Origin of the sequence: Adlercreutzia wanghongyangiae (genome assembly GCF_035989245.1) — a bacterium.
GTDB lineage: Bacteria > Actinomycetota > Coriobacteriia > Coriobacteriales > Eggerthellaceae > Adlercreutzia > Adlercreutzia wanghongyangiae.
In genome coordinates this window covers 1-57,671 of record NZ_JAYMFF010000004.1, presented here as the reverse complement: position 1 = coordinate 57,671, position 57,671 = coordinate 1, and the positions used below count along the sequence as shown (strand labels likewise).

The 57,671-nt window shown below is 64.7% G+C and carries 46 protein-coding genes and 5 tRNA genes (1 of these 51 running past the window's edge); 40 read left to right on the top strand and 11 right to left on the bottom strand.

Going from position 1 to position 57,671, the window contains the following annotated elements:
- A protein-coding gene (locus VIN30_RS03460) for a rhodanese-like domain-containing protein (RefSeq protein WP_326423743.1) crosses the window boundary here: on the top strand, positions 1 to 348 show its 3' portion. Its footprint begins 183 nt before the window's first position; only the last 348 of its 531 coding nucleotides appear in the window; its start codon lies beyond the left edge, outside the window; its stop codon occupies positions 346 to 348.
- A gap of 122 nt (positions 349 to 470) precedes the next feature.
- Positions 471 to 1,727 (top strand): adenosylhomocysteinase, encoded by a 1,257-nt coding sequence (ahcY, locus tag VIN30_RS03455; RefSeq protein ID WP_326423741.1) that lies wholly within the window; start codon positions 471 to 473, stop codon positions 1,725 to 1,727.
- A 70-nt stretch (positions 1,728 to 1,797) separates the two neighbouring features.
- Here the strand turns inward: ahcY and VIN30_RS03450 are convergent, their stop codons facing one another.
- Both VIN30_RS03450 and VIN30_RS03445 read right to left on the bottom strand, forming a co-directional pair.
- Complete coding sequence (locus tag VIN30_RS03450) at positions 1,798 to 2,463, bottom strand: hypothetical protein (protein ID WP_326423740.1); 666 nt, start codon at positions 2,461 to 2,463, stop codon at positions 1,798 to 1,800.
- 41 nt (positions 2,464 to 2,504) lie between these two features.
- Positions 2,505 to 4,010 carry a C39 family peptidase gene (locus tag VIN30_RS03445; RefSeq protein ID WP_326423738.1) on the bottom strand — a complete coding sequence of 502 codons (1,506 nt, stop codon included), beginning with the start codon at positions 4,008 to 4,010 and terminating at the stop codon, positions 2,505 to 2,507.
- 130 nt (positions 4,011 to 4,140) lie between these two features.
- On the opposite strand from VIN30_RS03445, the gene VIN30_RS03440 reads away from it, so the two are divergent.
- The 3 genes from VIN30_RS03440 to VIN30_RS03430 all read left to right on the top strand — a co-directional run bounded on the left by VIN30_RS03440 (position 4,141) and on the right by VIN30_RS03430 (position 6,954).
- Complete coding sequence (locus VIN30_RS03440) at positions 4,141 to 4,671, top strand: RNA polymerase sigma factor (RefSeq protein ID WP_326423737.1); 531 nt, start codon at positions 4,141 to 4,143, stop codon at positions 4,669 to 4,671.
- Positions 4,661 to 5,419 carry a hypothetical protein gene (locus tag VIN30_RS03435; RefSeq protein WP_326423736.1) on the top strand — a complete coding sequence of 253 codons (759 nt, stop codon included), beginning with the start codon at positions 4,661 to 4,663 and terminating at the stop codon, positions 5,417 to 5,419. The genes VIN30_RS03440 and VIN30_RS03435 overlap by 11 nt, the downstream gene beginning before the upstream one ends.
- A 209-nt stretch (positions 5,420 to 5,628) precedes the next feature.
- Positions 5,629 to 6,954, top strand: a complete 1,326-nt coding sequence (locus tag VIN30_RS03430) for a glycosyltransferase family 2 protein (RefSeq protein ID WP_326423734.1) — start codon at positions 5,629 to 5,631, stop codon at positions 6,952 to 6,954.
- Positions 6,955 to 7,072: 118 nt separating this feature from the next.
- On the opposite strand, the gene VIN30_RS03425 is transcribed toward VIN30_RS03430, so the two are convergent.
- Positions 7,073 to 7,756, bottom strand: coding sequence for a ComF family protein (locus VIN30_RS03425; protein WP_326423732.1), 684 nt, complete (start codon positions 7,754 to 7,756; stop codon positions 7,073 to 7,075).
- Between the two features lie 645 nt (positions 7,757 to 8,401).
- Between VIN30_RS03425 and VIN30_RS03420 the strand changes: the two genes are divergently transcribed.
- On the top strand, positions 8,402 to 9,427 hold the full coding sequence (locus tag VIN30_RS03420) for a substrate-binding periplasmic protein (protein WP_338209298.1): 1,026 nt from the start codon (positions 8,402 to 8,404) through the stop codon (positions 9,425 to 9,427).
- Positions 9,428 to 9,546: 119 nt separating this feature from the next.
- Here the strand turns inward: VIN30_RS03420 and VIN30_RS03415 are convergent, their stop codons facing one another.
- Positions 9,547 to 10,476 carry a SufB/SufD family protein gene (locus VIN30_RS03415; RefSeq protein WP_338209296.1) on the bottom strand — a complete coding sequence of 310 codons (930 nt, stop codon included), beginning with the start codon at positions 10,474 to 10,476 and terminating at the stop codon, positions 9,547 to 9,549.
- Positions 10,477 to 10,666: 190 nt separating this feature from the next.
- Positions 10,667 to 11,443, bottom strand: coding sequence for an ABC transporter ATP-binding protein (locus tag VIN30_RS03410; RefSeq protein ID WP_338209294.1), 777 nt, complete (start codon positions 11,441 to 11,443; stop codon positions 10,667 to 10,669).
- 163 nt (positions 11,444 to 11,606) lie between these two features.
- Between VIN30_RS03410 and VIN30_RS03405 the strand changes: the two genes are divergently transcribed.
- From VIN30_RS03405 to rplT, 6 genes are all read left to right on the top strand, one after another.
- Complete coding sequence (locus tag VIN30_RS03405) at positions 11,607 to 14,534, top strand: insulinase family protein (RefSeq protein ID WP_338209292.1); 2,928 nt, start codon at positions 11,607 to 11,609, stop codon at positions 14,532 to 14,534.
- Positions 14,535 to 14,564: 30 nt separating this feature from the next.
- Positions 14,565 to 14,936 carry an SURF2 Surfeit locus protein 2 gene (locus tag VIN30_RS03400; RefSeq protein ID WP_338209290.1) on the top strand — a complete coding sequence of 124 codons (372 nt, stop codon included), beginning with the start codon at positions 14,565 to 14,567 and terminating at the stop codon, positions 14,934 to 14,936.
- A gap of 48 nt (positions 14,937 to 14,984) precedes the next feature.
- Positions 14,985 to 16,199, top strand: coding sequence for a histone-lysine N-methyltransferase (locus tag VIN30_RS03395; RefSeq protein WP_338209288.1), 1,215 nt, complete (start codon positions 14,985 to 14,987; stop codon positions 16,197 to 16,199).
- A 289-nt stretch (positions 16,200 to 16,488) separates the two neighbouring features.
- Entirely contained in the window at positions 16,489 to 17,061 is a 573-nt protein-coding gene (gene infC / locus VIN30_RS03390; protein ID WP_326423722.1) for a translation initiation factor IF-3, read from the top strand.
- Positions 17,061 to 17,258: a 50S ribosomal protein L35 gene (gene rpmI / locus VIN30_RS03385; RefSeq protein ID WP_326423721.1), complete on the top strand. Its 198-nt coding sequence runs from the start codon at positions 17,061 to 17,063 to the stop codon at positions 17,256 to 17,258. Before infC ends, rpmI begins: the two co-directional genes overlap by 1 nt.
- Before the next feature lie 39 nt (positions 17,259 to 17,297).
- Complete coding sequence (gene rplT / locus VIN30_RS03380) at positions 17,298 to 17,654, top strand: 50S ribosomal protein L20 (protein ID WP_326423719.1); 357 nt, start codon at positions 17,298 to 17,300, stop codon at positions 17,652 to 17,654.
- Between the two features lie 156 nt (positions 17,655 to 17,810).
- Here the strand turns inward: rplT and VIN30_RS03375 are convergent, their stop codons facing one another.
- The 4 genes from VIN30_RS03375 to VIN30_RS03360 all read right to left on the bottom strand — a co-directional run bounded on the left by VIN30_RS03375 (position 17,811) and on the right by VIN30_RS03360 (position 28,126).
- Positions 17,811 to 22,214, bottom strand: coding sequence for a hypothetical protein (locus VIN30_RS03375; protein WP_338209285.1), 4,404 nt, complete (start codon positions 22,212 to 22,214; stop codon positions 17,811 to 17,813).
- A 2,425-nt stretch (positions 22,215 to 24,639) separates the two neighbouring features.
- Positions 24,640 to 25,047, bottom strand: a complete 408-nt coding sequence (locus VIN30_RS03370) for a NifB/NifX family molybdenum-iron cluster-binding protein (RefSeq protein ID WP_326423714.1) — start codon at positions 25,045 to 25,047, stop codon at positions 24,640 to 24,642.
- Between the two features lie 106 nt (positions 25,048 to 25,153).
- Positions 25,154 to 26,656: a DEAD/DEAH box helicase gene (locus VIN30_RS03365; protein ID WP_338209282.1), complete on the bottom strand. Its 1,503-nt coding sequence runs from the start codon at positions 26,654 to 26,656 to the stop codon at positions 25,154 to 25,156.
- Between the two features lie 60 nt (positions 26,657 to 26,716).
- Entirely contained in the window at positions 26,717 to 28,126 is a 1,410-nt protein-coding gene (locus VIN30_RS03360; RefSeq protein WP_338209280.1) for a glycosyltransferase, read from the bottom strand.
- A 132-nt stretch (positions 28,127 to 28,258) separates the two neighbouring features.
- Between VIN30_RS03360 and VIN30_RS03355 the strand changes: the two genes are divergently transcribed.
- Entirely contained in the window at positions 28,259 to 29,260 is a 1,002-nt protein-coding gene (locus tag VIN30_RS03355; protein WP_338209278.1) for a glycosyltransferase family 2 protein, read from the top strand.
- Positions 29,261 to 29,342: 82 nt separating this feature from the next.
- On the opposite strand, the gene VIN30_RS03350 is transcribed toward VIN30_RS03355, so the two are convergent.
- Positions 29,343 to 29,417 (bottom strand) — tRNA-Glu (locus VIN30_RS03350).
- Positions 29,418 to 29,583: 166 nt separating this feature from the next.
- Between VIN30_RS03350 and VIN30_RS03345 the strand changes: the two genes are divergently transcribed.
- The 13 genes from VIN30_RS03345 to VIN30_RS03285 all read left to right on the top strand — a co-directional run bounded on the left by VIN30_RS03345 (position 29,584) and on the right by VIN30_RS03285 (position 42,292).
- A complete protein-coding gene (locus tag VIN30_RS03345; RefSeq protein WP_326423708.1) occupies positions 29,584 to 30,036 on the top strand; it encodes a GtrA family protein in 453 nt (150 codons plus the stop codon).
- Between the two features lie 12 nt (positions 30,037 to 30,048).
- Complete coding sequence (locus VIN30_RS03340; RefSeq protein ID WP_338209275.1) at positions 30,049 to 30,990, top strand: diacylglycerol/lipid kinase family protein; 942 nt, start codon at positions 30,049 to 30,051, stop codon at positions 30,988 to 30,990.
- A gap of 147 nt (positions 30,991 to 31,137) precedes the next feature.
- Positions 31,138 to 31,213, top strand: a tRNA-Arg gene (locus VIN30_RS03335).
- 82 nt (positions 31,214 to 31,295) lie between these two features.
- Positions 31,296 to 32,612: a 23S rRNA (uracil(1939)-C(5))-methyltransferase RlmD gene (rlmD, locus tag VIN30_RS03330; protein WP_338209274.1), complete on the top strand. Its 1,317-nt coding sequence runs from the start codon at positions 31,296 to 31,298 to the stop codon at positions 32,610 to 32,612.
- Positions 32,613 to 32,704: 92 nt separating this feature from the next.
- Entirely contained in the window at positions 32,705 to 33,235 is a 531-nt protein-coding gene (locus VIN30_RS03325; protein ID WP_326423703.1) for a peptidylprolyl isomerase, read from the top strand.
- Between the two features lie 72 nt (positions 33,236 to 33,307).
- Positions 33,308 to 34,687 carry a tetratricopeptide repeat protein gene (locus tag VIN30_RS03320; RefSeq protein ID WP_338209271.1) on the top strand — a complete coding sequence of 460 codons (1,380 nt, stop codon included), beginning with the start codon at positions 33,308 to 33,310 and terminating at the stop codon, positions 34,685 to 34,687.
- An 84-nt stretch (positions 34,688 to 34,771) separates the two neighbouring features.
- Entirely contained in the window at positions 34,772 to 35,176 is a 405-nt protein-coding gene (gene ndk / locus VIN30_RS03315; protein WP_326423700.1) for a nucleoside-diphosphate kinase, read from the top strand.
- Between the two features lie 244 nt (positions 35,177 to 35,420).
- The gene (locus VIN30_RS03310) at positions 35,421 to 36,458 is read left to right on the top strand and encodes a 4Fe-4S dicluster domain-containing protein (RefSeq protein WP_338209269.1); all 1,038 of its coding nucleotides are present in this window, start codon (positions 35,421 to 35,423) and stop codon (positions 36,456 to 36,458) included.
- Positions 36,448 to 37,350 (top strand): FAD/NAD(P)-binding protein, encoded by a 903-nt coding sequence (locus VIN30_RS03305; RefSeq protein ID WP_338209267.1) that lies wholly within the window; start codon positions 36,448 to 36,450, stop codon positions 37,348 to 37,350. Before VIN30_RS03310 ends, VIN30_RS03305 begins: the two co-directional genes overlap by 11 nt.
- A complete protein-coding gene (locus tag VIN30_RS03300) occupies positions 37,351 to 38,136 on the top strand; it encodes an NADH-quinone oxidoreductase subunit B family protein (protein ID WP_338209265.1) in 786 nt (261 codons plus the stop codon). It abuts the gene before it with no gap.
- Positions 38,137 to 38,139: 3 nt separating this feature from the next.
- Positions 38,140 to 39,429 (top strand): Ni/Fe hydrogenase subunit alpha, encoded by a 1,290-nt coding sequence (locus VIN30_RS03295; RefSeq protein WP_338209263.1) that lies wholly within the window; start codon positions 38,140 to 38,142, stop codon positions 39,427 to 39,429.
- A gap of 202 nt (positions 39,430 to 39,631) precedes the next feature.
- Positions 39,632 to 41,308, top strand: a complete 1,677-nt coding sequence (locus VIN30_RS03290) for an FAD-dependent oxidoreductase (protein WP_326423694.1) — start codon at positions 39,632 to 39,634, stop codon at positions 41,306 to 41,308.
- A 105-nt stretch (positions 41,309 to 41,413) separates the two neighbouring features.
- Complete coding sequence (locus VIN30_RS03285) at positions 41,414 to 42,292, top strand: LysR family transcriptional regulator (protein WP_326423692.1); 879 nt, start codon at positions 41,414 to 41,416, stop codon at positions 42,290 to 42,292.
- Positions 42,293 to 42,893: 601 nt separating this feature from the next.
- On the opposite strand, the gene VIN30_RS03280 is transcribed toward VIN30_RS03285, so the two are convergent.
- Entirely contained in the window at positions 42,894 to 44,786 is a 1,893-nt protein-coding gene (locus VIN30_RS03280; protein WP_326423690.1) for an FAD-binding protein, read from the bottom strand.
- A 310-nt stretch (positions 44,787 to 45,096) separates the two neighbouring features.
- On the opposite strand from VIN30_RS03280, the gene VIN30_RS03275 reads away from it, so the two are divergent.
- The 14 genes from VIN30_RS03275 to VIN30_RS03210 all read left to right on the top strand — a co-directional run bounded on the left by VIN30_RS03275 (position 45,097) and on the right by VIN30_RS03210 (position 57,454).
- Positions 45,097 to 46,185, top strand: coding sequence for a hypothetical protein (locus VIN30_RS03275; protein WP_326423689.1), 1,089 nt, complete (start codon positions 45,097 to 45,099; stop codon positions 46,183 to 46,185).
- Positions 46,160 to 46,546 (top strand): response regulator transcription factor, encoded by a 387-nt coding sequence (locus tag VIN30_RS03270; protein WP_326423687.1) that lies wholly within the window; start codon positions 46,160 to 46,162, stop codon positions 46,544 to 46,546. The genes VIN30_RS03275 and VIN30_RS03270 overlap by 26 nt, the downstream gene beginning before the upstream one ends.
- 98 nt (positions 46,547 to 46,644) lie before the next feature.
- Entirely contained in the window at positions 46,645 to 47,700 is a 1,056-nt protein-coding gene (gene mreB / locus VIN30_RS03265) for a rod shape-determining protein (RefSeq protein ID WP_016308611.1), read from the top strand.
- 16 nt (positions 47,701 to 47,716) lie between these two features.
- Positions 47,717 to 48,709, top strand: a complete 993-nt coding sequence (mreC, locus tag VIN30_RS03260; RefSeq protein ID WP_326423682.1) for a rod shape-determining protein MreC — start codon at positions 47,717 to 47,719, stop codon at positions 48,707 to 48,709.
- On the top strand, positions 48,709 to 49,233 hold the full coding sequence (mreD, locus tag VIN30_RS03255; protein WP_326423681.1) for a rod shape-determining protein MreD: 525 nt from the start codon (positions 48,709 to 48,711) through the stop codon (positions 49,231 to 49,233). The genes mreC and mreD overlap by 1 nt, the downstream gene beginning before the upstream one ends.
- Before the next feature lie 13 nt (positions 49,234 to 49,246).
- Complete coding sequence (mrdA, locus tag VIN30_RS03250; protein ID WP_326423680.1) at positions 49,247 to 51,427, top strand: penicillin-binding protein 2; 2,181 nt, start codon at positions 49,247 to 49,249, stop codon at positions 51,425 to 51,427.
- Positions 51,428 to 51,436: 9 nt separating this feature from the next.
- A complete protein-coding gene (gene rodA, locus VIN30_RS03245) occupies positions 51,437 to 52,666 on the top strand; it encodes a rod shape-determining protein RodA (protein WP_394355766.1) in 1,230 nt (409 codons plus the stop codon).
- Entirely contained in the window at positions 52,667 to 53,845 is a 1,179-nt protein-coding gene (locus VIN30_RS03240) for a YcjF family protein (protein ID WP_338209256.1), read from the top strand. It begins immediately after the preceding gene.
- A complete protein-coding gene (locus VIN30_RS03235) occupies positions 53,832 to 55,841 on the top strand; it encodes a TIGR03960 family B12-binding radical SAM protein (protein WP_338209254.1) in 2,010 nt (669 codons plus the stop codon). The genes VIN30_RS03240 and VIN30_RS03235 overlap by 14 nt, the downstream gene beginning before the upstream one ends.
- On the top strand, positions 55,841 to 56,485 hold the full coding sequence (locus VIN30_RS03230) for a TIGR03936 family radical SAM-associated protein (RefSeq protein ID WP_338209252.1): 645 nt from the start codon (positions 55,841 to 55,843) through the stop codon (positions 56,483 to 56,485). The genes VIN30_RS03235 and VIN30_RS03230 overlap by 1 nt, the downstream gene beginning before the upstream one ends.
- 249 nt (positions 56,486 to 56,734) lie before the next feature.
- Positions 56,735 to 57,097 (top strand): histidine triad nucleotide-binding protein, encoded by a 363-nt coding sequence (locus VIN30_RS03225; RefSeq protein WP_326423674.1) that lies wholly within the window; start codon positions 56,735 to 56,737, stop codon positions 57,095 to 57,097.
- An 88-nt stretch (positions 57,098 to 57,185) separates the two neighbouring features.
- Positions 57,186 to 57,262: transfer RNA gene (locus VIN30_RS03220), tRNA-Asp, on the top strand.
- Between the two features lie 19 nt (positions 57,263 to 57,281).
- Positions 57,282 to 57,358, top strand: a tRNA-Asp gene (locus VIN30_RS03215).
- A 19-nt stretch (positions 57,359 to 57,377) separates the two neighbouring features.
- A tRNA-Asp gene (locus VIN30_RS03210) sits at positions 57,378 to 57,454 on the top strand.
- Positions 57,455 to 57,671: the final 217 nt, after the last annotated feature.

The window sequence follows — 57,671 nt, the reverse complement described above, 5'->3', positions numbered from 1 at the left end:
GTGCGCACGCTGGAGGAATATGCCACCGGGCACATTGTGAACGCGCGGCTTCTGACGCTTGATGCTATCGACGGGCAGTCGGCGGCCGAAGTCGCGCCCGACAAGACGGCTCCCGTGCTCGTCTACTGCCGCAGCGGCGTGCGCTCCGCCGAGGCCGCGCGCAAGCTGGCGGCCCTGGGCTACGAGCAGGTCTACGACTTCGGCGGCATCATCGATTGGCCCTACGACACGGTGGTGGGCGAGGAAGAGGTCGCCGAGAGCGGCCTTGCCGCCGACCAGCTTCCCGTGGGCGTGAAGGTCGTCTGTGGCCAGACGAAGTCGATTCCCCGCGAGCAGGAGGAGGACTGACGGCGGCGTCCCGTCGGATGGTTTTTGGGAGCAGCGGCCGGGCGCGGGCGGGGAAGGGGCTGCGGCCTGTGGTACCCTGTGCCCCATAAGCCGTACGATTCCGCGAGGAAAGGAAGCCTTCCGTGAGCAAAGCCTGCGACATCCGTGACATCAATCTGGCCGACGAGGGCCGCGCCCGCATCGAGTGGGCCGACCGCGACATGCCCGTGCTCGCCCGCATCCGCGAGCGCTGGGCCGAAGAGCGTCCGCTGGAGGGCGTGCGCATCGGCGCCTGCATGCACGTGACCACGGAGACGGCGAACCTCATGCGTACCCTGGTGGCCGGCGGCGCGTCCGTGGCGCTGTGCGCCTCCAACCCGCTTTCCACCCAGGACGACACCGCGGCCTCGCTGGTGCGCGACTACGGCATCGAGGTGTACGCCATCGCCGGCGAGGACACCGAAACCTACGAGCGTCATATCGCCGCCGTGGTGGCCACCGACCCTCAGATCATCATGGACGACGGCGCCGATCTGGACACCGCCCTGCACACCAAGTTCACCGACAAGCTGGCCGGCGTCATCGGCGGCACCGAGGAGACCACCACGGGCGTGGTGCGCCTGATGGCCATGGCGAAGGACGGCGCCCTGCGCTATCCGGTGTTCAACATTAACGATGCCAACACCAAGCACTGCTTCGACAACCACTACGGCACGGGCCAGTCCACGCTCGACGGCATCGTGCGCGCCACCAACCGCCTGCTGTGCGGCCGCACCATCGTGGTGTCGGGCTATGGCTACTGCGGCAGCGGCCTGGCCCAGCGCGCCCGCGGTATGGGCATGGACGTCATCGTGTGCGAGGTGGATCCCCTGAAGGCCCTGGAGGCCCATATGGAGGGCTACCGCGTGATGAAGGCGGAGGACGCCGCCCGTTTCGCCGACGTGTGGGTGACCGTCACCGGCGACTGCAACGTCATCGACGAGCCGGCGTTCAAAAACATGAAGGATGGCGCCATCATCTGCAACTCCGGCCATTTCGACTCCGAGATCAACATGAAGTGGCTGCGCGAGAACGCCGTGAAGACCGAGGAGATCAAGCCGCTCGTGTGCGAGTACACGCTGTCCGACGGCCGCACTGTCATCGTGCTGGCCGAGGGGCGTCTGGTGAACCTGGCCTGCGCCGAGGGCCATCCCGCCAGCGTCATGGACATGAGCTTCGCCAACCAGGCCCTGGCCGCCGAGTACCTGCACGAGCACGCCAGCGAGCTGGAGAACAAGGTGTACGACGTGCCGGCCGCCATCGACGACGGCGTGGCCCGTACGAAGCTGGAGACGCTGGGCATTCAGATAGACACCCTCACCGAGGAGCAGATCGCCTACATGAACTCCTGGAATTTCTAGAAGCCTGAATTCAGCTGTATTCCCCAGGGCGGCCCGCCACGCGAGCCGCCTTTCTTATAAGACGGTATGTCTAACGATTAAGGTTAATGTCGATCCATTTGCCCGGAGTTGAGTAATCTATGGAAGCTAGGAACGGGACGAGCTCCTCCTCAGTAGTTTCGTGTTCTGAGTGGGAAGGGGCGCCTTCGTCTTCGTCGTATTCCTGATTCTCGACGGGGACGATCTCTCCACCGTTTGTGACGAGCCAGCATAGGTCGGAGTCCACCTCTATTTCCGCAAAAGAGACTTCCTCGTTAATGAGGCTCTCGTAGCAGGCCAGGTTGTCCGTAACCACAATAGGATAGTTCCCATCGAGTCCTGGCGCGCCGTCGTCTGGCACGTACTGCAACGCGAGAAGGGTGTCGCCTTTCATGAGAGGATACAGTTTGGCGGCTATTACGCCGAGCTCTTCGTTGAAAAGGTAGTAGCGGGGGACAGGGCTGGCGATCCAGTACTCTCCAGCTGGTCTGGCGTCTTGCTCATTGTGCTGCTCGTATCGCTGTATCGTAGCTATCGAGCAGTTGACAACTCGCTGCTTTAGTGATTCTTCATTGGCTTCCTGCACACTGCGCGGACTGCACCCCGAAAGAACCAAGAGGAGTGCGAGCGCGGCAAATACAAACAGGGGTATGCGCGCATTCTTGCCTACTGTTTTTTCTGGGAAGTGATGGACCGAAAACGTTTGTGGGAAATTCATTCTAAGTCCTTTAACGACCAGATGTGACTTCAATTTGGGTCTTAAGGGTTGAGGCAATGGCCACTGGAATCGAATCGATAGATTTTTCCGCTAATGCTCCAATTTCCGTTGGCAAGCATAGAGCCTTCTGGACCTCCACTGGGCACGTTATTTCCTGTTCGAAGGTAGTACCAGTAGGAACCTTCTTTATACCAGCCTGTTCTCATTGCTCCTGACGAATCGAGAGAATACCATTTTCCGGAAATATTCTTCCATCCTGTCGCCATTGCTCCGTTACTCTCGAGGTAATACCACTTGCCGGAAACTTTTACCCAACCTGTTTGCATGGTTCCTGCCGAATTGAAGTAGTACCAGGTTCCGGTGACGCTCAGCCATCCCTTGGCTGTGGAGCCGTTGGTGTTAAGATAACTCCACGTCGATCCCCCGTAAGGTTTCTGCCAACCGTTCAATACTAGAGTGCCTGTTTTCCACGCAAAGGTGTTTCCCTCGCTGGAGTTGTAGTAGAACTGATAATATCCGGAGGTTTTTGTCGCATATATGATGCCCGTACCTCCAATTCCAGGATTCACAACGCGCAAGGCCATGGCGCCAGAGCTATATGTTTTGTAACCATCTATGATTACCGCATGGCCTCCTGCTTTGTTGGAAAGGGTCCTTGCATAAACTGGGATTCCCGAGTTGATCCATGTTCTGACTTGCGCATCAGTGAGTGGCCCATTGATGGAGCACGTGCCGATTCTTGTAGATGAGTTAGGATATGTGTATCGTGCAAATCCATTCTGTGCGTCGCTGGCCGTTCCCGCGACATATGCGCCTTTTATAGCCATGGCAAGGCTTCTGGGAGTATGGGTGGTGTTGTGGGTAAGGTACCTTCCCGCTTGGCAAACGCTGGCCGCCCAGCATATGGGGTCTCCGCCCTGCATCACATGTGGGACGCCGAGGGTTTTGCTGGAGGTGACGGTGATGCTTCGCGGCAATGGCGAATTCACCTCATAGGTCACATTGCTCGCTTGGCATATTTTTTGCATAGGAAGGTCTTCGACAGCGACAACTTCGAGCTGGGTCTTCCCTTCATCATTTTGCATGACGGCTTTTGCGTTGCCGTAATGATTGTCTAGGCAATATAAGACGTTATCCATCTCGGCAAATATGAGATCCTCAGATTCCGACAAATCCGATTTTGCTATCGCAGAACTTACATCAGTCGAAAGTGTATAGGTAGAACCTTCGTCGGAATCTACGGAAAAGATCAGAGCAACGATTTGCCCTTTGCTGAGAACCTTCCAGCTTCGGTGGTCTGTAGTTAAAATGTCTTCTTGGTTGAGATCGTATACGGGCTTTGGCTGACTCAGCGTTATGTCAGCGACATCAATATCGGGGGAATAGTCAGCAAACATTTCTACAAGAGCGTATAAATGGTCTTGTTCCTCCTGCGAATTGTTTTCTTGTGCCCATCCGGGTTGAGGTGATGATGCGAGCGCGGCGATGAGTATCGCGAGGTATATTCCTAAGAGGTATCTGGGTAGGCTCCTCGGGTGTAAATTCATGGTAGTCGCTCCTCTCTGCTTAAATTGTTGTCAGCTGCGGAGAGAGTGAAACACTCGTCCCTCATTTCATAAATCGCTTTAGGTTGGTAAAATGTTTCATCATTTATCATCTTTTTGAACGAGTGCGCGGGTGGAAAAGTTTGTCATCAAAGACGAGGCATGGTTTAGACGGATTTTGGAGGAATTGGGAACGCCTCTTTATCGCTATCTTTGCAGCCAGCTTATCGACCAGCGGTGGGCGGAGGATATCTATCAGGATGTTTTCCTCGCTTTGCTTAAGACCAAAACCGAATTTGTCGATGATGATCATGTGCGATTCTGGCTTTTCCGGGTTGCCTCGAATAAAGTCAAGCAGTTTTTTCGAAAATCGTCTACGCTGCGTGAGGTCTTGGTTGATGTTGATGCGTCGCCGATATTCAGGCATCTTTCTGCGAGTGATGAGGGCTGTTCGGGGCTTGACGCCGATCACTGTGTTTGGGAATACGTAAGCGATCTCCCTCGCGCTCAAAGGGAGTGCATTTACCTCAAGTATGTCGAAGGCTACTCTGCCAATGATATTGCGAGGATTACCCAAAGCCGGGCGTCGACGGTGCGGACTCGTCTTCTCCGAGCGCGCATTGCTCTACGCCGAGCCATGGAGGGGGGCGGCTATGGATTTTGACGACTACAGAAAGGCCGTTGAGCGGATCGAGATGCCCGTCGATCTTAATGACCGGGTATTGCGTGAGGTAAGGCGACGAAACATGTTTTCTGGATCGGATTCCAAGCTTTCGATGGCGAAAGCCTCCTCGAAAAGAGAGGATTCCTTTTGCAGGAGAATAAGCTTCCAGCCCATAGCGGCGGCTGCGGTTCTTTTAGCAATAGGGGTGTTTTTAGGGCTGTCCCTGCTCTCCGTGCCGTCTGGCTTCGATATATCCGGGGCGCCTCAGCCTGCGACTCTTCAGGATGCGGTTTCCTCTCGCGTTGTGGAAGACGGCGAATCTTCAAGAGCGTGGGCGTTTCTCTCCTTGGGTCAGATTGCGCCCGCAGATGAGGGCGTCCGAGTCGAGATTCTCGTAAGTCTGCAGATACCAGATGATGATGCGTCTAGTTCTTATGAGCTATCTTTGACCAAAGGCGACGAACCGCTGCCGATTTCTGCACTGTCGCCTCTCGACGGTGCCGAGGCTGCGAGTTCTCTTCCTTTTGATCAGGGAGAAAGAAATCCTTGTTTCACCGTCAATATATTAGTGAGTTCGGGTACGACCTATGAGGGAATCGACCTTGATGAAAACCTGTCGCAATATGAGCAGGATGCGCTTGAGATAATTACCGCTTGCCAAATTTTGCTCAGCAATGACGAGGGGACGAGCGAATATGTCTTTACTCAGTGCACTTTTGGCGAACAGGTTCTTGAGGAGCCTCGTTAGGGCATCTTGGTGCAAATGCGAACCTTACGCTTTCCTTACAGGTGTGGAGGGGGTGTGGGGCAATTGCGGAGAGCGGCGGCTCTTTATGACCAAAAGGCATCAAATTCCCCGGATAGTCCCAAAATGGGCGCACGATGGAATTCATAAGGCTATAATTCAGTCGTTTGCGTAGTCGCGCCCTGGCGGGTGCACGTCCAAGGAGTAATTTGGTGTTCGATACCGTGGCATCGCAAGTGTCGGCTCTCTCGTTCGTCGACATCTTCAATTTCTGCGTGTTTCTGACCTTTACCATTTGCTACACCTATCAACTCTACTATGTACTGGTCGTCCTTACCCGCAAGGCCCCCAAGGTGCAGGCGAAGAAGAACCATCGCTACGCCGTTATGGTGGCCGCCCGCAACGAGGAGGCGGTCATCGCCGACCTCATCCATTCCATCAAGGTGCAGAATTACCCGGCCGAGCTCATCGACGTGTTCGTCATCGCCGACAACTGCACCGACAACACGGCGGCCGTGGCCCGCGAGGCCGGCGCCATCGTGTTCCCGCGCCATAACGAGAAGCAGGTGGGGAAGGGCTACGCGCTCGATTACGGGCTGAAGGCCATCTGGGAGCAGTACGCCGACAAAGACTACGAGGCCTACTTCGTGTTCGATGCCGACAACGTGCTGGACGTGAACTATTTCCGCGAGATGAACGCCACCTTCGATAACGGTGCCAAGGCCTCCACCTCCTACCGCAACTCCAAGAACTTCGGCAGTAACTGGATCTCGGCCGGCTACGGCGTATGGTTCCTGCGCGAGGCGAAGTTCCTGAACCAGGCGCGTCTGACGCTGAACACCTCCTGCGCCGTGTCGGGCACGGGCTTCTTCATCGCCGCCGACATCCTGAAGGCCGCCGGCGGTTGGAAGTGGCATCTGCTCACCGAGGACATCGAGTTCTCGGCGTCTTCCATCATCGACGGCGTGCGCATCGCCTACTGCCCCACGGCCGTGCTCTACGACGAGCAGCCCATCACCTTCCGCGATTCCTGGAACCAGCGCTTCCGTTGGGCCAAGGGCTTCTACCAGGTGTTCGCCCACTACGCGGGCCGTCTGGTGAAGGGCGCGGTCACCAACCCCCGCGGCTACCGCTTCGCCTGCTACGACATGCTGATGACCATCGCCCCGGGCATGCTGCTGTCCATCATCTCCATTATCTTCAACACCATCATCATCGTGCTGGCCGCCACGGGCGTTATGTCCACGGGCGTGGCCATTGCCTCGTCGCTCACCTCCATCGTGTTCTGCCTGTGCAACTACCTGATGTTCATGTTCGTGTTCGGCGTGCTCACCACCTTCGTGGAATGGGATTCCATCCGCACCACCACGGCCAAGAAGGTGCGCTACATGTTCACCTTCCCGCTGTTCATGCTCACCTACATTCCCATCGCGCTGATCGCGCTGGTGAAGAAGGCCGCCTGGAAGCCCATTCGCCATTCCATCTCGGTGGACGTGGCCGAGTTCTCCGAGGCCGAGGGCGTACGGCTCTCGAAGTAAGGTCTTGCAAGCTGCCTTCCTTCTGTTGTAGGATAAGGCAGGCTCGAGGGGAGCCACTTGGCTACGTGTTACTCCCCTGAACCGTTTTGATTAGGCGCGTCTTCTATGGCGCGCTTTTCTATGCCCGAGCGAAGGTGATGCAGTAGATGTCCTGGGCACCTCCTTTCCTCAGGGCTTCTGTGGCGGCGAACAATGTGGCGCCGGTGGTGCACACGTCGTCCACCAGGATGACGCGCCGCGGCACCGTGGCCCCCGGCAGCACCGTGAGGGCCGCGCGCATGTTCCCGATGCGCTGGGCGCGCGACAGTGTGCGTTGGTCGAGGCGGCGCGGGGGTGCCAGCAGGGGAGCGAAGGGCGTCTCGACAATCCACGACAGCTCGCGCGCTATGTGCTCCGCGTGGTCGAAGCCGCGGCGGCGCCGGGCGGCCGGGGTGGCGGGCACGAAGGCCATGGCCGCCTCGGCCAGCCAGCGGTCGGGCAGGTAACGGGCCATGATGGCTGCCATGGGCCGTGCGAGGGCGCGCTCGTTCTGGTCTTTGTACACGGTGACGATGCGCCGCGCCTCCTCGGTGAGCAGAAGCGGGCTGACGGCGCCGTCGTAGGGCGGCGCCTGATAGCCGAACGGCTCCAGCATGACGGCGTTGCACTCGGTGCACTGCACCCGCCCGAACGGCGCCCCGCATCGTGGGCAGGCCGAAAGCGCGTCGATGTAGGGCAGCTTCCGCGCGCACGAGGCGCACAGGGGAGCGCCCGGGGCGTCGCATACGGCGCAGCGCGTGGGCCACAGGGTTTCGGCGGCCACTTCGAAGACGCGCTCCCGCCAGCCCCGTCGACGGTGCTCGGAGGGCCGCGCGGGCGTTGACGCCGCGGGGTTTTCCGCAGCGCGGGGGCCGCGATCGGTACCGGTCGCGGGCGGGAAGAGGGGGAGTTGTTCGCAAAGGACGCTCATGCTCCCAGCATAGCGCGCACTTGTCGCAGTTCTGTCTCGGGAACGACCGCGCCCTTGTCGCGCCCCCGTCGGGATTCCGCCGCCTTCCGGTCGCCCTCCAGCCGCGCCGCAGCCGCGCCTGCACCGCCCGGGAGCCGTCCGTCAGCCGTTTGAAAGACGTTTGTCAGCCATAGGTTCTCTGGGCTTTTCTTGGAAGAGGGCCCGATCTGCTACACTTATCGGTGCTTCTTTCGAGTCTGTAGTTGCGGAGGCGCCCCGACGCTTCCAAGTCCAAGGCAGATGCGGTCGAAAGGATCCACGTAAGCGCGCGGGCCCGTCCCGCCGTGAGCATGGCGTATCCTAGAGGTAAGACGCACCGTCCGCACCCATTTCGCAGCCAGAGCCTGCGACGGACGAGAGGGCCGGTAGCGCAAGCGAAAGCCCCGGTGCGCGAGTGTGGGGTCAAAGACTAGGTCAGTCGGAAGAAGCGTGTTTGAAAACGTTTAGACGGAGGACGAAGTGAGAAGACGCATACTCGTCATGGTCGCCGCGGCGGCCCTCGCCTGCATGGGGCTTATGCTGTGCGGGTGCAACGGCTCGAACAACTACCAGCCCCCGCTGAAGGAGGCCACCGTGGCGCCCCCCGTCATCGGCGAGGAGGGCACGCTGCGCGTGGGCGTGAACACCGAGAATCCTCCGCTGGCGGGCATGGGCAGCGGCAAGATCATCGGCATCGACGTGGACATCGCCGCCGCCATGGCCGACAGTCTGGGCCTGAAGGTGTCCATCGTGGACGTGGGCAGCGACGCGGCCGCCGCCATTGCCGAGGGCAAGGTGGACGTGGTCATGGGCATCGACGCTGCCAACGCCGAGGCCGACTACTGGACGTCTCCGTCGTACCTGCCCACGGGCATCGCGCTGTTCGCCCTGAGCCCCGACGCGGGTGTTCCCGCGCCCGATTCCGGCGCCACCTTTGCGGCGCAGGTGTCCTCCAAGAGCGCCTGGGCCGTGTCCAACGAGTTCGGCCAGGATGCCCTCACCTCCACGAACAGCCTGAGCGACGCCTTCGCCGCGCTGCAGGCCGGTACGGTGCAGTACGTGGCGGCCGATGCCATCATCGGCCTGTACGCCGCCCACGGTCAGGGGCTGGATGTGTCGGTGGTGGCCATGCTGATGAAGCCGAGCGGCTATTGCATGGCGGTATCGGCCGAGAACGCCGACCTGCAGCAGGCGGCCGGCGATGCCCTGGCCAACCTGGTCAGCAACGGCACCATCGACGTGATCGAGCGCAAGTGGCTGGGGGCGAGTGTGGCCCTGGACGGCCTGCAGGTGATTGGCGACGGCAGCGCTCTGACCGATGAGGGCGGCGACGCGGCTGCCGACGACCAGGCCGCCTCCGACGGCACTGACGAGTCCGGCAGCTCCGAGGCCGACGGCAGCGGCGACTCCGGCAGCGATAGCGGTAACGGCGATTCCGGCTCGGATTCCTCTGATGATTCCAGCGGCGATTCCGACGGCGACAACTCGTCGGAAGACGAGGAGTAGCGGTCACGCGCTTCGCCCGAGGCCGTAAGGAAAGCAAGAAGAAAGGACCCGCGAGCCGATGAGCTCGCGGGTCCTTCTCGTTGGCGCGCATTGCCGCGGCGCCGCCATGGGCCGAAAGGCTAGCTGAGGAAGTCGTCCAGGATCTCGGCCTCGGCCTCTTCCTCGGTCAGTCCCAGCGTCATGAGCTTTACGATCTGGTCGCCGGCGATCTTGCCGATGGCGGCCTCGTGCACGAGCATCGCGTCCTCGCTGGCCGCCTCGATGCCGGGGATGGCCTTCACTTTGGCGTTGCCCATGATGATGGCGTCGCACTGCACGTGCCCGCGGCAGGCGCACTCGCCGATGACAAGTGGGTTGAACACCTGTACCGAGTCGTCCTGGGCTACCGAGCGCGAGATCACCTGCACCGAGGAGCCCTCGCCTTTCAGCTCCACCTTCATGTTGGAGGTGGCCACTTGGTTGCCGTGGGTGAGCAGCTTCTCGGTGAGCACCAGCTTCGCGTTCACGCCCAGCTCGGCGTTGGTGTCGCGCACGGTGCTCGTCACGCCGCGCAGCTGCACCATCTCCATCTCGCAGGAGGCGCCTTCCTCCATATACACGTTGGTGGTGGGATTCAGGATGCGCTCGCCGGTTCCCTCGCCTTCGCCGTAGTGCTTTTCCACGTAGCGCACGCGGCTGTTCCGGCCCAGGTAGAAGCTGTGGATGCCGTCGTGCTCGGAGGCGTCGTGGGAATCGTTGTGGATGCCGCAGCCGGCGATGATGGTCACATCGCAGTCCTCGCCGACGTAGAAGGTGTTGTACACCACGTCTTTCAGGCCGCTCTTCGTGACGATGACGGGGATGTACACCGTCTCGCCCTTGGTGCCCGGCGCGATGCGGATGTCGATGCCGGGATTGTCGGTCTTGGTCTCGATGCCGATATAGGCCGACGAGTGGCGCTCCACGAGCTCGCCGTCCTTGCGCACGTTGAAGGCGCCCTTCGGCATGCCGTGCATGTTGGCGATCTCGGCGAGCAGGTTCTCGTCGATGGGGGAAAGGTCTACAGCCATGGTGGTCTCCTTAGCTCATGGTAGCGACTCCTCGGGGTCGGGATCGCCGGGTATTCCGATTCGCTCAGACAGTCCTCGCTTGGTCGGAACAGGACGTTTAGTCCTGTTCCAGTCGCTGCGGAACTCGCTCGGTCGGAACACCCGCCGCTCCCTCTACGCAGGTACTCGGTCGCTGGCAGGGTTCGGCGGTCTAGCAGGTGGTGGGGATCTCGGTGAGGTGCAGCTCGGTGGGAACCGACAGCGGGCAGCCGTGGTCGTCCAGGCTGCGGGCCGCGAATCCCAGTTGAGGCATCAGCTCGGCCGGCGTGCCGGTGGCGGCCACGCGCCCGGCCTGCAGAAGCACGATCTCGTCGGCCAGCGAGATGATGCGCTCCTGGTGCGAGATGATGACGATGGAGCGGCCGTCGCGGGCCTCGTGGATGTCGCGGAAGGTCTCGGTGAGCCGATCGAAGCTCCACAAATCGATGCCGGCCTCGGGCTCGTCGTAGATGGCCAGCTGCGGGTCGCGGGCCAGGATGGTGGCGATCTCGATGCGCTTCACCTCGCCGCCCGACAGCGACTTGTCCACCTCGCGGGTGAGGTAGCTCGCCGAGCACAGGCCCACCTTCGACAGGTACTCGTTGCAGGCGAGCATGGGCAGCTTTTTGCCAGCGGCGATGTCCAAGAGCTTCTTCACCTTCATGCCGCGGAAGCGCGCGGGCTGCTGGAAGCCGTAGCCGATGCCCAGCTTGGCGCGCTCGGTGATGGACCTATGTGTGATGTCCTGGCCGTTGAACAGGATGGTGCCGCTCGTGGGCTCCTCGATGCCCATGATCAGCTTGGCCAGGGTTGACTTGCCGCCGCCGTTGGGGCCGGTGATAACCGTGAAGCGGTCGTCGGGGATGGTCAGAGACAAATCGTCGATGATGCGCTTCGTGCCGCCGCCCTCGGCCGGCACTTCGAACACCAGGTTCTTCAGTTCAAGCATGGATCGCTCCGTATCTCGTCTCGGGATCGCGTTGTATTTCTGTGGCCGATTATAGCGAAATTGTTCCTCGTCGCGGAGAAATAATAACGTCCCCATGAAGGTTGCAGGAAGGCGTGCGCGCTACGGGTAGAATACGGGAAAAGATTTCGCGAGAAGGAGCGATATGACGACCATCGCAGATACCGCCGCGGCCCACGGGTTCGCTTGGCAGCGCACCGAGCCCTTGCCCGAGATAGAGGGGCGGGCGCACCTGATGACCCACACCGCCTCGGGCGCGCGGCTCATGTACCTGGAGAACGACGATGCCAACAAGGCGTTCTCCGTCACCTTCAAGACACCGGCCGCCGACGACACCGGCGTGTTCCACATTCTGGAGCACTCGGTGCTGTGCGGCTCGGAGAAGTTTCCCGTGAAGGAGCCCTTCGTCAACCTGCTGAAGACCTCCATGCAGACCTTCCTGAACGCCATGACCTTCCCCGACAAGACCATGTACCCGGTGGCGTCCACCAACGAGCGCGACCTTCTGAACCTCATGGACGTGTACCTGGACGCGGTGTTCCACCCCAACATCTACACGCGGCCGGCCATCTTCCAGCAGGAGGGCTGGCACTGGGAGCTGGAAGGGGAGGGCGATACGCGTGCCCTGGTGTACAACGGCGTGGTGTACAACGAGATGAAGGGGGCGCTGTCGGAACCCGATTCGGTGCTGTACGATGCCCTGTCGGCGGCGCTGTTTCCCGATACCACCTACCGCTTCGAGTCGGGCGGCACGCCGGCTGCCATCCCTGCGCTGACCTACGAGGGCTTCCTCGACAACCATCGTCGCCACTACCGGCCCGACAACAGCTACATCATTCTGTACGGGAACCTCGACCTGGATCGGTTCCTCGGCTTCATCGACGAGGGCTACCTGGCGCCTCTGGCGGCCGCCGATCGCGGGCCTCTGCAGGTGAATCCGCTGGGGCAGCAGGCGCCCGTGACCCCCGCACCCGTGACGGTGGCCATGGATACGGCGCCCGAGAACGCCTGCGCCGCCCTGGGGGCCGTGATCGGCGCTGCCGCCGACCGCGAGCGCGTGGTGGCTGCCGACATCTTGCTGGATGCCGTGATGGGGTCCAACGAGGCGCCCCTGAAGCGGGCTCTGCTGGATGCGGCCATCGCCGACGATGCCATGGGCTATGTGGCCGATGCGGTGGCCCAGCCCTTCGCCGTGATATCGCTGCGCGGGGCGCGCCCCGGGGCGGCCGAGCGCCTGCAGGACGTGGTGCGCGCCGAAGCGCGCCGCCTGGCCGACGGCGCGCTGGACCGCGAGCTGGTGCGCGCGGCGCTGTCCCACGCCGAGTTCGTGATGCGCGAGCGGAACTTCGGCTACCCTGACGGGGTGGTGCTGGCCATGTCGGCCATGGCCGGCTGGCTGTATAGCGACGAGGACCCCACGGCCTACCTGCGCTTCAACGACGTGTTCGCAGCGCTTGCCGCCAAGGTGGACGAGGGCTACTTCGAGGCGCTGCTGCGCGAGCTGTTCTGCGAGAGCGACCACTGGGCCCGCGTGGAGGTGGCGCCCGGCGATGCCGGCGCCGACGAGCGCGCCGAGGAGGCTGCCCGCGAACGCGCCCGGGCGCTCGCTCCGGACGAGGCGGCTGCCATCGAGGCCGACGTGGCCGCCCTGCGCGCGGCCCAGGAGGCCCCCGACGACCCGCAGGCTGTGGCGGCGCTGCCGAGTCTGACCCGTGCCGACATCGGGCCGGCCCCGGCTGAGGAGCCGTGGGAGGAGGACGAGCTGGACGGCGTGACCTTGGTGCGCCACCGCATTCCCACCCACGGTATCGCCTACGCCTACCGTTACTTCGACCTGGACTGCCTCTCCTTCGAGGAGCTGCCCTACGCCACGGTGCTGGCCAATGTGCTGGGCAAGCTGGACACCGCCCGCCACACTGCCGCCGAGATAGACACCTTGTCCCAGGCGCATCTGGGCAATCTGGGATTCGCCTGCGAGGTGCACGAGAATGTGAGCGACCGCGATCAGGTGCGCCCCGTGCTGGTGGTCGGCTGCTCGGCACTTTCCGAGAACGCGGCTTGGATGGGGTCGCTCTCGTCCGAGGTGCTGACCGAGACCGACTTCTCCGACACCGCCCGCATTCGCGATATCCTGGCCCAGTGGCGCATCGCCATGGAGCAGTCCTTCGCGGCCAACGGGCATACCGCCGCCATGGGCCGCGCGGCATCGTACTACCTGCCGGCCGGCGTGGTGCGCGAGGCGCTGGGCGGCGTCGACTTCTACCGCTTCCTGAAGGATACCCTCGATCACTTCGACGAGCGCGCCGCAACGCTCAGCGCCAAGCTGGCCGAGGTGGCCGGTCGTCTGTTCGCCGATGCCAACTGCACGCTGTCGTTCGCCGGCAGCGACGACGACCTGGAGCGTTTCCGCGCGGCCGCCGCGCCGATGCCCCGCGCTGCCGCGCCCGTGGCGCTGACGGTGCCGGCGCCGGTGTGCCGTCGCGAGGCCTTCGTGGTGCCCACCGACGTTACCTACACCGCCTGCGGTTGGGATCGCCGCCTTCTGGGTCTGGGCTACAGCGGCGTATGGCTTCTGGCCGCGCGCATTCTGTCCTACGACTACCTGTGGGGCGAGGTGCGCGTGAAGGGCGGGGCCTACGGCACGGGCTTCCAGACTATGCGCGGCGGTTCCAGCCGCTTCTACTCCTACCGCGACCCGCGCATCGACGAGACCGTGGCCCGCTTCCAGGAGGCCGGCTCGTGGCTGGCCGGCGCGTTTAATCCCACCGAGGCCGAGATGGACGGCTACGTGGTGTCGGCGGCAGCCTCCATGGACGCCCCCGAGAAGGCCCGCGCGTTGTTGCGTCGCCAGGACGGCATGTACTTCGCCGGCTACGGTATCGCCGACCGCGCCCGGGTGCGCGACGAGGTGGTGGGCGCCCAGGTGGATGCCGTGCGCGCCCTGGGCGAGGCCGTGGATGCCATCGCGCGGTCCGGCTGCACCTGCGTGTTCGGGAATCGGGAGATCATCGAGGCCGCTGGCGGTGGACTTACGGTGATCGACCTACTCAGCCAAGAGGGTGTTCCGCTATAATCTGTCTTTCGAACGGAAAGGATGCAGCTCATGGCCGACAGCACGGGCTTCTCGCATATCACGGTGAACGCCGATACCGATGACGACGTGGTCATCCAGGCGGGCATCGTCGATGCGCCTGCCGATGACGACGAGGTCGTCGTTGAAGAGGATGTTGCCGCCCTGGCCGATGATGACGCGCCGGCCGAGGAGGACGCCGCGCCCGACGATGGCGCGGCCGAGCAGGACGGGCCCGCGCCCGCATCCCGGCGTCCGAGCGCGCCCGCGCCCGACGACGGCTACCGCGAGACCACCCTTGACGACATCGAGGGAGCGAAGATGCCCACGGCCCAGAAGGCGGTCATCATCGTGGCGCTGCTCGGCGTGGCCGCCTTCATTCTCTGGTACCTTTTCGCACGATAGAACGCCTCCCATTCTTTTACCCGCAGCCCAAACGTAGAAGGAAAGAACATGGTGAAGAAAAGCACAAACGGACAGAACCGGCGCCCGGAAGCCGATGCCGACGGCAACGCCATGGGCCTGACGGAGGCCTTCCATCCCATTGCCTCCGACGGCTTCACCACGGCGATGCCCCCGATGGGCGGTGCCGGGTCGGTGGAGGAGGAGCGCATCGTCGCCGGTCCCGAGGGCACGTTCGAGGAAGTGGATCTGGGCGGCGAGCCGGTGGACGACGAGGGCCTGGCTGCCGGCGAGTCCTTCGGCAACGAGGCCGCTTTCGAAGACTTCTACGCCGGCCGTCCCCTGCCCGACGACGAGGCGGCTCCCGCTCCGCTGCCCACCATCACCCACGCCGCCACTACCAAGCCGGCCTCCAAGGCGAAAGGCGAGGGCCCGCGTCATGGTCGTCACGCCCATGCGGCTACCGACGGCGACGGCAAGCCGGCCGTTCCCGAGTACATGCGCAAGTCGCGCCGCATGCGCCGCATCCTCATCGTGGTCATCATCGTGTTGGTGCTGCTCCTGGCCGCGGTAGCCTACTTCGGCGTGCAGCTGTTCGAGGCGGGCAATTCCACCGGCGTGCAGCAGGCCCAGAGCACCGAGCAGGAGCAGGAGGCCATCCAGCAGGAGGAGGCCAACGACGCCTCCACCGAGACGGCCAAGACCACCACGGTGCCCAACCTGGTGGGTCTGCTGAACCTCACCCAGGACGAGGCTGTGGAGAAGCTGCAGCACGGCGCCCAGGTGTCCAGCACCCGCGAGGTGAACGAGGAGGGCAACCCCATCAAGAGCGAGGCACGCGTGGCGCTGACCGCCGAGCCGGCCGACAGCCGCACGGGCACGCCCACGGTGTATTTGGGCCTGAACGAGGAGGGTCGCGTCATCCAGGCGGGCTATTCCGCCTCCACTACGGCGCTGGGCTACGGCTCGCTGTCCTTCGCCGATGCGGTGAACAACGAGGACATCATCCAGAAGACTCTGGCCGAGGCGGGCCTGTCGGTGCCCGAAGACGCCGTGGCGCTGCCGGAGGACTCCGCCGCCTACACCACCTTCGATACCGACGGCAAGACGCGCACCAAGGAGTACTGCTCCTTCAACGGCACCGTGGATGTGGAGGGCGTCGAGCACACCTGGTCGGCGGTGCTGTCCTACGATTACTCCATGGCGAATGCCTCGGGCAACCTAGCCGACACCGTACGCACCATCTTCGTGTACATCAACGCTTAAGCTCCGTTCGCCCTGACGGGCTGAACGGACTGGCCGACGCTGAGGCTCCGACAGGCACCTGTCGGAGCCTCGCTGGCTTCCTTGGACGAAATGCGAAATTCTTCTTGCCTCGGCCGGAAAAAAGGTTTATCATAAACAGGCTGTTAATCAAGCGAGGGCATGGCCCTCCACCTGGTTCGGCGCCTTCGGGCTGCTGATGGGTCTTCCGCAGATATGCTTATTGCGAACGGAACCCGCCGCGTGCCCGCAAGGCCCGGCGGGTTTTTATGTGTGAGAACACGAAAAGGAGGTGAGCGCGATAGCTGCTCAAGAGCCCCGGCTCAACGACGAGATCACCACGCGCGAATGCCGTCTGATCGACTTCGACGGGAACCAGATGGGCGTGTACCCCACGGCCCAGGCCCAGCGAATCGCCGACGACATGGATCTCGACCTGGTGGAGATCGCCCCGAATGCCGACCCGCCCGTATGCCGCATCATGGACTACGGGAAGTTCAAGTACGACCAGGCCATCAAGGCCAAGCAGGCGCGCAAGAACCAGAACAAGATCGAGATCAAGGAAATGAAGTTCCGCCCGAAAATCGATGTGGGGGACTACACCACCAAGAAGAAGCACGTGCTGCGCTTTTTGGACGGCGGCAACAAGGTGAAGATCACCATCATGTTCCGTGGTCGCGAGATGGCTCATCCCGAGCAGGGTCTTTCCATTCTGGAGCGGCTGGCCGACGACCTGAAGGACGTGGCCGTCATCGAGAACCAGCCGAAGATGGAGGGCCGCAACATGCACATGCTCATCGCTCCTCTGCCTGCAACGGCGAAGAAGAAAAAGGAAGCTAAGACCGACGAAGGAAAGGACAACTAATGCCCAAGATGAAGACCCACCGCGGCACCGCCAAGCGCGTCCGCGTGACCGGTTCCGGCAAGCTCATGCGCGCCAAGGCCTACAAGAGCCACATCATGACCAAGAAGAGCCAGAAGCGTAAGCGTAACTTCCGTCACGAGACCGAGCTCGCCGAGGCCGATGCCAAGGTTGTCAAGCGCCAGCTCGGCCTTCGCTAGTTCCGCACGTTTCCCTGTTTTCTTAGGAGTGATTAAGATATGCCTCGTGTAAAGCGTTCCGTCCATGCCCGTAAGAAGCGTCGTACCGTCCTCAATCGCGCGAAGGGCTACTATGGCGCGAAATCCCGTTCCTACCGTGCCGCGAAGGAGCAGGTGCAGCACTCGCTGCAGTACATGTACCGCGACCGCCGCAACAAGAAGCGTGAGATCCGCCGCCTGTGGATCACCCGCATCAACGCCGCGGCCCGCATCAACGGCCTGTCCTACTCGGTGTTCATGAACGGCCTGAAGAAGGCCGGCGTCACCCTGGACCGCAAGGTGCTCGCCGACATGGCCGTGAACGACGCCCCGGCTTTCGCCGCCCTGGTGGAGATCGCCAAGAAGGCCGTCGCCTAACCGGCATTCGATCGTGAATGAAAGGGACCCGCGAGGGTCCCTTTTTTGTGCGCGGCAACCGTGCTGCAGTTCTGGATGTTGGGATGGCGCGCCGTGTTGGAGAAGCGCGCCGCTGCGGGTGAGATGATCGCGGCGGCGCGTACGACGCGGGCCGTGCTAGCGGCGGCGACGGCGGCCGGCCAAGAGGAACGCGCCGCTGCCGAAGCCCAAAGCAGCTGCGCCCAAGGCCAGCAGCGCCACCGGGTCGCCCGTTTGGGCCAGGTGCATCAGGGCGGTGGCGAAGCCGCTGCCGCGGTTGCCTGCACCGCCGTGGGGGTCGCCGGCCTCGCTGGCGCCGGTGCCGGGGGAGTCGGGGCCGTGCGAGCCGTTTCCGTCGCCCGACCCACCGTTGCCGTTGTTTCCGGAGCCGTCGTTCGGGTCGTCGGGGTCGCCGGTGTCGGGCGGGGTGGGCTCGCTGGGCTCGGGCGGCGTGGCGAAGTCGGGCTCCAACTCTACGAGCACCTCGTGGTCGCCGTGAATGTCGGCGAAGGAGGTGCCGTCGGCGCCCAGCAGGTCGGGTCGCTCCTCTCCGTCCACGGTGACGGCCTTCACGCGGTAACCTGCGGCCGGTTCCCATGCCACGGCGCGGTCGGCGCCCTCGGGCACCTCGCCCGAACCGGACGATGTGCCCGGGCCGCCTTCCAACCGCACGTTCACGTGGTGCCAGGCATCCACGGAAGGATCGCGGTCGAACACGATGTGTACCTGATGGTCGCGGTCGATGCCGGCCAGGTCCAGGAAGCCCGCGTCCATCAAGTCGGGGCGGTCTTCGCCGTCGACGGTCACCGACAGCACGGTGCGGCCGGCATCGGGCGCCCATTCCATCCGATGATCGGCGCCGGGCACCACCAGCGCCGAGGGGCCGGCGCTGCCCTGGCCCTCCCAGGTAACGTCTACGCGCCACAGATCCATCTCCAGCTCCACGGCCACCTCGTGGTCGCCGGCTACAGCCGAGAAGCCCCAGCGGGCGAGGGAAGTATCCTGGGCCACACCGTCCACCGTGACGGCCTTCACGCGGTAGCCGGGGGCGACTGCCCATTCCACCACGGCATCGGTGCCGGCCGGCACGCGGCAGCTGCCGGTAATGGAGCCGGCCCCTCCCGTGATGCTCGTGCGCACCTCGCACAGCGTTGCATCCTCGGGGGCGTCGAATTCCACGTGCACCGTGTGATCGGCAAACACGCTCGCGAAGGGGAGTGCCCCTGCGTCCAGCAGATCGGGCCGCTCCACACCGTCCACGGTGATGCGCACGGGCCGCGCTCCGTTTATGCCGTGCCAGGTGACCAGGTGGTTGGCACCGGCCGTCACTAGGGCGGTGCCGTCGGCCACGCCCGCGCCGTCACACGTCACATCGATGCGGTAGAGGCCCTTGTCCTGGCGCGGCTCCTGGGTGAGCGCCACCTCCACCGTGTGGCTGGCGGTCATGGTCGGGAAGGACACCGATCCGGCCAGCAGCAGGTCGTCGCGGGCGATGCCGTCCACGGTCACCGACTGCACGCGCCAGCCGGCCGGCGATGTCCATGATACCGTGCGGTTCGCGCCCGGCGCCAGGTTGTCCTCCGAGGGCGTGATGGTCGCGCCGGCGCCCCCGCCGGTCAGACGCGTCGTCACCGACAGCCCGTTGCCCAACGGCGCGGGTGCCAGGCGCACCACCACGCTGTGGTCTTCTTGCACGTTGGTGAACGCCAGGGTGCCCGCTCCCAGCAGGTCGGGTCGTTCCTGACCGTCCACGATCACGCTGGCCACCTGCCATCCGGCTGCCGGCTTCCACTGCACCTCGTGGTCATCGCCCACAGGCACACGCCCCGAGCCCGATACCTCGCCCGGGCCGCCGATGAGGTTGATGTCAACGCGCTTCCACTGGGCGTCGTCGGGCGGGTCTTGCTGGAATTCCACGTGCACCGTGTGGTTGTCGCGGATGTTCGCGAAGTCCACGGCACCTGCCGCCAGCAGATCGGCTCGCTCTGTGCCGTCAACCAGCACACGCAGCACCGACAGTCCTGCCTGGGGGCTCCAGGTTACCTGATGGGATGCGCCGGCGCGCACCGTGGCCGACTGGCCGGCGGTGCCGCAGCCGGAATAGGTCACGTCCACGCGCCACAGGTCTTCCTCCAGCTCCACCACCACCTCGTGGTTCGCATCGATGGCGGGGAAGTCCACCTGCGCCGCGCCCGTCAGCTCGGGTCGCCACTGGCCGTCCACAGTGACGGCCTTCACGCGCCAGCCATCGCCCACGGTCCACGGAACGTGCGCATTGGCGCCAGGGGCGTAGGAGGCGCTGCCGGCAATGGTTCCCGCGCCACCCGTCAGGTGCGTGATCACGGTGAAGCGGTCGGCGTCCGGGTTGTCGGGGTCGGGCGGGTTGTCGGGGTCGTCGGGATTGGCGGGGAACACCACGTGCACGCGGTGATGGGCGGCCAGGCCGGTAAAGGCTATGCTGCCCGCGGCTGCCAGACTGGGCCGCAGGCAGCCGTCTACGTACACGGCCACCGGTGCCACACCGTTCTCGCCGGTCCAGGTTACCGTGTGCGAGCCGCCGGCCTCCACCAAGGCCGAGGGCCCTGCGCTGCCCGCTCCCGAGCAGGTGACGGTCACGCGGAACAGGTCGCCGTCCTCAGGGGTGCGCGGGTCGTCGGGACCGTCCGGATCGGGAGGCAGCGGGCCGTCGGGGCCGTCCGGGTCGGTGGGATCGCCGTCGTCGGCCACCACCACGGTTACCGTGTGACCCGCGTCCACGTTCTCGAAGGTGATCTTGCCAGCGTCAATGAGGTCGTCGCGCACCACGCCGTCCACGATCACCGAGACGATGTGCTTGCCCGGCGGCGCCGACCACGCCACCGTTTGGTCGCTGCCGGGCTCCACATCCAGTAGCGACGGGGTGATCTGGCCGCCCGCCGGTGCCTCGGTCACGATGTCTATCTGGCCGCGCTTCAGCGTTACCTGCACCAGGCAATCGCTCTGTACGTTGGAAAGATCGATGCCCAGGCCTCCTACGGTCAGTTCCGCGTCGTCAGGCGCGTACTCGGTGCGCGAGTCGCCGCGGATGACCGTGACGCCGCCCACCTCCCAGCCCTCGGCCGGTTTCCACGACAATTTGGCCGTGCCGCCGGGGGTTACGGTGAGGGTGGGCGTTGCCGAGCCGGCGCCGCCCATCAGCTGCGTTCGCACGGTGTAGGGGCTGGGCGTGGTGGTCGTACGGTTCGGGTCGATGTAGCACACCTCGATGGACACGTCCTCTTGGATGTTCGAGAACAGCGCCGCCACGTCCTTTGGCAGGCCGGCGGTGGAGGTGGGACGCGTCTGGGCCTGGGTGGGCGTGTCCTTGTTCTTGTCGAACACGGTGACGCCGTTCACCTTCACGTAGTTCAGAATGGCCTCCGACACGGTGCCTGACCAACTGACCGGGTAATTCTGCCCCGGTGTTACCGTGGAGGCGGGGGTGATGGTGCCCGGGCCGATGATGGCGGTGCGCACGGCCAGGCGGTCGGCGGGGCTGGCCGTGGTGCGCACGGTGACGCTGTGGTTGCCGGCCAGCTTGTCGAAAATCACCTTGTCGGTGCCTCGGATGGGCACGGGCACGCCGTCCACTTTGATCTCGGCCAGCGCGTAGCCGGGTGCCACGTCCCAGGTAACCTCGTGGGATGCGCCGGCGGCCAGGTCGCCGGTGGTGGGGGTGAGGTCGATCAGGCCCGCATCGCCCTCGGTAGTCACCGTGTAGGGGGCGTCTCCCTTCTCGGGTGCGTCGCCCTCGGCGAAAGCTACGTGCACCTGGTGGGAGGCACCGGCCATGGGAACGCTCACCCGGTCGGCGCCCTCCAGGTCGCAGCGCACTTGGCCGTCTATCATAACGAAGGCTACGTGCGCACCCGCGTTCGGCCGCCACGCCGCATATCCGGTGGCCGTGCCGTACAAGCTGGCCGCGGCAGTATAGGGACCGCTTGCCGGCAGCGCCGCCGCGGTGTTGGTGATCCCGATCGACCCCGGCCCCGAACTGGACACCAGCAGATCGTACTTGGTCCCATCAGCCGTGCTGTTGGTGGAAGCAACGCCGATGCCGTCAATGTAATAGCCGGTGCGTGTGGTGCCCGACGAATCGACGAAGGTGCCTGACAGCGTTGATGAATTGGTGTACGTTTGGAAGGAGTTGCCACCGGCGGCGGTTCCTTCGCACACGACCTCGAAGTAGCCGCCTTTGCGCACTTGCACGGCGCTGGCGGTAGAACAGGTGAGTGTATTGCCCGAGACGGATATACTCGTGAGATTAGTGACTTTGCCGTCGGCTCCGCGGAATCGGGCTACGACGGAATTGCGGTCGATGGAGGCGAAGGCCGGCAGCGTGAGGACCACGGTTCCGCCCTGTAGGCCCAGATACTGCTGATCGGAGACGTTCGTGCTTATCATGGTGGCACGCAACTTGTCGCCCGGCTGCGCCATATCGCGTGATCCCATGTACCCGGGGTCGCTGGTCGACCAGTTCTTGTCCAGGTCGGAAACCGTGATGGTAGTGTCAAACTTTGGCATGACTACATCGATTGCGAGTCCCAAGGCTGTGAGAATGGTAGGATTGTTATTTGTGCTTGCGAATAGTGTCACAGTGTTTTCCCCGCCCTGCAATTTCATTGAGCCGCTATTCGATCTGTTGTTGACGCTCATGATTGCTAGATCGGTATTGCAGGTTGGAAAACTCCTGTTTGATCCGTAAAGAGGAACTTTCGAATAAGTATAACGAGGGGTTTGGTTGACCCATGATCCGTTTATATCTACCCGGAAGCTGAAGAATGTATTTGCGGGTCGATCACTGGAATAAAGATTGACCGCGGAAGATGCGAGGTCGGTTGAGTATCGAAGGCTTTGACTGCTGTCTCCCGGATCGCTTCCGTCCATGGAGACGAGGTTTTCTCCGGTTGGATTTGGCGAAACAAGGAGGCCAGGACCAGAGACGACGACGCTTGCAGGCGCGTTGTCGTTAATACGCGTACCCCCCAATTTGAGTCGGAGCATGCGAATCGGGAGCGTGGGTACCGTTTCTACTACAATCAGTTTCCAAGATCCGAAGAGATCCGTATCATAATCATCGGCGTAAGTGGCTCCTTTAAGTGTATATGGGATGTTAATTCCCGTATAGGTGCCATAGCCTTGGGTTTGCACGAAGCTGGTCACATCAAAAACGCAAGAATTACGAGCGCTGCCATCATGGTATACAGTGGAGGGGTAATAACGGTTTATGGCTCCTTTCGGTCCTTTCAGGCACACGCCGTAAGTTGAAAGTGGATTCGTGCTTCTTGCAGTGCACCTTTCTTCTTTAACCGTCGTTGCAATTACGAGAAACGCCTTGTAAATGCTTGAGGAAGAGGACCGTTGAGAGAGAACGGATGAACTTGAGTTATTGTGCCAGGTTCTGTTGTTGTAATCACATCCTGCGGGAGCCGATAAGGTGTATCCGGTTGAATTTTCAGCTGTCACATCGGTCTGGATGGGCGTTCCCCACGCTGAATCATGCTTACCTCGAATATTTGTGTTACCGCAGATATTGAATTGGTACCTTCCCATAAAGGTAAAGTCGTTGACATTTGCATCGCCGCCTAGCTTGTTGACAAAACTTGCGCTGTTCGCTGTGCCGTAGGTGTTGCTCAGGGCGTAAAGGGCAATGCCTCCTGTAAGTGTCGAATATAAAGGCCGCATTTCATAGGGCGAGGGAGCAGTAGCTGGCTCACAATCGTCAACATCGTTGTGCACGGGGTCTGCGCTCAAGGTAGCCGCGTTGCCCGAAGAGGCGCTGTTGATTTGATCTTCTGCTGCTTGGTCTTGTGGTGAAGTAGAAACATCTCTGTTCTGTTCATCAAAAGAATCGGCCTCGTCAGAAGAAGCCGCGGTATCACTTATGGTTTCGGGGGAGAAGGAAGAGGTTTCGTCGCCTGGAGAGTCGGCGGCGGGGTCGCTATTTATGCTCTGGGGGGGGGGTACTCGGTTCCTTGCGCCTCGGCCAAAGCGGTGCCGGCCGGGAACAGCATTCCCGCAGCCAGCGCGCCCGCCAGGGCGATGCGCCCGAGGGAGCACCAAGGGCTCTTCCTCATGATCGTTCTCCTTCTTCGGTCGGCCCAGCGGGGCCGCTTTGGTGCCGGAGGGCTTTGGCGGCTCGTGGCACAACTTCTCTCCTGCGCGCAACAATGCGCAACTCAGCCAGTTTTATACCAGTGTCAACAGAGTTTTGCAAGCGAGGCGGCATAGGGGGACGCTCCGAGCGGGCCCGACGGCATGGCGGCGACATAGGTGTCACCGCTCCCCTCCATTTTCTGCCTCGATTTCCTTTTTTTCACCAATACTGCGCCTTGTGCGTGCAGTTTGAACTTCGCGACCTGGGGAAACGCGCACAATTATCGAGCACGAGCGGCTTCAAGTGTGAAAATCTGGAAATCGAGGCGGTTTTTGTAGATCGGTCTGCGATGGGGTGTCGTTGGTGCGTGAAACGTGAAAAACAGGAAATCGCGTCATCCCTTAATTGATTTGGGTGAGTTTTGGTCAAGAAATACACGATGTCTATGCTCTGTGCAACACGGTGCATGGGAATTGTGGCTTTTTGCGGTCACAAACTGGTAGATTTCTAAAAACAGGGCAGCCGATTGGCCCCAAGTGCTTATAAATCTTGGCTTTTTTGGCCAAAACAGGCCGATAGGAGTGAAATCTGCATATACATCCTTTGATTTTTGGCCAAAAGAATGATTGTTGTCTTGACGACGTGGGGGGGGGCTGATGGCGATTCGGCGGCCAAAAGAGTGATTGCGCGCTTGCGGCGTGGGACTGATGGCGAATCGGGGGCGGAACGAACCCTGAAAACGAGGAGCGAGGTGGCCGCTTGGCCTGTTTGCCGAAGTTGCATCCGCTCCTGAGACAGGAGGCGCGTTGGTGGCGCCAAGCCGACAGCGGGCGGATTCCTGCAAACGGGCGGCTAGGCGGTTTTGGCGACCAGCTTGTACTCGATGCGAGCGAAGGCGTCGTCCAGCTCGTCCAAGGGCTCGGCGGTGGCATAGGCGCCGGTCAGACCCGACTCGCCCATGAGGGTAGTGTGCAGGTAGGCGTCGGCGGCGGCGCGGGGAACGTCTTGGTCCTGGGTAACGCACTCGATATCGGCCGCCTCCAGCGCGCGCATCAGCTCATCGCCGAACGAGCGCGCTATGAGCACATCAACGTCGATCTTCTTGAGGATATCGATGCTCTCCTGCACGGTGACGCCCATGTTGGGCACGTTGCAGCAGCTGGCGATGATGCCGTTGTTCGTCGAGTAGCACGTGAAGCTCTCGCAGCGGCTCGTCAGAGGGGCGACCTCAAGGCCGTCGCACGCAACAGCGATTCTCATGCGTTCAGTTCCCTTCCCTGTGTAACGATTGTACGATACACGAACGCGTCGCCGGTCTGCGTGGAGTACGGCAAGCGGATGGAAATGAGCAGGTGAGAGACGGGGGCTAGCCGCGACGCTTGCCGCCGCGCTTGGCGGCCACGGCAGCGCGGTGGGCGCGACCGGGGCGCAGGTCGGGACCTTTGCGGCCCGCAGCACTCGCGGCGCCCTTGCGGTTATTGCCGCTCGAGGCCTTGCCGGCCTGGGCGTTCTTGCCGGCGCGTGTTTGGGCGCGACCTGCGGGCTTGGGCGCGGCGCTTCGGCTGCTCGGCTTCTTGCGGGTGTTGCGCTGGCGCGCCTCGGCGGCCTCGGTCTCGGCCCGCTCCTTCTCCTTGGCGCGGCGCTTTTCCTTCTTGGACTGCTCGCGGGCGGCGGCTGCCAGCTCGGGATCGTGCTTGGCGTTCGCGCGGGTGGCCCGGGCCGCAGCGGCCTCGGCGGCCTCCTCCAGGTTGAAGCCGGCCACCTCCATCTCGGGAATGGGACGGCGGATGAGCTTCTCGATGGCCGCCAGCTCGTCTTTGTTCTCGGGGCTGACGAAGGTGACGGCGAAGCCCTCGGCGCCGGCGCGGCCCGTGCGGCCGATGCGGTGCACGTAGTCTTCGGCCTGGGTGGGCACGTCGTAATTCACCACGTAGGATACCTCGTCCACGTCGATGCCGCGGGCGAGCACGTCGGTGGCCACTAGGATGTCGGTGGTGCCGGCGGCGAAGTTGTCCAGGGCGCGCTTGCGCTGGTTCTGGGAGCGGTCGGAATGGATGGCCTCGGCGTGGTAGCCGGCGCGCTTCAGCTTGCGGCAGGCGGCGTCGGCGCGATGGCGCGTGCGAGCGAACACGATGACGCGCTTGGCGCCGCGCTCCTTCAACAGGGCGGCCAGCAGATCGGGCTTCAGGGTATGGGGCACGCGCGCGATGTACTGCTCCACGGTGTCGGCCGTCTCGCCCTTGGCGGCGATCTGCACGATGGCCGGATCGTTCAGCATGGCGTCCACTTGATCGAGCACGCCCTTGTCGATGGTGGCCGAGAACAGCAGGGTCTGGCGCGTGGCCGGCGTGGCCTCCACGATGCGGCGCACGCTGGGTAGAAAGCCCATATCCAGCATGCGGTCGGCCTCGTCCAGCACCAGGATCTGCACATCGGACAGATCGACGGCCTTCTGGTTCATAAGGTCGATGAGGCGCCCCGGCGTGGCGATGAGCACGTCCACGCCCCGGGCCAGAACCTTCATCTGGGGCTCGATCTTCACGCCGCCCACCACGTTGGCCACGCGCAGGCCGCGGGCCTTTGCGATAACCTCGCTCACTTCCTGAATCTGCATGGCCAGCTCGCGGGTGGGGGTGATCACCAGCATGGTGGGGCTCTTCTTGCGGTCGGCGCGCTGCAGGCGGTCGAGCGAGGGCAGCGAGAACGCGGCGGTCTTGCCGGTGCCGGTCTTGGCGGCGGCGATCATGTCGCGGCCGGCCAGGGCCAGCGGAATGGACTGCTCCTGCACGGGCGTGGGCTCGGTGTAGCCGAGCGCGTGGACAGCGGCAAGGACGGAATCGGACAGGCCGAGATCGGCGAAGGTGGTCATGGGGTTCCTCTCTAGGATGGTCGGTGGAAGGGCGCGACGCGGCGCGGCGTGCCCGGGCGGTTAGCGGGTGTGGGCGGGTTTACGCCCCCAGTAGAAGTGCAGGAAGTGCCGCGCGCGCAGCTTGGCGTCGCGCACGGGCTCCTTCGCGATGAGCCGGAAGGTGGCCCGGGCGATGTCCATGGCGGCACGGGGCCGGCGCAGAAGCGACGCGTTGATGAGCATGGCGTCGGCCGAGGCCGGGTGCCCGCTGATGTGGCGCAGCGTGTCCAGCAGCTCGCGGGGGGTGGTGGCCGCCATGGCGGCACCGGCGCCGGTGAGCATGCGCACGTTGGCCTTTTCCTGGCCGTAGGCGCGGCCCAGCAGGATCATGGGCGCCCGGGCGCACAGGCACTCGGTCACCGTGAGGCCGCCGGGCTTGCAGATGACCACGTCGGCGGCCTCCATCAGCTCGGCCATGGTGTTCACGTATCCCAGCACCGTCACGTTGTCCAGGCCGTAGTCGGCCACCTCGCGGCGCACGCGAGCCTCGTACTCTTGGTCGGCGCCGGTGACGATGACCAGCTGCATGTTCGGCAACGTGTGCATGAAGGGCAGAAGCTCGTCCAGCGCCTCGCGGAAGTGCACGTAGGGCCGCGGCAGCTTCGCGCCGGCCAGGGCCAGCACCACCAAGCGGTTGTCGGGCAGCCCGAACCGGGCGCGGGCCTCGTTTTTGTCGTAGTCGCGCGAGAAAGCGGGGCTGGCGGGAATGCCGGTGATGAGGATGCGGTCCTCGGGTACGCGGCGCGGGCGCAGCGTCTCGGCCATGGCCTCGTTGGCCACGCAGAACAGATCGGTGTGCAGATGCGGCCACAGCCCCTCGGCCTCGTAGTCGGTGGGCACGCACAGGATGGGGAAGGGCTGGTCGGTGAGCATGCGGGCGCTGACGGCCACGTTTGCCGCGGTGATGTGGGTGCATACGATGGCGGCCGGTCGCACGCGGCGCACGAACTCCACGAAGCGCGGGTACATGATGCGCGCCCAGATGGTGCCGCCGCCCCACAGCAGGCGCCCTGTGAGGGTGTAGCGCCAGGTGAGATCGTAGAAGGGGCGCGTCCAGCCCGTGAACATGGATGCGGTGGCGTCGCCGTCGAACACGATGCGTCCGAAGTCGAGGATGTCGAGCACCTCGGTGCGGGCCCGGGCGGTGGGCGAGGAGTCGTCACCGGTGGCGCGCGCCTCGTCGCGCAGGTTGCCGAAGGCCTCGGCAATGGCGTAGGCGGCGCTGCGGTGTCCGCTGCCCACTGAGGCATGCACCACGAGGATGACCGGGTCGCCCGCATCGGTGGCGGCGGCCAGCGACGTGGCCGCGGCTTCGAGGGCGTCGGGAGCGGCCAGCTCGGCGGGCGCCGGGGCTGCCAGCGCGGTTTCCCCGGCAGCGAGGGTGGAAGGCGCCGACGAGGAGTCGACGCGGTGGGTGTTAGCTACATTCATGGGCCCCATCATAGCGTATTTCCCCGCTGAGGGTTTGCGGGCGTTGGTTTTACCTTGAAACCTGTGGCCTAACGGAGGGCTTTGGGTTACGATGATGCTTCTAATCGACGAACCTATGGAGGAACGTTTCCCATGGCTGACATCGCAACCGCATCGAACCCTGAGGCCACCGCGGCCGCCGTGGAGGCCGCCCGGCGCGGCGAGGGGGTGGCGGTGCTCATCCCGTGCTACAACGAGGCGCCCACCATCGCCAAGGTGGTGCGCGACTTCCGCGAGGCCCTGCCCGAGGCCGCGGTGTACGTCTACGACAACAACTCCACCGACGGCACCGCCGAGCTGGCGGCCGCCGCCGGGGCGGTGGTGCGCCGGGAGTCCCGCCAGGGCAAGGGCAACACGGTGCGCTCCATGTTCCGCGACATCGACGCCGAGTACTACCTCATGGTGGACGGCGACGACACCTACCCGGCCGGGGCGGCCGGCGACCTGGTGGCGCCCATCGCCGCCGACGAGGCCGACATGACCGTGGGCGACCGGCTCTCCAACGGCTCCTACGGCAAGGAGAACGACCGCCCCTTCCACGGCTTCGGCAACGACCTGGTGCGCTGGCTCATCCGGCTGATCTACGGCTACTCCTTCGACGACGTGATGACCGGCTACCGCGCCTTCTCCCGCGCCTTCGTGAAGACCATGCCCGTCATGAGCGGCGGCTTCCAGGTGGAGACCGAGATATCCATCTGGGCGGTGGACCGGCGCTGGCGGGTGGCCGACGTGCCGGTGGACTACCGCGACCGGCCCGAGGGCAGCGTGTCGAAGCTGTCCACGGTGGGCGACGGCATGCTCGTGCTCGCGGCCATCGCGAGCCTGTTCCGCGACTACCGACCCATGGCCTTCTTCGGGTGGCTGGCCCTGGTGCTGGCGGCCCTGGGGCTCCTCGCCGGGGTGCCGGTGGTGGCCGAGTACCTGGACACGGGCCTGGTGGCGCGCCTGCCCTCGGCGGTGCTGGCCGTGGCGCTCGTGCTGTGCGCGGCGCTCTCGCTCACGGCGGGCCTCATCCTGGACACCGTGGCCCGCAGCCACCGCCGCCAGTGGGAGATGAGCGTGTACAGGGTGATGGAGGCCGACCGAGACCGCTAGGCCCCATTTGCGGCGCGCGGCGCGCGGGTGATAAGGACAACGAAAAAGGGGCGAGCCCGAAAGCTCGCCCCTTTGCATGCGATGGTGCCCCCAACGGGAATCGAACCCGTGTCTCAGCCTTGAAAGGGCCGCGTCCTGACCTCTAGACTATGGGGACGTGAAAAACAGCTGTCATAGTATGCCAGACCTGCCAGGTCATTGCAAGGGATCGATCGGGAAATTTTTTATCAACTTGACAACGCGCCTTGCGCAACGGGTGCCCGCGGCCCAGAATAGATGGGTACGGCGTGCGACAAGTGCCCAGTTCGATAGCGGAAGGAACCATGAAGTACCTCATCCAGCAATTTATGAAATTCGGCGTCGTGGGCGTTATCGCCTTCGTCATCGACTACGGCCTGATGGTGGCCCTTACCGAGCTTGCCGGTGTGGAGTATCTCATCAGCGCCACCATCTCGTTCATCGTGTCGGTGGTGTTCAACTACTTCGCCTCCATGCGCTACGTGTTCACGCACAAAGAGGGGCTGTCGCGCCGGCGCGAGTTCCTCATCTTCGTGGTGTTGTCGGCCATCGGCCTGGGCATTAACGACGGGCTCATGTGGGTGGGCACGTCGCTGCTCGGCATCAGCTACCTTATCACCAAGATCGTGGCCACGGCCATCGTGATGGTGTTCAACTTCGTCACCCGCAAGAAGTTCCTGGATGCGGGCCCAGACGTTTCGCCGGCGTGCACGGCCGACGATCAGGGCGTCGTGGAGCCTGCGGGGATGCAATATTAGAAAGGCGCGGCCATGGCCACCCGTTGCGGAACAATCGCGATCATCGCGAACCCCGCCGCCCAGAACGGCCGCGGGGCCTGGACGGCCGTGGAAGCCGCCAGCCTGCTGCGCGCCAAGGTGGGGGAGGGCGGTTTCAAACTGCTGCTGACCGAGCGCGCGGGTCACGCAACCGCGCTGGCCGCCCAGCTGGGTCCCGAGGTGGGCGCCGTGGTGGCTTTGGGCGGCGACGGGCTGATCAACGAGGTGGCTTGCGGCCTGATGGAGCGCGACGCCGACGAGCGCCCGGTTTTGGGCGTTATCCCCGCGGGTTCGGGCAACGATTACGCGGCCACCCTGGGCATGGCTTCGTCGCTGCCGGCGGCCATCGACCAGATTCTCGCCTTCCGCACGGGGCCGGCCGACGTGGGGCGGGTGAACGGACACTATTTCGTGGAAACCCTCTCGTTCGGTTTGGACGCGGCTATCGCGCTGGATACCGTTGAGCGACGCGTGCGCACAGGCCGCGCCGGCACGCGACTGTATCTGGAAAGCGCTGTGGACCAGCTGTTCCACCATTTGAACATCTATGATTTCACGGCTCGCTTCGAAGGCGTACCCAACGCGGAGCCCGATGTTCGCACGGTGGAGGCGGCGGCCTATCTGCTGGCTGTGCAGATCGGCCCCACCTATGGCGGCCATTTCCGCATTACGCCCGATGCCGCGCTGGATGATGGTCTGTTCGACGTGTGCTGGGCCGTGCCCGAGCTGGCCCCGCGGCGCGCCCTGGCGGTGTTGTTGGCAGCGCGCTTCGGCCGCCATACGGGCAACAAGCACATTCACTTCCAGCGATCGCGCGCCCTGACGCTGGATTTCGACCAGGAACCGCCGGCCCAGATCGACGGCGAGAAAATTACCGGCACGCACTTCGCCATCGACTGCATTCCGCATGCCCTGACGGTGGTGCTCGGCCACTAGGCACGGCTGCGCCCAGTCTCGCGGCAGCTTCCGCGCGCGGCTGTGCGGCTGCGCCCGCGCCGCCCATGGGGTATTTTGAGGTTTTGCCGCGCGACGGGGATATTTGCACTATAATAGCCTGCGCCCCGATGCGGGGTACCATGAGCCGCCCTCGTAGCTCAGGGGATAGAGCACTTGCCTCCGGAGCAAGGTGCCGCAGGTTCGAATCCTGTCGAGGGCACCATGAATTGCCAGGGCGAACTTTCGGGTTCGCCCTTTTTCGTCTCGCGCCGCCCGGCGCGCCCTTTGCGACCAAGGAGCCTTCCATGACCGATACCGTGCAGATCGACCGCATGAGCTACGGATCGGCGGGGGTGGGCCGGCTGCCCGACGGCAAGACCGTGTTCGTGGAAGGCGCCGCCCCCGGCGACGTGGTGGAAGTGACCCTGCGTGAGGAGAAGCCCCGATTCGCCCGGGGCACGGTGGCGCGGGTGGTGGAGCCCTCCCCGGTGCGCGTGGATTCTCCCTGCACCGCCGGCTGCGGGGGCTGCCCCTGGGCGCACCTGTCCTACGACGCGCAGCTGGCCGCCAAGCGCGCGAACGTGGTGAACGCGCTGGTGCGGGTGGGGCATCTGGACGGCGAGCGCGCCGAGGCCGTGGTGGCGTCCTGCGTTCCCTCGAAGCGGGAATGGGGCTACCGCAACAAGCTGGAGCTGGCCTGCGGTGCCGATGCGGCCGGGCGTCTGGTGCTGGGTATGCGCCCCGAGGGCGGCTCGCAGGTGGTGCCGCTGGACGCGTGCCCTCTGGCCAACCGCCTGATCGAACGCTCGCCCAAGGCCCTGCGCGGTGCTCTGCGCTTTTTAGCCGGTGCTGATGATCTGGGCATCTTCCGCGTGGGGGTGCGCGGCAGCCTGCGCACGAAGGACGTGGAGGTGGCCCTGTGGACCGCTCCCGGCCCCTTCCCGCGCGCCGCGGCCGCCAAGATGCTGGGAAGCGCCTGCAAGAGCACCTCGCTCGTGCGCGTGGTGGCCGAGCCGGGGCGCGCCCGCAAGGTGAAGAAGGTGGAGGCGCTGGCCGGCAAGGGCTGCTGGGAAGAGGAGCTGGCCGGCTGCCGCTTCCTCACCAGCGCCCCGTCGTTTTTCCAGGTGAACACCGCCCAGGCCGAGAAGCTGGTGGAGCTCGTGCGGGAGGGGCTGAGCCTGTCGGCGGGCGCCTACGTGGCCGACCTGTACGCCGGCGGCGGCACGTTCTCGGTGCCGCTGGCCCTGGCCGGTGCCGATGTGGTGGCCGTGGAATCGGCCGGAAGCTCGGTGCGCGATCTGCGCCGCAACGCCGAGCGGGCGGGCGTGGATATCGAGGTGGTGGGGGGAGACGCGGCGCGCGAGCTGCCCGAGCTGGGCGAGCTGGACGCGCTGGTGGTGGATCCGCCCCGAGCGGGGCTGGCCGCCGGGGTGGTGGACTCCATCGCCGCCGCGGCGCCCGCGCGCGTGGCCTACGTCAGCTGCGACCCGCAAACCTGGGCGCGCGACGTGGCCTTGTTCGAGCAGGCGGGCTACCGTCTGGCCCGCGCAACGCCCGTCGACCTCTTTCCTCAGACCTACCATGTGGAAGTGGTTAGCATTTTCACGCGCGACGAACGCTAAACTGCTAAAATCGTTCCCCGTATGCGATAAAGCGATTCGCGGGGCGCCTGGGGGCGTGCCTGCGGTCCTCAAGGGAAAAGGAGTGGCCGATTATGGCTCTGTACACCCCCGAATATGCTCCCACCGGCGACGAGATCGCCGTCATCAACACCTCCAAGGGCACCATCCGCGTGCAGCTGGCGGGCAACGACGCCCCCATCCACGTGGGCAACTTCGTGGAGCTGGCCCAGAAGGGCTTCTACGACGGCCTGAAGTTCCACCGCTACGTGCCGGGCTTCGTCATCCAGGGCGGCTGCCCGAACACCCGCGAGGCCACGCCCGAGCAGGTGGCCGCCGGCCGCGCCCCGGGCATGGCGCCCTTCGGTACCGGCAACCCGGGCTACTCCATCAAGGAGGAGTTCACCACCAACCCCAACAACAAGCACGAGGACGGCGCTCTGGCCATGGCCCGCTCCATGGACCCGAACTCCGCCGGCTCCCAGTTCTACCTGTGCCTGGGCCCCCAGCACAACCTCGATTCCGGCTACACGGTGTTCGGCCAGACCATCGAGGGCAAGGATGTCATCGGCCAGCTGCGCGCCGGCGACGTCATCGAGTCCATTACCATCGAGAACGCCGCCTAAAGGGTCTCGGAAAGCCGCCCGCGCCGAAGGCGGATTTGTCGCGCCCTGCCCCGCACCCAGTGAAGGAAGTCTATGAACAACGAGTTATTCGATCGAGCAAATGAGCGCTACCGCCTGCGTGATTTCCGCGGAGCGCTGCTGACGTTCACGGAATGCTTGCAAGACGCCCAGTCCCCCTTGGCGCCGGGCGAGATGGGCCTGCTCTATCACCAGATCGGCAACTGCCTGGTGAAGCTGAAGAACCCCCGCGAGGCCATCCAGGCCTACAGCCAGGCCACGGCCGACCCGGCCTACGGCGCCCTGGGCACCGTGGAGTGCAACCTGGGTATGGCCTATGCCTCGCTGCGCGACTACGACAACGCCATTCGCTACTTCGAGCAGTCGGTGGGCGACGAGACGAACCCCACGCCCTACAAGTCGTACATGGGCATGGGCAATGCGCTGATGAAGCTGGGCAAGTCGGCTGAGGCCGGCGTGGCCTTCCGCGAGGCGGCCCTGGACGAGGCGAATCCCGATCCCACCAAGGCGCTGCTGAACCTGGGCGTGTGCTTCATGGCGCTGAACCGCCCGGCCGACGCCGTGGCCTCCTACGAGAGCGCCATGCAGTTCGACATGCTGTCCAGCACGCGCAACAAGCTGCAGGCGTCGCTCGGCCAGGCCTATGTGGCCTGCGGCCAGATGGAGAAGGCGGTGCATGCCTTCGAGGAGGCCATCGCCGACAAGACCTACTTCCTGTCCGATTCCGCCAGCGTCGACTACCAGCGCGCCGTGGGCGCGGTGGCCCAGGGCTCTTCCGAGCAGAACCAGGCCACCCAGGTGCTGCAGCTGGCCGATATGTCGGGGCTGGATGTGGCCGCCGACGGCACGAGCGTCTACGACATGGAGGTGTACGACGAGCAGCCGGTCGACCCCTTCTACTACGACGAGCCCTACGAGGCCGACCCGCAGAGCTTCCCCGGCTACGTGGGCGCCTACGAGAACGTGGACAACGACCGCTTCTTCACGGCTACCGACGCCGAGCTGGAGCAGTGGTCGCGCGGCCTGGCCAAGCAGGACCGCAAGCGCCGCAACGTGGGCCTGAAGATCCTGCTGTTCTTCGTGGTGGTCATCGTGCTGGCCGCGGCGGCCGGCGTGCTCGCCTACACCCAGGGCTTCGGGTACCCCACCCAGGAGACCGTGACCAAGGAGCTGTTCGCCGATCCGTCGGCTGCCACGGCCACGGTGTTCTCGTCCGACTTGGACGAGGCGAAGGTGACGGCCATGCTCGATCCGGTGATCGTCGACCCGAACGTCACGGTAGACGGCATGAACCGATCGATGGCCGATTCCACGGTGTACGCCACGGCGGCCACCGAGAACGGCGGCACGGTCACCTACAAGATTTCCATGGTGCGCGACGGCATCGGCTGGAAGATCGCCAACATCGAGTTGTACTTCCCGAGCCAGGCCTAAGCGCCCCCATTCCGGCATGTTCGGCCCGTCGCCCCGCGCGCGGGCCGTTTGCACGATACGAACCCCTCTTTCGAAAGGATTCCCATGGCTATCCAGCAGACCTACTCCATGATCAAGCCCGACGGCGTGCGCAACGGCCACATCGGCGAGATCATCAACCGCTTCGAGCGCGCCGGCCTCACCGTCGAGCGCATGGAGCTGGGCATGGTCACCCCCGAGCAGGCCCGTGCCAACTACGCCGAGCACGAGGGCAAGCCCTTCTACGACGGCCTCATCGCCTACATTACCTCGGGTCCCGTGGTGAAGATGGTCATCTCCGGCGAGGGCGCCGTGGCCAAGTGCCGCTCGCTCATGGGCGCCACCAACCCGGCCGAAGCGGCCCCTGGCACCATCCGCGGCGACTTCGGCCTGATCATGGACGAGAACGTGATCCACGGTTCTGACAGCCCCGAGTCCGCGGAGCGCGAGATCGCCATCTTCTTCAACTAGAAGATTACGTCGACACTGCGAAGCCCCGGTTGCGCCGATATGCGGCACTCCGGGGCTTCTCGCTCACATTGCCAAAAATGTGAGTTGGTGACAATTCTCTTGGAAAGCCTCGAAAGGGGCTTTTTCTTTTCCCTATCTGGATTTTCGGGGCCGTCAGTCGAACCGGGGAGGCAAGAGGGGCCCTCAGCCGTTACTATGGATGGCAACGGAGAAGACCCAGGGAGACAAAGGAACAGAATCGCCTATGTTGTACCGTGTCATCGACCGTGACGATCTGCCCTCGCTCGTCGCGGCCTTTATGGAGCGCTACGAAGTCATCGCCCCGGTCAAGCGCGGAGAGGGCCACGCGTTCTCCGCCGTGGCCGATGCCGCCGACATCGTGCTGGACTATCCCACCACGGTGGCATCGCCGAAGAAGTACCTGCTGCCCGCCGTGGAGACCTTGTTCGAGTTCGACGCCGAGGGCAACGCGGTGACCGACTATACCGACGAGGTGCGCCCACGGGTGCTGTTCGGGGTGCACGCCTGCGACATCAACGCCATCATGAACCTGAACAGCGTGTTCGACGATGCGCGCTATCCCGACCCGTACTACCAGGCTCATCGCGCGGCCACCCTTATCGTGGGGGTGGGCTGCATGCCCCAGGCCCACTGCTTCTGCAACCTGATGGACGCCGAGGAGGCTCGTCCCGGCTACGATTTGTTCCTCACCGATATCGGCGAGCGCTACCTGGTGTCCATCGGCTCGGTGGTGGGGGCGAACATCCTGGAGGGGGCGTGCGAGGTGCGCGAGGCCACCGACGAGGACCGCATCGCCTTCCGCGCCGTCACCCGTGCGCGCCAGGAGGCCTTCAACGGGGATATTCCCGATATCCAGGAGATTCCCATGCTCATGGATGCCTTCCACGAGGATGCGTTCTGGGACGAGCTGGGCGGTCGGTGCCTGTCGTGCAACGCCTGCGCGAACGTGTGCCCCACCTGCTACTGCTTCGACATCCGCGACACGCTGGACCCGGGCGGGGCCACCGGCCGGCGCGAGCGCGTGTGGGATGCCTGCACGTCGCCCCAGTTCGCCATGGTGGCCGGCGGCCACAACTTCCGGCCCACGGCGGCCCAGCGGGTGCGCCATCGCATGTACCACAAGCTGAACGGCTTCATGGCCAAGTACGACCGCAGCCTGTGCGTGGGCTGCGGGCGGTGCGCCACGGCCTGCAAGGTGGATATCAGCCCCATCGAGGTGCTGAGGTTCTTCGAGAGAAAGGGGGCCGAAGATGCCGAGTAGCACGGCGGTGTCCGTCCATCCCTTCCATGATGAGGGGCGCCCGCTGTCGGGTGCCGAGATGATGCGCGCGAACCCCTATCGGCCCTGGCCGGCGCGCATTACATCTATGACCGAGCTGACGGCCACCGAGACGCTGTTCGAGTTCCGCCTGGTGGACGAGCGCATCCGCGAGGCCTTCCGCCACGAACCCGGGCAGTTCGTGGAGTTGTCGCTGTTCGGCGTGGGGGAGGCGCCCATCTCCATTTCCAGCTCGCCTACCAAGGAGGGCTTCATCGAGCTGTGCGTGCGCCGCACCGGGCGCTTCACCGAGCGGCTGCACCAGATGCAGTGCGGCGAGATCGTGGGCATTCGCGGGCCTTTCGGGCGCGGCTTTCCCATCGACACCATGCGCGGCCACGATGTGCTGCTCGTGGCCGGCGGCCTCGGGATCGCGCCGCTGCGCTCGCTCATCAACAACATCCACGACGAGCGCAGCGACTTCGGCAAGGTCACGATCATCTACGGCTCGAAGAACCCCGGCGAGGTGATGTTCCGCAACCAGTTCGAGATGTGGAAGCACCGCAAGGACTTCGAGCTGCACCTGACCGTCGACCATGGCGACGAGACGTGGGATGGGGAAGTGGGCCTGGTCACCAAGCCTTTCGAGCACTTGGAGATAGATCCGGCAAACACCTTCGGCGTGCTGTGCGGTCCGCCGATTATGTACCGGTTCGTCGTGCAGGAGATGCGCAAGAAGAACATTCCCTACGACCGCATCTACATGAGCTTCGAGCGACATATGAAGTGCGGCGTGGGGAAGTGCGGCCACTGCCAGGTGGGGCACCAGTACTGCTGCATCGACGGGCCCGTTTTCAATTACTGGGAAGCCAAGAACATTCAGGGGTCGATGTAAATGAGCGAGATTCGGACCATTCCCGAGGGCGGCCGCGCCCCGCGTGTGGTGCTGATCGGGCTGGCCAGCTGCTTCGGCTGCCAGATCAACATCACCAACATCGAAGAGCATCTGCTGGCCGTGCTGGGCCAGGTGGACATGGCCTACTGGCAGCTGACCTCGTCGGAGCCCATGCCCGACGAGTTCGATGTGGCGGTCATCGAGGGCGCCGTGACCACCGAGGAGGCCGCCGAGACCGTGCGCCGGGCCCGCGAGCGGGCCACCTGCGTGATCGCCATCGGCGCCTGCGCGGCCACCGGCGGCATTCCCGGTATGGCCGCGGCCGACCTGGACGGTCATGTGCGCGCCGTGTACGGCGACGCGGCCCCGGCGGCCTGCGGCGATCTGCGCGCACCGGTGCCGGTAAGCGCTGTGGCGGATGTGGACTTCACAGTGAGCTGCTGTCCCATCGATCCCCTCGAGTTCGTGCGCGTGCTGGATGCGGCCCTGTACGGGTCGAACGCGTTGCCAGCCACCTCGGTGCTGTGCGGCGAGTGCTCCCGCAACGAGCAGGGGTGCTTCTACGGGCGCGACACGATGTGCCTGGGGCTGGTGACGCGTTCTGGCTGTGGCGCGAAGTGCCCGGCCATGGGTCGTCCCTGCAATGGCTGCGCGGGTCTTTCCCCCGATGCGAATGTGCAGGCCGCCCGCTACGTGGTGGGCAAGCGCGGTCTGGAGGTGCGTCGCTTCGACGACGCCCTGGAGATGTTCAATGCCGTGGCGCTGGGCGCGGCGGGGGAGGAGTAGGCCATGACCTCGGTTCGCATCAACGTGGAGCACCTGGCCCGGGTTGAGGGCCACGGCGACATTCGCCTCGTTATGGAGGACGGGCAGGTGACCTGCTGCGAGATGGCGGTGGTGGAGCCGGCGCGCCTGTTCGAGTCGATGGTGCGCGGGCGCTCCTTCGAGGAAGTGCCCTACATCGCCTCGCGCGTGTGCGGCATCTGCTCGGCCAGCCACGTGGTCACCGACCTGCGCGCCATCGAGCATGCCTTTGGCGTGACGGTGACCGACCGTACCCGCGCTCTGCGCGAGCTTCTGGTGTACGGGTCGTACCTGCAGAACCACGCCACGCACCTGTTCGTGTTCGCCGCGCCCGACTTCCTGGGCCACAAGTCGGTGTTCCCCCTGGCCGACTCCAATCCCGAGCTGCTGCAGAAGGCGCTGGGGCTGAAGGCCTTGGGCAACGAGCTGTGCACGCTGGTGGGCGGTCGGTCCATCCATCCCATCACGGCGGTGGTGGGCGGTTTCACCCACGAGATGGACTCCGCCGAGTACCGGTGCATGGCCGATGCTATGGACGAGGCGCGCGCCTTCGCCCTGGAGGCGGTTGATCTGTTTCGCGACTTCGATACCGTGGACGTGCGTACCGAGGGCGACCTTCTGGCCATGGTGGCTCCCGGCGCCTATCCGGTGTGCACGTCGGATGCGGCCCGCTTCGTGCGCTCCGGCGACGAGTTCTCGGCTCAGGACGTGGAAGAGGCCATCGAGGAGTATCCCGTGGGGCATTCCGGAGCGTTTCTGGCCCGGGTGCGCAAGACGGGGCGGCCGTACATGACCGCGGCCTTGGCCCGTGTGAACGCCAGTTGGGACGCGTTGTGCAAGGACGCGCGTTATGCCGCCGCCAAGGCCGGCCTGCGCCCGCCCGAGCTGAACCCGTTCGCCAACAACATCGCCCAGGCCGTGGAGCTGGTGGACGTGCTGGATCGTTGCGCGGCGCTTTGCCGCCGCCTGGCCGACGGCGATTTCGAGGGAACGAGCGAGCCGGTGCCCTTCACCGTGCGCGCCGGCCGCGGGGTGGGATTTACCGAGGCCCCGCGCGGCGCCCTGTTCCACCTGCTGGAACTGGATGGCGAGGGACGGGTGCAGCGCGCCTCCATCATGACGCCCACGGCCCAGAACATCGCGAATCTGGAGGCCGACATGCGACAGCTGGCCGAGACCATGGCGGCTGCCGGCTACGACGCCGACCTCATCCGCCTGGAGATCGAGAAGCTCGTGCGTGCCTACGACCCCTGCCTATCCTGCAGCGTGCACTAGGGGAGCGGAGTACGGGAACAGGGGAACTGCGAGAGCGAGAAACGAGGACCGCGGGCTTCCCGCGGTCCTCTCTTATGGTTAACCTGTTCTTTGAACAGGTGTTACAAACTTCTTTAATGGTGACCAAAAATTCCTTTGGGAACGAATCGGCTGCTTTGTCGTTAAAGTGGCTCTCGTCGGAAAACCACTGAAGGAGGGCACAATGACCGATACCAACATTTCTCGACGCAACTTTCTGGGCGCCACCGGACTGGGCGCCGGCCTTCTGGCCATGGGCGCGCTCGCTGGCTGCGCCCCCAAGCAGTCTGACACTCTGAGCGACACGGGCTCCGACTCCAATAGCGCTGCCGAAGGCGCCGCCAGCATCCACTCCTGGGAGCAGCCGCTCGAGCCCATCACCGACTTCGTGGCCGAGGAGGACTACGAGATCGTGGTGATCGGCGCTGGCATCGCCGGCTGCGCCGCCGCTCAGTCTGCCGCCGAGGCAGGCGCCAACGTGCTGCTGGTGGAGAAGTTCGAGGGCGTGACGGCCCACGGCCAGGACAACGCCGCCCTGGGCTCCAAGCTGCAGATCGAGAAGGGTTACGAGTACAACAAGGGCGAGGCCGCGCGTCTCGTGTACGACTGGAGCCAGTCCCAGGCGAACTGGTACCTCATCAAGACCTTCGTGGAGAACAGCGCTGACGTGCTGAACCACTACATCGACATGGCCCCCGCGTACGGCCTGGAGGTCGTGCTGAACGATCAGATGACCGCCCGCTCCGACTGGTATGAGCTTGAGGAGCGTTTCCGCCAGTTGCGCTACACCGCCCACAACTTCATCAACCCCGAGAAGGAGGAGCCGTTCCCCAACATCAACCTGGTGACCATGCTGTGCGAGGACGCTCAGAAGAACGGCGCAACGGTGAAGTTCAACACCAAAGCCGAGCAGCTCGTCAAGGAGGGCGACAAGGTGGTCGGCGTGGTGGTGTCCGACGACGAGGGCTACAAGCGCATGAACGCTAGCAAGGGCGTCATCTTGGCCACCGGCGGCATCTCCTGCAACCCCGACATGGTGAACGCCTGGTGCCCGCTGGCTGCCAAGGCCGACAACATCTCGTACTTCCCCGAGGGCGGCGCTTCCGGCGACGGCATCGTGATGGGCATGCAGATCGGCGCGGCGCGCTCCCGCTGCTACCCGGCCCCGCTCGTCCACCCCGTGCAGCTGTCGGTGATGGGTCCCGGCTTCGACACCTGCTGGCTGTACGTGAACAACGACGGCATGCGCTTCTGTTGCGAGATGGCCTATGAGCCCACGGTCACCAACGCCCGTATGAACTCCGTGAACAACGTTACCTGGGCCGTGTGGGACTCCCACTACCCCGAGCACGTGCAGAAGCAGGAGCCGCACAAGTCCCAGCCGTGGATGGCCACTCTGGAGGACGATGTTGAGGCCGCCGTGGCCAATGAGGAGTTCGTGAAGGCCGACACCCTGGACGAGTTGGCCGAGAAGATTGGCGTGCCCGCCGACAACCTGAAGGCCACCGTGGCCCGCTACAACGGCATGTGCGCCGCCGGCGTAGACGACGACTTCGGCGTCCCCGAGCGCTTCCTCAGCTCCGTGGAGGACGGCCCGTTCTACGCCTGCCGCGTCAACGCATGGACCCTGGCCATCCCTTACGGCCTGCACGTGGACACCGAGTCCCGCGTGTGCACCGACGAGGACGAGCCCATCGAGGGCCTCTACGCCGTCGGCAACGTGCAGGGCGATTTCTTCGCCAACTCTTACCCGGTGGCGGTGCCCGGCATCAGCCACGGACGCGCCCTCACCTTCGGGCGTCTCATCGGCCAGAACCTGGCGAACGGCACCACGCTGGACGCCTACCAGTACGGAAAGTAGGAAGACGAGGCTGCTCGCCTGGGCGTATAATACAAACCCTCCCTATGTTGGCCTGCCCGGTTCGTGCCGGGCAGGCTGGTTGCGTTGGGAGACGGGAGGATTGCCATGAACGACCACCAACTGCGCTGCTTCGTAGCAGCTGCGCGCTATTTGAATTTTACGAGGGCCGCCCAGGATCTGTTTCTTACCCAGGCGGCTGTTACCTACCAAATGAACGAATTGGAAAAAACGCTGGGCGTGAAGCTGTTCGCTCGCACAAAGGAAGGTCTGCAGCTCACGGCGGCGGGTCGTTCGCTGCAAGTGAGCGCCGACTCCATCCTTACTGCCCTGGCCGATGCGGAAGAGAAGGTTCGACGGGCGGCATGCGGCGAAGGGTCGGCGCTGCGCATTGGTTGCTACGGCGACGTGATGCACCCGCTGCTGCCCTCTATTCTGGCGGCTTTTCGCGATCGGTTTCCTGAAGTGGAGGTCTCGCTCCAACAGGCTCTCGCTCGCGATCTGGTGGAGGGATTGAATCGCGATGACTTTGACGTCGTGTTCATGACGGGCTACGGCGATTATGTGGCTTCGCTCGATTGGCTGGAACGTGTTCAGTTGTTCGAGGACATTCATGTTGCCGTGGTGCCGAAGGACCACCCTCTGGCATCGGCGGAATCCGTCACTCCTGAGGAGCTGGCCGGCGTGCGCAAGATTCTCCTTTCTGAGAGAGACTTGCTGGCGCGCGAGGACCATATCGGGGATGTTGGCTCGAATACCGAGTTCCTTTTCGATCCCCAGAGCGTGCGTGTGCTGGTGGATGCAGGCTACGGGGTGAGCATTTGCGTGCGTCATGTGGCGCAGTTCTACGATCCGTATTCGGTGTGCATTCCCATTGCGGAATCCTCCATGCCCATCTATGCCTGCTGGAAGAAAGGCACGCGTTCCGAAACGGCGGCGGCGCTCATCGATCTGGCCAAGAGCATGGTGGACGACCTGCTAGAATAGGTCGACGATCATTCGCCTGGAGATCGAGAAACTCATGCGTGCTTACGACCCCTGCCTATCCTGCAGCGTGCACTAGGCCCCGAGCCGCCTCCGCGCCGCCCCGACGCCGCCGCAGAGGGCTATGCGGCGCTGCCTTTTTCTCGTGGGGCCATCGCGGCGCGCATGAGCCGGCCCGCGCTGCCATTGCCGCGGGCCGAAAGTGGCACTTGATTTCGAAAAGTTGACGCTCGCGTCAACTTTTCGCTCTTTTGCGCCAGAGATTTGCAAGCTCTTTTTGTATAATGCCTGGTCAAAGCTTCGGACTATAACGTATTGCTTTCTTGGCTTCCGAAAAACGTCAACTTTTCGAAATCAAGTGCCACATTGGTCGCGCACAAGGGGTGCCCTCCGCTGCGCACAACGGGCGCCCCGCCTCCCGCAACCGGTGCCGCCATTCGCCTCGAGCAGCGGTGAGGAGCGCCTTCTGCCCATGGAGTTTCTACGCCAGCGCGACTTTGCCTCTGCAACGGAAGGGCACCTATCGGCGATAGGTGCCCTTTGCCTGCAGCGGCCGGGGAGGGAAAGGCCGTGCTGAGGATTGATGGCGGTCGGTTGCGCGGTGCTAGATCGTTCCCGTGGCCAGCCCCTTGCCCAGCTCGCGGCCAAGTGTCATGGCGAAGCCCAGCGTAAGACCCGACATGGGGGTGGAGTACTGCACGGCGAAGCGGCCGCCGCTGTTGTTCCCGCTCGCGTAAAGGCCCTCGATAGGGTTGTAGTTGGCATCGAGCACGCGCTGGTCGTCATCGATGACAAGGCCGTTCAGGGTCACCGTGCCCGTCATGGGCTTTTCGAACACGCTGTACATGCCGAAGAAGGGTGGCTCGGTGATGGACTGCAGCAGGTTGGCATCTCGACCGAAGTCCTCGTCTTCTCCCGTTTCGCAGAAGCTGTTATAGCGGGCGATCTCCTCAGCTACCGTCGGCCTCATGGCTTCATCGAGCCCCATGTAGTCGAACAGCTCATCGAGAGAATTCGCGGCCCAGGCGCAGACCGTGCCCCCTTCCTCGGTGGGCGCACCCTTGGCCCCCCGTTCTACCCAGGAGTTGAACAGATCGTCGTAGCTGATGCTGTCCGGTACGCCGACGGGTTGAGAGAAGTGCTCCGGCGCCATGCGGGCCATGGTCTCCTTCCACTTGTTGTCGAAGAAGAAGTAGTAGCGGCCTGGCTTGCGGCGCTCGACCTGGGACAGAGTGCCGAAGATGCCGAGGAAGGTCTCGTCAGTAAAGCGCTTACCGCTGCCGTCGACGCAGACAAAGGGCGTGCCCCAGGGGTTTTGGCTTGCGCCTCCCGCGCCGGCTGCCACTTCGGCGGCCGCGGCGTTGAAGCCCGATCCCCAGCGCAGTACATTGGTGGCGAAATCAGTGCTCTCATACATGACCTGGGGAGATACCAGGCAGCGCGGGCCGGGATCGAGCGTGGCACCCGCCCACAGGCCCATCTTGATACCGCTGCCGTCGCGGCCGAAGCCCATGCAATGCAGATCCTCGGCATCAAGGCCGTGGCTCTCGAACAGCCAACGCTGCTCATCCTGGAGCGCTGCGTACATTTCCGGATTTCCGCCGTAGTCGCCGCAGGTGAGCACGATGCCCTTCGTGCCGACAAAGCGCAGGTAGTTGCCCTCGGCATCTTGGGCGATGACGGCGTTCACGGTCGTGCGGGGCTCGGTGGCGTCGATGAAGGTGACAGCGCCTGAGGGGTCCACAGTCTCCTTCTGGACGGCCACCTCTTCGGTCGAGGTCTCCAGCACTACGCCGCTGTGCTCCCAGTACCAGGTGGCTCCTGATGCCTCGGCCTCGGCGATGAGCGCGGGCGCGGTGGTCTGGAAGTCGATCTGTACATAGCCCGGCCAGCATTTGAATCCGTTGAGGCTGCTCCCCAGCTTGAAGTACTCGCTGTTGGTCGTGAAGTGAGCAACATGGGCTTTGTCGAGCACCTCTTGGGGTGCCTTGCCCACGAGCCAATCGACCATCTCGCCGCTCGCGTCGATGAACTTCTTCACGAGGCGGGGATTGGTCTTGTTGTGGGTTCGGCGCTGATACTCGGCTAGAAATTCCCCCTTCTTGATGGGCTCGAGACCGCTGTCGAGCACGTACTGCGAGTTGATGGAGGCGATATCGTGCAGTCCGTAGTAAAAGATATCAGCCTTGGCCTGGGCCTCGATGACCGCCACCGTCGCACCGTTCTCGGCGGCGGCGCAGGCGCACATGGTACCGGCGTTGCCGCCGCCCACGACGATGATATCGGCCTCGATGGTCTGGGTGATCTCAGACTCGTCGATAACAGGCGCCTCCCCGAGCCAGGAAGTACCGGTGGCGGCCAGCTCATCGGTAGCGCTCGCTGCGCTTTTCGGTTGCGGGGCGCAGCCTGCGAGGACTCCTCCCATGGCCGTCGCCACGCCGGCGCCGGCCGCTGCCTTGAAGAAGCCCCGGCGGTCCAAGTTAAGCAATCCCCTCATGTCTCGTGCATTCATGCGTGCATCCTCTCCTATCGGTTTGTCGTGCGGGCGCGAGGCGCCGCGCATCGCGCGGCTGACTCGTGCCAGGGGCCATCATGGCCGTCGATGTACGGTTCGCCATCCTATTTCGGGGGTGATGGTGCCTCGGGCGGCAAAATCACCCGCAAATGATGAGGGCATTTCAGGCGATGGGAGCCTGTCGCTCAATGACGCCCATGCTATAGTGTCAGCCAAAGTGTCGATCGGGGAGGATGCATCGATGAGGTTTGCGTCAAGGGGATGGCGGCGGTTTTGGTCCCAGAAGGAAGACGTGGGCGTCGCGTTGGCCTGGGGGACGTTCCTAGCTTGGCATCGTCTCGTGTTGCGTGCAGTTCCCGCACCGCTAATATCGGTGCCTTTCTTTCCTTTGTCTCACCCGCGTGCTGATGAAGCCTGGCTGGCTGCCTCTGCGGCCGTTATCGTGCTCGCTTTCGCTTTGGGCGCTTTTCCCGTCTTCGGGCGATTTGCTCGTCGCCTTCCCTTAGCTGCTATCGCCGGGACGGCTGTCGCTGCGATGGTGGCGGGCGGCGGTTGCGTGCTGGGGGCAAGTGCCTCGCTGGAATCGGTGGTGGCGGGCGGCGTCCTCTGCGGCGTCGGCGAGCTTATCTACATTCATCTGCTCCTCTGCATGCTCGCTGCGGGCGGGCGGCCTTCGCGAGGAGTGTTCGTCGGCGGTCTAGCGGTTGCCGGGGCGGTCGACTCGGTGTTAATCGTGCTGATGGACGGCGCGGCTCTTGGTGTCCTCTTCCTCTTGCCTGTGATCTCCCTTACCGCCCTGCTCGCTCTCGGCCACCCGTTTTCCGAAGCACGGGCCGGAAAGGCGGAAGGGGAGGAGCAGGCGGACTCGTCGGGAGCTGATGGGGTGGCCGACGCGGGCGGTCGGTTGCGCGGTGCGCGCTGCCCGCGTCTGGTCTCCCTGCTCCTATCGTGTGTCGTGCTTGCTTTGTTTCTCGGCCTCGTGGGATTTGAGGCCGATGCGGTGGACGGCGGCATGCTGCTCTCGTACCAAGCGGGGCTCATGGCCGCCGGCTCTGTGCTGGCCGTTGCAGTGCTCGCAGGGATCCGCTGGATCGGCGATGCAGCGGCGTTGCAGATAGCGGTGCTCGTGCTCATCGCTACGGGCGCTCTCATGCTGCCCTTTTCCGGCGCGGCTCCCTTCTCTGCGATCGCTAACGTCATTGCCCAGGCGTCGCTTCTGTGCCTCTACGGCCTGATCGTTGACTTTGTGCGGGACAGCGCCGTCGCGACAGGTGGGGGAGGGGCTGTGGCGCTTGAATGCGCGGCTTATCAGCGCGGTGGCTTTCTGCCAGCTGTTCGGTGTTTTGTGCGGCGGGATGGTGCGCAGCCTCTTCGGCCTTGATCTGACCGCTGTCGCTTTGGTGTCGCTGCTGGTGCTCTACGCCGTGCTCATGGCGGCGCTGCTGCTGGCGCGGGGGCGCAAAGTCGAGCACGTTATCAGGGGGCCTTTTGCGAGCGAGGCCGACATCGCCATGGTGCGTCGCGATCTGCTCGCTGAGCGCTACCCGAGCTTGTCTGCGAGGGAAGGGGATGTGCTGTTGCTGCTTTTGCAGGGTTACAGCAACGCGCGCATTGCCCGCGAGCTTGTTATATCGGACAATACGGTGAAGACCCACGTGCGTCACATTTATGAGAAGATGGGCGTGGGGTCGCGCCACGATGTACTCGAGTTGGCCGCTGCCATTCGCCTCGAGCAGCGGTGAGGAGCGCCTTCTACCTATGGAGTTTCTACGCCCAAGCGGGGCGTGTGCTAAAATCTAAGGCTGACTGTAACCTATACGTACTCGAAGGGTTTGCCTGTATGTCATTCCTTGATATGTTCTCCAGCCTGACCGGCCAGATGTCCGCCGACATGGCCATCGACCTGGGGACTGCCAATACCCTTGTTGCCATTACCGGCGAGGGCATCGTCATCAACGAGCCCTCTGTTGTCGCCATAGAGAAGTCCACCCATCGCGTGCTGGCCGTGGGCCACGAGGCGAAGAACATGATCAACCACACGCCCGATGCCTTCTCGGCGGAGCATCCGCTGAAGGACGGCGTGATCGCCGACTACGACGTGACCGAGGCCATGCTGTCGGCCTTCATCAACAAGGCCTCCGAGCGGAAGTACCCCTGGCAGCCCAAGCCCCGCATCGTCATCTGCATCCCCTGCGGCGCCACCTCGGTGGAGAAGCGCGCCGTGTTCGAGGCCGCCATCCAGGCCGGCGCGCGCCAGGCCTACCTCATCGAGGAGCCCATGGCCGCGGCCATGGGTGCCGATCTGCCCGTGACCGAGCCGACCGGCAGCATGGTGGTGGACATCGGCGGCGGCACCACGGAAGTGGCCGTCATCTCGCTCGGCGGCATCGTGACCTCCAGCTCGCTGCGCTTGGCCGGCAACCGCTTGGACGAGGCCATTGCCATGCACCTGCGCGACCTTCTGGGCATCAAGATCGGCGAGCGCACGGCCGAGGTTATCAAGATCAAGATCGGTTCCATCCTGCCCTTCGAAGACGGTCGCGAGCGCGACATGATCATCTCGGGCCAGGACGTATACACCGAGCAGCCCAAGGAAGTGACCATCCAGTCCGAGGACGTGCGCGCCGCACTTCAGGCGCCCATCGAGGAGATGGTGCTGCACATCAAGGACACCTTCAAGAAGACCAACCCCGACCTTGCCTCCGACATCATCCAGAACGGCATTCTGCTGACGGGTGGTGGCGGTTTGCTGTCGGGCCTGGATCGCTATCTCACCGATAAGCTGGAGATTCCCGTGTGGGTGTCGGAGACGGCGCTGACCAACGTGGTGTCCGGCTGCCTGAAGGTGCTGGAGACGCCGACGGCCCTGAAGCAGACCCTCATGCGCTCCAAGTAGGGCAGACGCGACCCGCATGGCCCTCAACTTCCAGAACAACAGCCCCGCGCCCATGGGCCGGGTTCCGCTCATCATTACCCTCGTGCTGGCCGTGGCCCTGATCGGCGTGTACGCCGCCGAGGGCGCAGGCGGCCCGCTGCACAAGGTGCAAACCGCCGTGGAGGGTGCCGTGGCGCCCCTGCAGCAGCTGGGCATTCCCCTGGGCACCGCTGTGGAAGGCGCCGGCGAGGCGGCCGAGGACGCAGCCGCGTCGCCCGAGACCCTGGCGGCCTTGAAAGACCAGAACGCGCAGCTGGCCGAGTTGGCCGTGCAGGCCGAGGAGTACCGGCTGGCCGCCCAGCGCCTGGAGGCGCTGTTGGGCATGCGCGACGCCTACGACATCGAAGGGCCCGTGGGCCGGGTGATCGGCCGTTCCACCGACGCGTGGAACCAGGACGTCACCTTGGACGTGGGCTCGAACCAGGGCGTGGAGACGGGCCTGACCGTGATGGGCGCCACGGGCGTGATCGGCCAGGTGATCTCCGTTTCGCCCAACAGCTGCCGCGTGCGCCTGCTGTCCGACCCGCAATCGGGGGCGGCGGCCATGGTGCAGTCGAACCGCGCCGAGGGTATCGTGCGCGGCTCGCTGGACGGCCTGCTGTATCTGGAGAACATCGGCGCCGACGTGAACATCCAGGTGGGCGATGTGGTGCTGACGAGCGGTTTGGGCGGCAGCTACACCCCCGGCCTCATCATCGGCACGGTGGCCCGGGTCGAGGGCAGCGCCGGCAACGACAGCCGCCGCATCGTGGTGGCTCCCAACGGCTCGGTGGCGCTTCTGGAGGAGGCCACCGTGGTGCTGAGCGCCGCTTCCGACGCCGTGGACCGCAGTGTGCCCGTGGTGCCGGTGGAGGGCGGCGACGCCGAGGCCGATGGCGCTGCGGACGATGCCGGCATGACCGGCGGCGACGACGCTGACGCGGACGATGCCGATGCCGATACCGCCTCCTCCGAGGGGGATGGGAACTGATGGAGCTGACCCGCGAGACCATCGCCGGCATCGTCGGCGGCGTGGTGGCCGTGCTGCTGCAGATCATCGTGGCCCCGGCTATCGCCCTGGCAGCTGCCGTACCCAACTTCATCGTGGTGTTCTGCGTGGTACGGGCCGTGGCCTGCCCCCAGCAGGCCGGCTGCGTGCTGCCCTTCGTGCTGGGCCTGCTGTTCGATCTGATGGGGGGCGGTCCGGTGGGGGCTATGGCCTTTGTGCTCGTGCTGGTAACGTTTCTGGCATCCCGGGCCTTTCAGGCCCTCAACAACGATACCCTGTTCATGCCGGCGGTCGTCCTGCTGGCGGCGATCATGCTGGTCGAGGTGCTCTACGGCATCATCGTGGTGGCCTGCGGCGCCGGCGTCTCCTTCGGGGAGGCGTTCCTGTACCGGGTGCTGCCCTGCATGCTGTACGACTGCGTGGTCGGCCTGCTGTTCTATCCGATAGCGATTCGCGTTCTGGTGGGGAAGCCCTTGGGACAGCCGGGAACGCCCCAATTGCGCTAGGAGGGGGTGAGCTGTGCTCGTCGCTCTGATCGCGGCCCTGGTGGCCGCCCTTATCGCCATAGTGGTCATCGCCGTCGCCTTCGTGGTGCGCTCGCGCACCTCCGCGCCCTCGGTGGGAAAGACCAAGGGCGTGCGCCAGCTGGACACCGTGGGCGTGGGCTCGTCTCCCTTCGAGCGGCGCACATCGGCCAAGGCCGCACGCGAGGGCGATGTGACGGTGTCGTCGTCCGACAACGTTGCTGCCCAGAAGCCCTCCGACGGCCTGACCGGCCGGTTCGCGGCCATGGGCGCTGCCGCCGCAGCTATCTTCGGCGTGCTGGCGGCGAAGCTGTGGAGCATGCAGATCCTGGGCAATTCCGAATATGCCGACGCCGCCGAGCAGAACCTGTACACCACGGTGAACACGCCCGCCCCCCGCGGCTGCATCTATGACATGTTCGGCACGCCCTTGGTGGTGAACGAGGCCAGCCAGACCGTGCTGGCCGACCCGGACGTGGCCGACAACCGCGATGTGGTGCGCCGTTTGGCCACGGTGCTGGGGCTGCCCGCGAACGTGGTCATGCAGCGCATCAAGGACTCATCGGCCGGCGCCCAGAGCCTGCGCGTGGTGGCCTCCGACGTGCGCCTGCGCGACGTGGCCTTCATTGCCGAGCATGCCGACGCGTTCCCCGGCATTACCGTGGAGGAGCGCGCGAGCCGCACCTACCCCTACGGCGCCCTGGCCGCCCATGTGCTGGGATACACCGGCTCGCCTTCCGAAGACGACCTGAAGGCCAATCGCGACGGGCGGCAGATCCTGTCCATCGACACCGTGGGCAAGGCCGGCGTGGAGGCGTCCTACGACCAGCTGCTGGCCGGCGAGCACGGCGAGAGCAAGGTGATGGTGGACGCGGCCGGTCGCCGCATCTCGGTGATGAGCGACGTGCAGGACTCCAAGGGATCCGATTTGTACCTCACCATCGACGCCAAGGCCCAGTACGTGGCCGACGCGGCCCTGGCCAAGCTGATCGCCCCCTCGGGCGTGATCGGGCGGGGCACCGGCACCTCGGGGGCTGTGGTGGCCCTGGACGTGCGCGACGGCGCGGTGCTGGTGATGGCCAGCTATCCCACCTTCGATCCTACTAACTTCACGGGGTCCATCTCCGAGGAGATCATGGACATCTACAACGACCGCAAGGAGAACAAGGCCTACCAGCCCCTGAACAACCGCGCCATTTCCGGCCAGTACCCCGCGGCTTCCACCTTCAAGGCCTTCACGTCGCTGGCGGGCCTGGAGTACGGCACCGCCACCGAGACGAGTACGTGGAACTGCACAGGCGAGTGGGACGGCTTCGGCAGCGGCGACGTGCAGAAGTGCTGGAACCACGACGGCCACGGCACGCTGGACTTGCACGGCGGCATCGTGAACTCCTGCGACACCGTGTTCTACGAGATAGCCAAGGGGTTCTACGACCGCGGCCCGGCGGGCACCGGCGAGCTGTCGGAGACGGCTCTGCAGGAGTATCTTGAGGAGTTCGGCTTCGGCGAGCGCACCGGGGTGGATCTGGCCGGCGAGTCGGTGGGGCTCATCCCCACGCCGGAGTGGAAGGCCGAGACTTTCCGCAACCGGCCCTCCGAGGCCAGCTGGCGCGGCGGCGACTACACGAACATGATCATCGGCCAGGGCGACGTGCTGGTGACCCCGCTGCAGATCGCGGCGGCCTACGGCGGCGTGGCCACGGGCCAGATCATGAAGCCCCACGTGCTGCGCGAGGTGCGCAACGGCGAGGGCGAGACGGTGGTGACCTACCAGCCCGAGGTGGTCCGCGTGCCCGAGGTGAACGAGGGGCATCTGAACTACGTGCGCGAGTCGCTGCACGACATGGTGCGCGAGTCGAAGAGCGTGGGGCCCCTGTTCGAGGAGCTGGGCATCGACGCCGCCGGCAAGTCGGGCACGGGCGAGAAGGCGGGCCAGGACGGCGACACGGCCTGGTTCGTGGCCTACGCCCCCTACAACGACCCGAAGTACGTGGTGGCCTGCGTGGTGGAGCAGGGCGGCGGCGGCTCGGCCACGGCGGCGCCCGTGGTGGCCGAGGTGATGAGCGCCCTTATCGCCTCCCAGGAGGGCGTATCCGATGTGGAGGTGGGCCGCATCGCCGGATCCACCGGCCAATCGGTGGAACTGACCGTGGACTCTTCCAGCCGAACCGACTAGGAGCATCCCGTGGCCGAGCTTCCCCAGATTCATTCCGTGCACGCCTCCCAACGGGGGCGCGCGTCCCATCAGGCGCCGAAGCGGTCGGGCAAGCCCGCTCCGCTGGCGTTTTTCAACTGGCCCTTCCTGCTGGTCATCGCGCTGTTGGTGGGCTTTGGCCTTTTGGTGTGCTGGTCGGCGGTGTACGGCGACGAGAAGTACAGCTTCACCCGCCAGCTGGCCGGCGTGGGCGTGGGCGTGGTGCTGATGGTGCTGCTGTGGCACTTCGACTACCGGCGCCTGGCGAACATGACCACGGCCCTGCTTGTCATCAACGTGGTGCTCATCCTCTCGCCGCATCTGCCCGTCATCGGCGTGGAGGCCAAGGGCGCCCAGTCGTGGATCAACATCGGCATGCAGGTGCAGCCCGGCGAGTTCGCGAAGGTGACGGTGGTGCTGTTCGCTGCCAGCCTGCTGGCCCGCTACCAGGGCACGCTGGACGACTGGCGCGAGTACTGCAAGGCCCTGGGCATGCTGCTCATTCCCTTCGCGTGCATCATGACCCAGCCCGACCTGGGCACCGGTCTGGTGTATCTGGCCATCTCGGCGGTGATCATGGTGATGGCCGGGGCCAAGGGCCGCTATCTGCTGATCACCGTGGTGGCGGGCATTGCGGCCATCGCGGCGGTGTTCGCCCTCGACGAGCTTTTGAAGTACCAGCAGTCCGACGGCACGTGGGAGTACCGCCTGCTGAAGAACTACCAGCGCAGCCGCCTGCTGGTGTTCCTGAATCCCGAGGGCGACCTGTCGGGCGACGGCTACAACCTGGCCCAGGCGAAGATCGCCATCGGCAGCGGGGGCTTGTTCGGCAAGGGGCTTCTGAACGCCACTCAGTCGACCCACGGCTTTCTGCCCGAGGCGCCCACCGACTTCATCTTCTGCGTGCTGGCCGAGGAGATGGGCTTCGCTGGTGTGGTGGTGCTCATTGCTCTGTACGGTGCGCTCATCGCCATATGCCTGTCCATTGCACGGGGTGCCGACGACCTGTTCGGCATGCTCATCGTGATGGGCGTCATCGGCATGTGGCTGTTCCAGATTCTGGAGAATATCGGCATGGACGTGGGGCTGATGCCCATTACGGGCATCCCGCTGCCGTTCGTCAGCTACGGATCGTCGTTCATGGTCGTGAACTTTGCCCTGATCGGGCTTATCGGTTCGGTGTGGTCGCACCGATCAACCCAAGGAAGGAAGGCTGCCTAAATGAATCTTCCCATCGATATTCCCGCGCTGCTTCGTGCGGCCACCGACATCGATGCCGCCCGCAACACGCCGCTGGCGGTGTCGGTGTACCTGGACGAGACGGCTCCGGGCGATGTGGTGGGCCACGTGCGCAGCGCGTTCGCCAGCGCTGGCGCCCGCACCCGGGTGACCCTGGGTTATTTGGGCGACGGTCTGCCCGAGCCCTATGGCCACGACGATATGGCCGTCATCGTGGCCGGCGACAGCCCGCGCATCGGCGAGGCCGCGGCCCACGTGCGCAACGCGGGCATTCCGGTGATGGTGGTCACCTGCTCGCCGGCGGCTGTGGCGGCGGCTGCCGAGGAGGCGGGCTATGCCATTCCCGAGGGCGACCTGGTGGCGCCCCAGATGACCGATCCCACGCCTTTCTCGGACGCGGCGGCCACGCTGACGCGTCGTCTGACGGCCGGGCGCACGGGCGAGGGCGAGCCGGAGGCGGCTGCGGTGGCAGAGGCGTTGGAGCATGCGGTGCCCGTGGAGGAGGGGCCGGCGTCGGTCGAGCCCATCGCGCTTGACGACGAGGCCACTGCCACGCTGGATCGCCGCATGGGGGAGTGGATCATCGCCGCCTGCCGCGATAAAAAGCTGGCCTTCGCCCTGGCCTTTCCCTTCGTGCGGCGCCCCTTGTCGCTGGACGCGGTGCGCGCCACTTCCATCCAGAACGCCGGCGTGGGCGTGGTGGTGTTCATTCCCGGCGCCGACATGCCCATCATGACGCTGAACCAGGCGAAGATGCTGCTGCAGATCGCCGCCGCCTACGGCCAGCCGCTGTCGGCCGAGCGCATCAAGGAGCTGGCCGCCGTGGTGGGCGGTGCCTTCCTGTTCCGCAACATCGCGCGGTCGGCCGCCGGCGTGGTGCCGGTGCTGGGCTGGGCGGTGAAGGGTGCCGTGGGATTCGCGGGCACCGAGGCCATGGGACGTGCCGCCATCGAGTACTTCGAGGCCGGGGGAGACATCGTGGGCGTGGCCAATGTGGTGCAGAAGGCGCGCAACGAGGCCGTGGAGGCTGCCGGGAAGGCGGCGGACACGCCCGTGGGGCGCAAGGTGGTGGATGCTGCCAAGGACGCCGGCGTCTCGGCGTTCCGCGCGCTGCGCGGCAAGTCGGCCAAGAGCGGAAAGGGCGCCCATGCCAAGCACTAACCTGTGGCCGCGTGTGGAGCCGTTGCTTGCGCGCATCGAGCGTCCTGCACGCTATCTGAACCACGAGTGGGGCTGCGTGGTGAAGGACGACGCGCCCTTCCAGTTCTGCATGATATATCCCGACACCTACGAGCTCGGCCAGGCCAACCAGGCCGTGCGCATTCTGGTGAACGCCGTGAACGCCACCGAGGGCATGGGGGCCGAGCGCGCCTTCCTGCCGGCGGTGGACATGGCCGACCTCATGCGCGAGGAGGGCGTGCCGCTGTTCTCGCTGGAGAGCTGCGCGCCGGTGGCCGAGTTCGATGCGGTGGGCATCACGCTGCCCCACGAGCTGGCGGCCACGAACATTCTGGAGACGCTGGATCTGGCGGGCATCCCGCTGCGCACCGAGGCGCGCGCCGAGGACGACCCCATCGTGCTGGCCGGCGGCCCGTGCGCCTACAACCCCGAGCCCTATGCGCCCTTCTTCGACGCCATCTTGGTGGGCGAGGGCGAGGAACATCTGCCCGAAGTGCTCGGGCGCATCCGCGAGCTGCGCGTCGAGGGCGCGCGCCGGGCCGACATCCTGCGGGCTTTGGCGGCCATTCCCGGCACCTACGTGCCGAGCCTGTACCGCTGGCGGAGCGAAAAGGAGGCCCAGGAGGCCGGCAGCTGGGCGGAGCCGCTGTTTCCCGATGTGCCGGCAGTGGTGGACAAGCGGGTGTTCGCGGGCTTTGCCGCATCGGATGCCATGGAGCCCATGGTGGTGCCCTACACCGAGGTGGTGCACGACCGCCTGAACGTGGAGGTGCTGCGCGGGTGCGCCCGCGGTTGCCGCTTCTGCCAAGCGGGCATGATGTACCGCCCGGTGCGCGAGCGCTCGGCCGACAACATCGTGGCGGCTGTGGAGCGGGGTCTCGCCGAGACCGGCTACGACGAGGTGAGCCTGACGTCGCTGTCGTCCACCGACCACTCGCAGATCGCCGAGATACTTGCGCGGGTGAACGCGGCCTGCGCGGGCCGCGGCGTGCGCGTGAGCGTGCCCTCCCAGCGCCTGGACTCCTTCGGCGTTGAGATGGCCGAGCTGGTGGCCGGCCAGAAGAAGGGCGGCCTTACCTTCGCGCCCGAGGCCGGCACTCAGCGGCTGCGCGACGTGATCAACAAGAACGTGACCGAGGACGACCTGTTCGGCGCCATCGACGCGGCCTTCGCGGCCGGCTGGCGGCGCTGCAAGCTGTACTTCATGGTGGGCCTGCCCACCGAGACCGACGACGACATCAAGGGCATCGCGAGCTTGGCCCAGCGCGCCTACGACCGCGCCAAGGCCGCCGTGCCGGCCGACCAGCGCGGCAGCGTGCGCATGAGCGTGTCGGTCGCCGTGTTCGTGCCCAAGGCCCAGACCCCCTTCCAGTGGGACGGGCAGATCTCTCCCGAGGAGACCCTGCGCCGTGTGGGGCTTCTGAAGCGCTCGGTGAAGTACAAGGCGGTGGACGTGCACTACCACGACCCGAAGACGTCATTCGTGGAGGCTGTCATGAGCCGCGGAGGCCGCGAGGCCGCCGACTGGGTGGAGGAGGCTTGGGCGCGCGGCGCCCGCTTCGATGCCTGGACCGAGCACTTCAACGAGGAGGCGTGGACGGAGGCCGCCGAAGCGCTGGGTATCGATCCGGCCCGCATCGCCCAGGCCGATTTCGGCACCGACTACGTGCTGCCCTGGGCTCACATCACGGCTGCCGTGTCGCCGAAGTTCCTGGCACGGGAGCGCGAGCGGGCCGAGGCGGGCATCACCACGCCCGATTGCACCTTCGAGAACTGCTCGGCCTGCGGGGCATGCCCCACGCTGGGTCTGGATATCGAGCTGATGGAGGAGCGGCCGACCAAGGAAGGCGACGCCCCGGCGCGCAACCCCTACCGCAAGGTGGCTGCTGCCTGCGGAGATGTCGCGGTCGCGTGTCATCCCGAGCGGAGGCCGCAGGCCGAAGCCGAGGGAACTTCTGAAGAGGAGGCGATCCGATAATGGCCGATCCGCGTCTGTTCCGCCTGCGCGTCACCTTCCAGGAGACCGGGCGGCTCGCGCTTTTGTCCCATCTGGAGCTGGCTCGGGCCCTGGAGCGCGCCGTGCGTCGGGCCGGGCTGCCCTACGCCGTAAGCCAGGGGTTCTCGCCGCACATGCGCATCGCCTTCGGGGCGGCGCTGCCAGTGGGGGTAGGGGGTACCGCTGAGTTCTTCGATCTGTTCCTCACCGACTACCTGGCGCCCGATAAGGCCCTTGCCGCCCTGCAGGAGGCGAGCCCGGCCGATCTCATGCCGACGGCGGCGGTCTATGTGGAGCCCAAGGCCCCGGCCGCCAGCGTGGCGTGCCCGGTGAGCACCTACGAGGTGCGCCTGTCCGAGGCGCCTGCGGCCATCGTGGTGCCCGAGACCATCACCGTGGTGCGTAAGAAGAAGGAGAAGGTGCTTACCACGGCCGACTTCCTGGTGGGGCCGGTGGAGCACGACGGCGCCACGGTGCGCTTCACCCTTGAGGCCAAGCCCACGGGTAGCCTGCGAGCCGATGCCTTCCTGCGCGAGCTCTCGGCGGCCACGGTGGCGGCGGGGCACGCCGCCGAGGGCCTGCACCCTGTCAGCTTCCTGCGCGTGGTCCAGCGCGAGGCCCGCTGAGGCGGAAGCGCCCGGTACCGCGGGTCCGCCTGCGGGTAAAAATTCCGTATTTTGGCTTGGAATGAACGGTTTTGTTACGCAGGGCGCCTCTCGAACGGTCGAACTGCGTGATAAGCGTCGCGTTTGGCCAGGAAACGCAACCCCGACGGCCGCTGTTTGAAGCGTTCGCGTCTCAAAACCGTTGTTTTCAAGCCAAAAACCGTGATTGCCGTTATCATGGGAGCGTTGGAAGATGCGAAAGGAATTCCCATGGACGACTGCCTGTTCTGCAAGATCGTGGCCGGCGAGATTCCCTCGGCCAAGGTATACGAGGACGATGTGTGCTACGCCTTCGACGACATCGAGCCCGAGGCGCCGGTGCACACCCTCATTGTGCCGAAGACCCACTACGACAACCTGGCCGACGGCGTGCCGGCCGAGGTCATCGGGCACATGATGGCCGTGGTGCCCGAGGTGGCCCGCTTGAAGGGCGTGGGCGAGTCGGGCTACCGCACCGTGGTGAACACCGGCCCCGATTCGGCGGCCACGGTGAGCCATCTGCACGTGCACGTGCTCGGCGGTACGAAGATGGGCCGTTTCACCTTCGAGGGAAGCCTACGCGAGGCCCAGTAGGGCCGTCTGCCGCTTGTTCGAAATTTCTCGAAATTGGGGCTTGCGCGCAAAAGGGGTAGTGCGTATACTATACGGGCTGCTGAAACGCGGGGTGTTAGCTCAGTTGGTTAGAGCGCCGGCCTGTCACGTCGGAGGTCGCGAGTTCGAGTCTCGTACATCCCGCCATGTTACGCAGACACCATTCGGGGTGTTAGCTCAGTTGGTTCGAGCGCCGGCCTGTCACGTCGGAGGTCGCGAGTTCGAGTCTCCTACATCCCGCCATTTTACGCAGACACCATGCGGGGTGTTAGCTCAGTTGGTTAGAGCGCCGGCCTGTCACGTCGGAGGTCGCGAGTTCGAGTCTCGTACATCCCGCCATTTAGCTAGTTCAGGAGCCTATGGGCTCCTGTTTTTGTTTGGTGTTGTTCAGGTCTGGAAATACGAAAGCGCCCGACTTGAGCGAAATGCTCACCGCTCGGACGCCTTGACAAAAGTAAAGCGCCGGACTTATGTGAAATACTCGGCTTATAGGACAAAAAGTGTGTCCGAAATCGGGAGTTGACGCAGGTCGGCTCCCGATTTTCTTTTGGAAAGT

Excerpts from the sequence above, each read along its gene's own strand:
- rplT (WP_326423719.1), top strand. The coding sequence starts at position 17,298 with ATGCCTCGTGTAAAGCGTTCCGTCCATGCCCGTAAGAAGCGTCGTACC.
- VIN30_RS03435 (WP_326423736.1), top strand. The coding sequence starts at position 4,661 with ATGGATTTTGACGACTACAGAAAGGCCGTTGAGCGGATCGAGATGCCC.
- VIN30_RS03320 (WP_338209271.1), top strand. The coding sequence starts at position 33,308 with ATGAACAACGAGTTATTCGATCGAGCAAATGAGCGCTACCGCCTGCGT.
- VIN30_RS03405 (WP_338209292.1), top strand. The coding sequence starts at position 11,607 with ATGACGACCATCGCAGATACCGCCGCGGCCCACGGGTTCGCTTGGCAG.
- VIN30_RS03355 (WP_338209278.1), top strand. The coding sequence starts at position 28,259 with ATGGCTGACATCGCAACCGCATCGAACCCTGAGGCCACCGCGGCCGCC.
- mreC (WP_326423682.1), top strand. The coding sequence starts at position 47,717 with ATGGCCCTCAACTTCCAGAACAACAGCCCCGCGCCCATGGGCCGGGTT.
- VIN30_RS03365 (WP_338209282.1), bottom strand. The coding sequence starts at position 26,656 with ATGACCACCTTCGCCGATCTCGGCCTGTCCGATTCCGTCCTTGCCGCT.
- VIN30_RS03395 (WP_338209288.1), top strand. The coding sequence starts at position 14,985 with ATGGTGAAGAAAAGCACAAACGGACAGAACCGGCGCCCGGAAGCCGAT.
- rpmI (WP_326423721.1), top strand. The coding sequence starts at position 17,061 with ATGCCCAAGATGAAGACCCACCGCGGCACCGCCAAGCGCGTCCGCGTG.
- VIN30_RS03310 (WP_338209269.1), top strand. The coding sequence starts at position 35,421 with ATGTTGTACCGTGTCATCGACCGTGACGATCTGCCCTCGCTCGTCGCG.
- VIN30_RS03280 (WP_326423690.1), bottom strand. The coding sequence starts at position 44,786 with ATGAGGGGATTGCTTAACTTGGACCGCCGGGGCTTCTTCAAGGCAGCG.
- VIN30_RS03400 (WP_338209290.1), top strand. The coding sequence starts at position 14,565 with ATGGCCGACAGCACGGGCTTCTCGCATATCACGGTGAACGCCGATACC.
- VIN30_RS03345 (WP_326423708.1), top strand. The coding sequence starts at position 29,584 with ATGAAGTACCTCATCCAGCAATTTATGAAATTCGGCGTCGTGGGCGTT.
- VIN30_RS03375 (WP_338209285.1), bottom strand. The coding sequence starts at position 22,214 with ATGCCAAAGTTTGACACTACCATCACGGTTTCCGACCTGGACAAGAAC.
- rlmD (WP_338209274.1), top strand. The coding sequence starts at position 31,296 with ATGACCGATACCGTGCAGATCGACCGCATGAGCTACGGATCGGCGGGG.
- VIN30_RS03415 (WP_338209296.1), bottom strand. The coding sequence starts at position 10,476 with ATGGCTGTAGACCTTTCCCCCATCGACGAGAACCTGCTCGCCGAGATC.
- ndk (WP_326423700.1), top strand. The coding sequence starts at position 34,772 with ATGGCTATCCAGCAGACCTACTCCATGATCAAGCCCGACGGCGTGCGC.
- VIN30_RS03410 (WP_338209294.1), bottom strand. The coding sequence starts at position 11,443 with ATGCTTGAACTGAAGAACCTGGTGTTCGAAGTGCCGGCCGAGGGCGGC.
- mreD (WP_326423681.1), top strand. The coding sequence starts at position 48,709 with ATGGAGCTGACCCGCGAGACCATCGCCGGCATCGTCGGCGGCGTGGTG.
- VIN30_RS03325 (WP_326423703.1), top strand. The coding sequence starts at position 32,705 with ATGGCTCTGTACACCCCCGAATATGCTCCCACCGGCGACGAGATCGCC.
- VIN30_RS03235 (WP_338209254.1), top strand. The coding sequence starts at position 53,832 with ATGCCAAGCACTAACCTGTGGCCGCGTGTGGAGCCGTTGCTTGCGCGC.
- VIN30_RS03340 (WP_338209275.1), top strand. The coding sequence starts at position 30,049 with ATGGCCACCCGTTGCGGAACAATCGCGATCATCGCGAACCCCGCCGCC.
- VIN30_RS03225 (WP_326423674.1), top strand. The coding sequence starts at position 56,735 with ATGGACGACTGCCTGTTCTGCAAGATCGTGGCCGGCGAGATTCCCTCG.
- VIN30_RS03285 (WP_326423692.1), top strand. The coding sequence starts at position 41,414 with ATGAACGACCACCAACTGCGCTGCTTCGTAGCAGCTGCGCGCTATTTG.
- VIN30_RS03360 (WP_338209280.1), bottom strand. The coding sequence starts at position 28,126 with ATGAATGTAGCTAACACCCACCGCGTCGACTCCTCGTCGGCGCCTTCC.
- VIN30_RS03290 (WP_326423694.1), top strand. The coding sequence starts at position 39,632 with ATGACCGATACCAACATTTCTCGACGCAACTTTCTGGGCGCCACCGGA.
- VIN30_RS03305 (WP_338209267.1), top strand. The coding sequence starts at position 36,448 with ATGCCGAGTAGCACGGCGGTGTCCGTCCATCCCTTCCATGATGAGGGG.
- VIN30_RS03295 (WP_338209263.1), top strand. The coding sequence starts at position 38,140 with ATGACCTCGGTTCGCATCAACGTGGAGCACCTGGCCCGGGTTGAGGGC.
- VIN30_RS03450 (WP_326423740.1), bottom strand. The coding sequence starts at position 2,463 with ATGAATTTCCCACAAACGTTTTCGGTCCATCACTTCCCAGAAAAAACA.
- VIN30_RS03270 (WP_326423687.1), top strand. The coding sequence starts at position 46,160 with ATGGTGCGCAGCCTCTTCGGCCTTGATCTGACCGCTGTCGCTTTGGTG.
- mreB (WP_016308611.1), top strand. The coding sequence starts at position 46,645 with ATGTCATTCCTTGATATGTTCTCCAGCCTGACCGGCCAGATGTCCGCC.
- VIN30_RS03240 (WP_338209256.1), top strand. The coding sequence starts at position 52,667 with ATGAATCTTCCCATCGATATTCCCGCGCTGCTTCGTGCGGCCACCGAC.
- VIN30_RS03445 (WP_326423738.1), bottom strand. The coding sequence starts at position 4,010 with ATGAATTTACACCCGAGGAGCCTACCCAGATACCTCTTAGGAATATAC.
- VIN30_RS03370 (WP_326423714.1), bottom strand. The coding sequence starts at position 25,047 with ATGAGAATCGCTGTTGCGTGCGACGGCCTTGAGGTCGCCCCTCTGACG.
- VIN30_RS03300 (WP_338209265.1), top strand. The coding sequence starts at position 37,351 with ATGAGCGAGATTCGGACCATTCCCGAGGGCGGCCGCGCCCCGCGTGTG.
- VIN30_RS03230 (WP_338209252.1), top strand. The coding sequence starts at position 55,841 with ATGGCCGATCCGCGTCTGTTCCGCCTGCGCGTCACCTTCCAGGAGACC.